Below are 56,969 nucleotides of genomic sequence, written 5' to 3'. Positions count from 1 at the left end.
CAGTGCCAGGCTGCGTTCATTCTGATGTGCCCGGGAAGCCGTGAGAAATGCCGGAAGATTTTGTTTAACGGCATCGATTAGCCGGAATGACTTTTCTGTCATCACCCGATCGTCGTCGTTGGTAATGTCGTTATCGAAATAATATTTCGTCAGCGTCGAAATGTCCTCAATGCGTTTTTGAATAACCGCTTCGAGACTGGCCAGCTTGCCGCTCTCATCCTCTGTCTGATGACGATATAACGCCACAGAGAGGCGATTACTTTCATCCACCAGCCGGTTTAATACCTTGAGCGAATCAATCGTGTTTACCTGCACATATTCAAATCGCGCCTGAAAACCGGCAAGAAGTGAAAGTGTTACGATCCCCAGAATAATCAACGAACCTGCTAAAAGCGAAAAAGCCAGAGAAAGTCTTTGCGTCATATTCATTAAACCGAGCTCCTTTCTTTCCTCCGAGCCTATTCCCGAAGGAAGCCAGAAATTAATCGGCAATAATAAATAAAAATTTATTTCAATTTTTTTAAACCTGAATTCGATTTCAAGTTTAAATTAATTATTCATTGCAAAAACTTATCGAAATTAAATAAAAGACCGGATAAAAACAATAACAAAACAAACTATATTTTTTGAATAGTAAATTTTTGGTGATACATCAAAAAAAGGCGTAATACCCTCGGGTCCAGCATAAAGGAGAAAAGCGGAACCGCGGGGACAGCGCGCCCCGCGGTTGTTGCATCAGGCGCGGGAGGACGGACGCCACAGCCACAGGAGGGTAATCGCCAGCGCGAACAAGGCGCCAAAGCCAATGCCGGTCGCCACGGCGGGCGCACCGGCGCGAATGGCCAGCGTATACAGCCCCAACATGATGAGCATGGCGGTGTTTTCAATCAGGTTCTGCACTGCAATCGCATTGCCCGCGCCGACGCTCTGTTGACCGCGTTCCTGAAGCAGCGCGTTGAGGGGTACAACAAAGAAACCGCCCAGTACGCCGATGATCATCAGCAGCAGGTAAGCATTCAGCAAGGTATGTTGCAGGGCGAAAATCACCACCATCACGCCGATCAGAACGCCCGCGGGCATACAGCGGCGCACGGTTTCCAGTGTCACCAGCTTTGCCGCCAGTGCCGCGCCCACCACAATTCCTACCGCGACCATAGCATTCAGCATGGTCGGCGTTTTGTTATCGCTGATGCCCAGCGCCACGGGTACCCACAGCACCAGCAGAAAACGCAGCGTTACACCTGCGCCCCAAAACAGACTGGTACCGAGCAGAGAAAATCGGGTTTCGGCATTGTTCCACAGCAGGCGCGTCGCGCAGAGAAAACGGCCCAGCATGGCCGCCACATTCCAGCTCTGCCCCGGACGCGCGGCGCGCAGTCTGGGAATAAACAGGTTCGCCACCACCGCCACCGCATAGGTCAGAGCACAGGCGGCCAGTGCGGCAACCAGATTCCAGTCCGACAGAATGCCGCCCGCCACCGAGCCCAGCAGAATAGCCGCAATGGTGGAGGCTTCCATCAGCCCGTTGGCTTTAACCAGCTTTTCGCCATGCGCAATTTCAACCAGAATGCCGTACTTCGCCGGGGAGTACGCGGCAGCCCCGATTCCCACCAGGGTGTAACCCAGGAAAGGATTAAAACCGAAGCAGATCACCATCGCACCGAGCAACTTCAGGCTGTTGGCAAACATCATGGCCCGGCCTTTGGCGATGCTGTCTGCCATCTGGCCGACAAAGGGCGCAAGCAGAATATAAGTGGCAACAAACAGCATCTGCAGTACCGGCTGGCTCCAGTCGGGATAGAACTGGTTTTTCAGCAACGCCAGCGTGGCAAACAGCAGAGCGTTATCGCCGAACGCGGAGAAAAACTGCGCCACGATTACCGCTATCATGCCGCGCGACAGTAACGGCGCATCACGTTCTGGGATCATGCCTGGTCCTCTTCCGCCATTTTCTTCAGGGTGACATAGTCAGGTTTGCCACTGCCCAGCAGCGGCAGCTGTTTGACCACACGGATATCGCGCGGTACGGCCAGATCCGCGGCACCCAGCGACCGGGCCGCCTTTTGCAGATCCTCACGCGCTAAGGCGCTGTCGGTAGTAAACAGCACTAATGCTTCACCCCGATTACCGTCGGGCCGCAGCGAGGCCGCGTGCTGTTTCTCCGGCGACGCGCTCAGGGCGATCTGCTCGACCACTTCCAGCGAGACCATTTCCCCGGCAATTTTGGCAAAGCGCTTCGCCCGGCCCTGGATCTGGCAGAATCCGCCGTCATCAAAGCTGACGATATCGCCGGTATCGTACCAGCCCGCTTCCATCTGCCCTTCCCCGTTGTCCGCAGCCGGGGTTTCCAGTACGCCGGGATTCTCCACCCGCAGATAGCCTTTCATGATATTTGGACCACGCAGTTGCAGCCGCCCGCCCTGTTCAATGCCCGGCACGGACATCAGGCGCGAATCCATTCCCGGCAGAATACGACCTACCGTGTGCGCTTTGGCGGCCATGGGCACGTTGATGGCGACAACAGGCGCGCATTCGGTGACGCCATAGCCTTCCAGAATCCGGATGCCGTATTTTTCCATGTACAGCTGGCGCGTGTTCTCCTGCAGTTTTTCTGCCCCCGCGACCACATAGCGCAGACGGGCAAAGTCATAAGGTTGCGCAAAACGGGCGTAATTCCCCAGGAAGGTTGAAGTGCCAAACAGCACGGTACAGTTGCGGTCGTACACCAACTCAGGCACCACGCGGTAGTGCAGCGGACTGGGATACAGAAAGACCTGCGCCCCGGTCATCAGCGGCGTAAACAGCCCCACAGTCAAGCCGAAGGCATGGAACAGCGGCAACGCTGACATAAAGCGATCGCGTGGCGTAAAGTCGGCCACCGTGCGAATCTGCTCAACGTTCGCCAGCAGGCTTTTATGAGAATGCACCACGCCTTTCGGATGCCCTTCGGAGCCAGAGGTAAACAGCACCATCGCGGCATCTTCCGGCTGTTGCGTCACCTGCGCCTGACGCGGCGCCAGCAAATGCGCCATTATCCAGAGCTTATCCTGCAACGTGACGGTATCTTTCAGATCTTCCAGATAGATCCACCGCACCTCGGTCAGCGCCTGCGGCAGATGCCACAGGTTGCCTTTATCCAGGAACTGCCGCGACGTGAACACGGTCTTTACCTGTGACGCAGTCAGCGCCGCACGAAGGCCCGTTACGCCCGCAGAGTAGTTCAGCATGGCGGGCACGCGCCCACGTAATGATGCGCCCAGGATCGCCGCTGCCGTGACCGTGGCGTTGGGCAGCAGCAACCCGACGTAATCACCAGGCTGGCTGTACCGTTCCAGAATGCGTCCAACGCCCAGCGCTTTTTTCAGCAGGCCGGTATAGCTGTCGGGTTTGAAATTCACGTCTTCGATGCACCGCTTAAACGCGCCATAGCGCTGACGGGCACTCAGAAAAGCCTCATACAGGGTTTCCCTGGGTCGCACCGCCATGCGTGCTTCCATCATAATATGGTGCAGGTGCTCACCGGCCAGCACGCGACGGTCGCGGGCGCGCTTCGCCTCGGGCATCGGAATGTGGGTGCCGGGTAAAATGCTCAGGGTAATACGGGGAAACAGGCGACGCTTGAAAACGCCCGCCAGGCGACCGAACGGCGTAAATTCTGCCCCTTCAATGCGCATCGGCACCACGGTCGCGCCAGATTTTGCTGCAACAAAGCCCGCGCCGCTGTAAATCTTCATCAGCGATCCGGTCACGGTAATGCGGCCTTCGGGGAAAATAACCACCGGGCGGCCGCTGTCGATGAGCCGCACCAGCTGCTTCAGCGCCATCGGCTTCATAGGATCGAGCGGCACAAAATCCGCATAGGGTTTTATCAGGCGTAAAAACCAGTGTTCGCTAATAGACGAGTAGATTGCAAATACTGGCTTAACGGGCAGAAACAGCGCCAGTAGCGCGCCATCCAGGAATGAGGTGTGGTTGGGCGTAATCAACACTTTCTGCTTACGCAGCTCAGCGGTATCGCCCCGCAGTTCAACCCGCCACAGCAGGCGAAAAAGCAGACGGAAAAAAGTGAATAACATGCCGGCTCCTTAGCATGGTGAAAACAGCCACTCACGATGCAGGATTTAGCGGTAATCGACAACTGATTATTGGCGGATGCGCGGGAGAAAGCTGATGCAGATCATGACAAGACCAGGCCAGATTTCAGGCAAAAAAAACCCACGCATCTGCGTGGGTCGGTGTAATAACGACTGGCCTTGCCGGAGCAGTGCCCGTTTTCACACCCATCAATACCTCTGGGATTTCTATCCTCTCACCCTTTAGTCGGTCAGAGACAGGTGAAAAAAGAAAATGAATTCGCCGAAATGAAACGAGGTGTAAAAACATCCACACCTCGCTTACAGTTTGATTTGATTAGGATTTATCTGAACCGTTATCCACAGGCTTACTGTAGATAGCATCGGGGGCGATATTCATGTGCTTCAGCACCGGCCCCATGATGTTGCCGAATACCGGCGCGGCCACGGAGCCACCAAAGTGATCGCCAGCGGTCGGGTGGTTAATCATGACGACCAGCGCCACTTCAGGATGGCTGGCGGGAGCAATACCAGCGGTGTAGTTCACATAGCCGCCGTCATATTTACCGCTGCTGCCCATTTTCTCCGCTGTCCCGGTTTTGGTAGCCAGACGATAGCCGGGTACCGCCGCCTTCACCCCGGTCCCGCCCGGTAAGACGTCACTTTCCAGCATGTGCACCACTTCTTTCACCGTTTCAGGATTGGCCACCTGCTTGCCCAGCACGGGTGGCGTGACCTTGGTGATCGACAGCGGACGATAAACCCCATAGGAACCCAGCGTGGCATATTCCCGGGCAATCTGTAGCGGCGTCACGCGTAAACCATAGCCGAAGGAGAAGGTCGCGCGTTCGATATCGGCCCAGCGCGTGCGGTGCAGCGGGAAGTAGCCGACGCTTTCGCCGGTTAAGCCCAGTCCGGTGGGTTTACCGAGGCCAAAGGCATAGTAGGTGTTCACCAGGGCTTCCGCAGGCATTGCCAGGGCAATATGCGAGACGCCGATATCGCTCGATTTTTGCAGGATGCCGGTCATCGTCAGACGCGGCCAGTGCCCGACGTCACGGATCAGGTGGCCGTTCACGCGATAAGGCGTGGTATCCAGTACAGAATCCGGTCGCACCAGGTGGCGCTCCAGCCCTTCCATCACTACCAGCGGTTTCACTGTCGAACCCGGTTCATAACTGTCGTTGATGGCGGTATTGCGCATCTGTGCCGGTGTGGCACCCTGATAGTTGTTGGGGTTGAACGACGGATAAGAGGCCATCGCCAGAATCTCGCCGGTATCAATTTTGACCAGCACCGCCGCACCGGAGTCGGCCTTGTTGAGCAGCACGCCGTCACGCAGTTTGCTGTACAGCGTGTACTGGCTGAATTTATCAATGCTGAGCTGTACCGTCGGCGGCTGCGTCGGCGGCTGATAGCTAATCATCGAAATGATATTGCCGGCCGCATCCTGGCGATACACTTCTTTGCCCGGCTGACCCTGCAGCACTTTATCGAAGCCTTTTTCCAGGCCATTCAGTCCGGTATTGTCAGCACCGACGATGCCGATAAGCGGTGCCGAGGCTTCACTCATCGGATAGAAGCGGCTGTCGTCATAGACCTCACTGATGCCCTTCAGCTTGAGATCTTTGATGTCTTTGGCGATCCCCAGCTCCACTTTACGTCCCAGATAGAGAAAACGACGTTTAGGATTGGCGGTGATCTGTGACGCGACCTCTTCGGGCCGCATGCCCAGCGCCGCCGCCAGATAGGCCCATTTGGCGCTGGTAAAGTCGGGGTTACTTTCCAGTACGCGCTGCGGATCGGCGATCACGTCACGCGAGGGCACGCTGAGTGCCAGTGCCTCACCATTGCGATCCAGTAAGGTGCCCCGGCTGGTGGGCAGCGTCACGGTACGCAGGGAACGCTGATCCGCCTCATGCTCCAGCATCGGCTGATTCAGGAACTGCAAATCGGCCACGCGCGCCAGCAAAACGACCATGCAGGCAAATACGCCCAGACAAATCAGGCGAAAACGAAACGGGTTAAACGGGGCTTTTATCTGGTCTTTACCCAGTAATTTTTTTATCCGGGGCATAGCAATCCGCTGCGCTTAAAAAAAAGAGGTCAATCCAGCAGTTATAATCAAAGCGCGGGTGAAAACACAGGAAAACTGTGTATCAGTTCGTTATTGATCGTTTTCCTCGGGGCAAAAAAAACCTGCGTATCTACGCAGGTTGGTGTAATCAAAAAAATCAGTTGATGTTCACCCATCAATACCTCTGGGATCCTGACTGTAGCAAGCGGCGATCCCGTTCTGCCACGACAGAAACGCAACAGTTACCTGCAAAATGTAACCAGCCGTGTGATCCTTACGTATTTGTGCAAACGACATGTTTTTTGATGTCCACGAGGCAACTCATGGCGTTCGGCCCCTGGGTCAGTGACGAGGTGCCGATATCCAGCGTTAAGACATTCGGATTGCCCGCCCGATCAAACGGCTGCCAGGCGTTGCCAAAGCCGGGATCAAACCAGGCACCGGTAGAGATGATCACCACGCCCTGCTTCAGGCCGTCGGTTAAACGCACCCCAGCCAGAATCCTGCCGCGCGCATTGCTGACTTCAATCTCGTCACCATCGACAATGCCGCGCGCGTTCGCATCCTCAGGATGCATGTACAGCGTTTCATGGCCGGCGGTTTTATTGCCCTGCACGGTGGCAGTGGCATCCAGCTGACTGTGCAAGCGATCCGAGGGCTGAATGGAGATCATATGCAGTGGATAGTCCTGACTTGCCGGCGCTCCCAGCCATTCCCGCGGCTCACGCCATTCCGGGTGACCGGCCATATCCTCCAGCTGATAATCCGCAATGGTCTGGCAGAACAGCTCAATTTTGCCGCTGGCGGTCTGGATCGGATGCGCGAGGGGATCGGCGCGGAAGTCCGCCATAAAGACGTAGGGTTTACCGCCTTCGGGGATTTCAACGAAGCCGCGCTGCCAGAACGCCTCAAATTCGGGGAAAGCAATGCCGCGACGACCATGGGCGACGGCGCATTGTTGGTAAAGATGCGCGATCCACTGCATCTCGTTGCGCCCTTCCGTGAAGGTATCCCGATAGCCCAGTCGCTCGGCCAGATCCGCAAAGATATCAAAGTCGTTACGTGCCTGATGCTGGGGTTTAATCGCCTGATGCATCGCCAGCACAAAGCGATCGCGCGACGAGCCGCCGATATCATTGCGCTCCAGCGTGGTGGTTGCCGGCAGTACGATATCGGCCATCTGTGCAGCCGGTGTCCAGACGATATCCTGCACCACGACGGTATCCGGCTTTTGCCAGCCTTCCACCAGCCGGTTCAACTGCTGATGATGGTGGAACGGGTTGCCGCCCGCCCAGTGCACCATGTGAATGTCCGGGTAGTGCAGGGTTTCGCCCTGGAAGCTATAAGGCTGGCCGGGGTTAAGCAACATGTCACTGATGCGCGCCACGGGAATAGAGAGGCCCGACGGATTGGGTCCGGTACTCATCATCGGCGCGGGCCCTTCCTGGCGCGGATTGCCCACGCTGTTCATGGAGCCGTGACCAAATGAGAAGCCCGCGCCCGGCAGGCCTGGCTGTCCGAGCATGGAGGACAGCGCGATCATCATCCAGTAGGGCTGTTCGCCACGATGAGCACGCTGGACAGAGTAGGAGCAGGTGATAAAACTGCGTTTGCCGATCAACTGCTGCGCCAGTTGCACAATGCGCTCCGCCGGGACCGCGGTGATCCGGCTCGCCCAACCCGCCGTTTTGGCGATGCCATCGCTTTCGCCCAGCAGATAAGCACGCAGCTGCGGCCAGCCGGTGCAGTGACGGGCAAGGAAATCCTCGTCGGTCGCACCGCGCTGATAAATTTCATAACCGAGCGCCAGCATCAGCGCCACATCGGTATTCGGCCGGATCGGGATCCAGTCCGCGCGAACAAATTCAGGGCAGTCGTCGCGCATGGGGCTGATGTTGATGACGGGCGTGCCTTTCGCGGCCAGCTGTTCCAGCGCCGGTTTCAGGCTGTGCTGACCTGCGCCGCCGGAAGCCACCTGGGCATTTTTTAGCGCCAGTCCGCCAAAGGCGACAAAAATCTCGGCGTGTTCCACCACCTGCGGCCAGTCGGTGACGCGCCCGGTGAGCGGCATGTAGGTGCCCATAACATAAGGGAGGAAAAACTGCGCTGCGCCCCAGCTGTAGTTGCCTTGCTGATCGACCCCGCCGCCGCCCTGAAAATAGAAACGCCGTACCAGCGTGCGCGCATGGTTGACGCGCCCTGCCGATGACCAGCCGTAAGAGCCATTAAAAATGCCGGAGGCACCGTAGCGTTCACGAATGCGGCGATTTTCCTCAGCCACCAGATCCAGCGCCGTATCCCAGTCAACGGCGACAAAATCTTCGCGTCCACGCAAGGTGCGATCGCTGTTCTCGCGGGAGGTTAACCACGAACGCCGCACCATAGGCTGGCGGATGCGTTTATCCGAGTAGACCAGTTCAGGAATGGTGTTGAGCATGGGCGACGGATCGGCGTCGGCAAAAAAAGGTTCGCAACCGATGAGACGGTCGTTTTCGCTTACCGCGGTAAAGGCGCCCCAGTGCGCCAGATGTGGCACTTTTATTTTCATGGTCATCGCTTCGGCAGGTGTTGGGATAAGCAGCATACCATGGGCTGTGACCGTAGCAGAAGGCATCACCCATCGTCTGATTTTGCCCTGTTTGCGACCGCACTGGCATTCTGTTGGCTTGATGTACGTGCGCTTTTCCGTAACACTGGAGCGATGTGTAAACGTTTCCCCAAAATCAGGTAAACCCATGGCTACCATTAAGGATGTTGCCCGGCTGGCGGGTGTTTCTGTCGCCACGGTTTCCCGCGTGATCAACAATTCGCCTAAGGCCAGTGACAGTTCGCGCCAGGCAGTGAATCAGGCCATGGAATCGCTCCAGTACCATCCAAACGCCAATGCACGGGCGCTGGCACAGCAGTCAACCGAAACCCTGGGGCTGGTGGTGGGCGATGTATCCGACCCGTTCTTTGGCGCGATGGTGAAAGCGGTAGATGAAGTGGCAGGCCAGACAGGCAACTTTTTGCTGATTGGTAACGGTTACCATAATGAGCAAAAAGAGCGTCAGGCTATCGAACAACTGATGCGTCATCGCTGCGCGGCGCTGGTGGTTCACGCCAAGAAAATCCCCGACAGCGAGCTGGAAGTGTTGATGAAGCAGATGCCCGGCATGGTATTAGTGAATCGCCTGCTAAAGGGGTTTGAACAACGCTGTATTGCGCTTGATGACCGCTACGGTGCCTGGCTGGCCACGCGCCATCTGATTCAACTGGGCCATCAAAATATCGCGTTTATCTGTTCCACTCACACCATTTCGGATGCGGAAGACCGCCTGCAGGGCTATTACGATGCCCTGGAAGAGCACGGCCTGCCCTGCAATGACAGGCTGGTCGCCTGGGGCGAACCGGATGAAGTCGGCGGCGAGCAGGCGATGACGGAATTACTGGGACGCGGCAGAAACTTTACCGCCGTAGCCTGCTATAACGACTCCATGGCCGCCGGGGCGCTGGCGGTCTTAAGCGATAATGGCGTACAGGTTCCCGAAGCAATGTCCCTGATCGGTTTTGATGACGTGCTGGTTTCCCGCTACGTTCGCCCGCGCCTGACGACGGTGCGTTATCCCATCGTCACTATGGCGCAGCAAGCCGCCGAACTGGCGCTGGCGCTGGCTCACCACCAGCCCGTTCCTGAAGTGACCAATATGTTCAGCCCGACGTTAGTCCGCCGCCACTCGGTCAGCGGCCCGGCCACCTCGTCCTGAGTTCCTGCCTTGCCGCGACCTTTGGCGCGGCATGCGTTGATGGTGCAGGATGATACCCACCATTTTTTGCATCTTTTCTCTCTGCCTGTTCTGCGAAATAAACCAAGGCCTTCGCGCTGCAGGAAGGCGGCAAGATGAGTCATCCCCGGGAACTTACTGTTGTCAGTGACCGTGATGGCGAACCGCAGACAATGCGCCTGCTGCGCGCAGGTCGCCAGCTTATTTGAAAGCATGGAGGAGGCGTTCAAGCGGCCGTACGAGTGCAATGACCGTCTCATCCTGCACCTGTGCCGCTGCATCCAGCTTCGCCTGCATCTGCGCCACCTCGCCCGCCCCAAAGGCCTGGTTACGTACATAGGCATCCACCATCGCCATGCCCATCACGCTCAGTGCATCAACCTGCCTGGCGCTGCCCGCCAGCGCATGGAGCGGCTGGGTGGCATTCAGTAGCGGCTGAACCTGCGAATAATTTTCGTGCCAGCGTTGTAACTGTGCACGAATCGCCGTCGCGGCGGCAGGATCGGTCCGGTCTTCAATCAGCAGGGCAACCTGCTTATCCAGCGCCCGGACGGTATCACTTTCAGCCGGTAAGACGTCCGCCAGGCGATTCAGCGGTTCAAAGTAGTTGTAATGCCCGGCCTGAAACTTGAGATGCTGACGCGTATAGTACTGTGCCGGTTCCAGCGCCTGGGCCAGCACGCGCAGCGGCTCGATATGGGTACTGTTGGCCAGCCGCATCATCTGTCGTTCCGTCTGATCGTGCTGTTGCAGGCCGACGGAGATCGTTGTCCAGCGATCCATCGCCGCCAGCCGTTGATACATGCTGTCTGGATCGGTCACGTTCTGCGCTGACCATAACCGTTCGGCCACCACAAAAGCGCGCGGCCAGAGTTTGGTATCAATGATCGTGCTGTTGACGTTTTCAGCCCACAGCGCGGCCTCGCCGCCCAGCAGGTTTTGCTGCTTCTGCCGCGCATCGGGCAGCACCGGCTGAATACCGGCTGGCACGGCATCAAAGCGTCGGCCTTCGGTGGCATAGCGTACGTTCCCCACCCGCATATACCCGCTGAGCTGGTTACCGGTCAGCGTCACCACGGGCTGGAACGGTCCCATCCACGTATCGACCTCGAACGTCAGACGATCGGGTGCCAGCCACGCAATCCCTTTCACCAGACGGCGCGACTTACCCGCGAAATCAATAAACCCGCGCCAGCCGTCACGACCTTTAATCAGCGTAAAGCTGCCCGTCACCGGACTGCCTTTTAACCGCGGCATAGAGAACGACCAGCTCTGCGCCTGGTCACCCGGCTGAATGACATCTTTGCCCTCAAGCCCCTGGGGATAGATTTCATTGCGATAGTGATAGCTGGCCGGTTGCGGCTGATCCAGATAGAAACCGGTGGAGAGAATGCCGCGATAGCCATTTTTGGCGACGGTACCCAGCGCATCCTGGCCCTGCCAGGACTGGATCAGGATGCTGTGGGGCAGATCCGGATGGGCGATCTCATCCCAGCCCACCATGTGTCGTTGATGTTTTTCGAGAATTTTTTCAAGGCGCTGATTAAAGTACGCCTGAAGCGCGTGACTGTCGGCAAGACCACGATCGTGCATAAATTGCTGAATGCGGGATGATGCCTGCCACTGGCTGGGATCGACCTCATCGCCGCCAATATGCACATACGGATCGGGAAAAATGGCGGCGACCTCCCCGATTAGCGCATCAATGACCTGGTAAACCTGCTCATTACTGGGATCCAGCAGCGGCTTAAAGACGCCCCAGCCGCGCTCCATCCGATAAGGACCGGGGGCGCTGATCAGTTCCGGCATCGCCACTGCCAGCGCAGAGGCATGTCCGGGAAAATCGAGTTCCGGCACTACGCGCACGCCACGTTCCGCCGCATACTGCACCACGTCGCGCATCTCTTCCTGGGTATAGAAAAGGCCGTCGCTGGCGTTTTGTTGTAGCTGAGGATAGCGGCTGGAGGCGAAACGCCAGCCCTGATCGTCCGTCAGATGCCAGTGCAGCACGTTCATCCGTGCCGCCGCAATGCCATCAATCTGCCGCTTAATCGTTCTGATCGGCATGAAATGACGGGCACTGTCGATCAGGATGCCGCGCCACGCAAAGCGCGGTTTATCCTGGATCGTCACCCAGGGAATGCGGGTGCCTTCGGGCGTGTTTTCAATCAGTTGCAGCAGTGTTTCCATGCCGCGCATCGCGCCAAAACGGGTAGTGGCCCGTAGCAGAACGCCATCACTGTTGACGTTAAGCTGGTAGCTTTCATCGCTGTCTGGCTGCGGAATGGGATCGGTGACCGTTGCAATCTGCACGCGAATCGTAGGCGGGGTCACGGCCTGATCGATGGGCAGTAAAGGCCAGCCGGTTTGTCGGGCAATGCGTGACAACCAGCGCGTTTCGGCACCGGGTAACCTGTCCCCCTCGATGCGCAAGGTGAGCTGTGGCGTCAACGTCAGCCAGCCTGCGTTGGCAGGTTGCTCTACCTGCTGTGGCCATGGCATTAACGGCAACGTGTCCGCTACGGCAGAAAAGGACAAAGCACAACAACAGATAAGCACATTTCGGCGTAGCGACATTGGCACGGTACCCTGCAAGTCGATGGCAAAAAAGGTCGGTCACCAGAGTAATGTCATTTTGCGTGGCTGATCAAATCAGTCCGTCCGAAAAGGCGACCCCGGGGCGATTTTTTTGTCGTGCTGATTTTCTGCGCGTGTTTACGGCTTCTTTGTTTCAGGTCAAAACGAGACGAATTAATTCGCTGCAGTCACTACATGTTGAGCCTAAAATCCGAAACAACACCTATATGTAGTTAACGGAGAGAGCATGGCAACGGTGGTGATAAAGCGCGACGGATGCCGCGTAAGCTTTGATGCACAACGTATCGCAGCGGCCGTTATGGCGGCTGCGCGGGCAGCGAACGTCGACGATGCCGCATGGTGCGACGCGGTGGCCGGACAGGTTAGCGCACAACTGGTTGATCGTCAGGACGTCGACATTCAGGATATTCAGTGTGCGGTGGAAGAGACGCTGATGGCCGGACCTTATCCACAACTGGCACGGGCTTATATTGCCTATCGTCACGATCGTGACGTCGAGCGCGAACGCCGCAGCCAGCTGCATCATGCCATCCGTGGCCTGGTCGATCAGACCAATGCCGCCCTGCTTCATGAAAATGCCAATAAAGACAGCAAAGTGATCCCGACCCAACGCGATTTGCTGGCCGGGATTGTGGCGAAACATTACGCCCAGCAGCAAATCCTGCCTCGTGATGTGGTTCAGGCGCATGAGCGCGGCGAGATCCATTATCACGATCTCGATTACTCGCCTTTCTTCCCCATGTTTAACTGCATGCTGATCGATTTGAAAGGCATGCTGACCAACGGTTTTAAAATGGGTAACGCGGAGATCGAGCCGCCCAGGTCGATTGCTACCGCCACTGCGGTGACCGCGCAAATCATTGCCCAGGTTGCCAGCCATATCTATGGCGGAACCACGCTGAATCGAATTGACGAGGTGCTGGCACCCTATGTTGAAAAAAGTTTTGCCCGGCATAAAGAGGTAGCGCAGCACTGGGATATCCCGCAGGCGGAAGCCTATGCCCGCCAGCGTACCGAAAAAGAGTGTTATGACGCCTTTCAGTCGCTGGAATATGAGGTGAACACGCTGCATACGGCAAATGGTCAGACACCGTTTGTCACGTTTGGGTTCGGGTTGGGGACAAGCTGGGCCGCCCGTCTGGTGCAGACATCCATCTTGCGTAACCGTCTGGCAGGACTGGGTAAAAATCGCAAAACGGCCGTCTTCCCGAAGCTGGTGTTTGCGATTCGGGAAGGCGTTAACCGTCGTCCGGGCGATGTGAACTATGACATTAAGCAACTGGCGCTGGCCTGTGCCAGCAAACGAATGTATCCCGATATTCTCAATTATGATCAGGTCGTTAAGGTTACCGGCTCCTTTAAAACGCCGATGGGCTGTCGCAGTTTTCTGGGCGTTTACGAAGAAAATGGCGAGCAGATTCATGAAGGGCGCAACAATATCGGCGTCATCAGTCTGAATCTGCCACGTATCGCGCTGGAAGCACGGGGTGATGAGGCGCGTTTCTGGGCGTTACTGGATGACAGGCTGATGCTGGCGAAACGGGCATTGATGACGCGTGTTGCCCGGCTGGAAAAAACCAAAGCCCGGGTTGCGCCCATTCTTTATATGGAAGGTGCCTGCGGCGTGCGTTTGCAGGCAGACGATGAGGTGGGTTCGATTTTCCGCAATGGCCGCGCCTCCTTGTCTCTCGGTTTCATCGGCTTGCACGAAACACTGAATGCGCTGAGCGGCGCCTCAGTCCATCCTTTTGATGATGCAACCCTGCGCGCCAAAGGCGTGGCCATCGTGGCACGTCTGCGCGCGGCGACCGACGCCTGGAAAGCGGAAACGGGCTATGGCTTTAGCCTCTACAGTACCCCCAGCGAAAACTTATGTGACCGTTTCTGCCGTCTGGATGCGGCTGAATTTGGTGTGGTAAAAGGCGTGACAGACAAAGGTTATTACACCAACAGCTTCCATCTGGACGTTGAGAAGAAGGTAAATCCTTACGAAAAAATCGATTTTGAAGCCCCCTATCCGCCACTCTCCAATGGCGGTTTTATCTGTTACGGCGAATATCCCAATGTGCAGCACAACCTTAAGGCGCTGGAAGACGTCTGGGATTACAGCTACGACCGCGTGCCTTACTACGGCACCAACACGCCAATTGACGAATGTTACGACTGTGGCTTCAACGGGGAATTCACCTGTACCAGCCGCGGATTTACCTGCCCGAACTGCGGCAATCACGATCCTGCACGGGTTTCGGTCACACGGCGGGTTTGTGGCTATCTGGGCAGTCCGGACGCGCGCCCGTTTAATGCGGGAAAACAACAGGAAGTGCAGCGTCGGGTGAAACATCTTACTAGCGGCCAGCTGGAATGATGCGCATCCATCGTTACTACGATGTCGATATCGTGAACGGCCCCGGCACCCGCTGTACGCTGTTTGTCTCTGGCTGCGAGCATCAGTGCCGCGGCTGTTACAATCAACGTACCTGGCGGCTGGATTCCGGGGTGCCGTTTACCCTGGCGATGGAAGAACAACTGCTGGCCGATCTGAACGACACGCGCATCCCACGACAGGGCTTATCGTTAAGCGGCGGCGATCCCCTGCATCCACAGAATGTGCCGCATATTCGTCGTCTGGTGAAACGCGTCAAACAGACCTGCCCGGGCAAAGATATCTGGCTATGGACCGGCTATGAAATGGCGTCACTGACGTCCGCGCAGCGTGAAGTGCTGCCCTGGATTGACGTTCTGATCGACGGGCGCTTTGAAGAGGCCGAAAAAGACGCCACCCTCTTATGGCGCGGCAGTCGTAATCAGCACATCTGGTATTTACGCTGAAGAGCGGGGAATCGCCCCGGATTCAATGAGGGTGACGTCGGCTTTATCCATGAAGGCCTGCTGATGCAGACAGCGGGCCACATCCTGTGCTGACACTGCACGCCAGTTGCCGGGCAGCCAGGAAAACAACGGTGCCATCAGGCTTTCTCCGCGGCGTTTCTCTTTTCTTTCACCGAGCAATAAAGATGGCCGGACGAAAACCAGGCGTGCCCAGTTCTGGTGACGCAGCGTATTCTCCATCTCACCTTTTGCGCGGCTGTATAAAAAGGGCGAATGGCGATGCGCGCCGTGCGCACTCACCACCAGCATCTGCGTGGCACCCAGTCGTAAGCCATTCAACGCGGTGTCCACCACCAGCGTGTAATCCACATGAATAAAGGCAGCTTTACTGCCTGCCTGTTTGCGCGTGGTGCCCAGACAGCAAAATACCGTGGTCAGTGGCCCATCCAGGGGTTGAAGCACATCGGTCAGATCGTCCTCAACCGGATTGATCACCTTGTTCATAACAGGCAACGCGCGGCGCGTCGGGGCGATAATCTCATCGATGCGAGGATCATCAACCAGTAAACGCAGCAGATATGACCCGACTAATCCGGTTGCGCCGGTCACTAATACGCGATTCATCTCAGAATTGTCCCTGTTTCATCACCAGCCGTGCAAAATCTGGTCAATGTGCGCCGTCTGGCTTGCTTTCCTGATGTCGGCAGCCAGACTTAATGCGTATCAGGATAGCGCATTAAGCGCCTAACATGCCTACAGGAGGGTAAAGATGAGCACCAAAATTGCGGTATTGATCACCGATGAATTTGAAGACTCTGAGTTTACCTCGCCAGCGGAAGTGTATAAACGTGCTGGCTACGAGGTGGTGACCATTGAGGAGCAGGCGGGTAAAACCGTTAAAGGCAAACAGGGTGATGCGGAAGTGAAGATTGACCGCAGCATCGACGATGTCAGTGCGGCTGAGTTTGACGCGCTGCTGCTGCCTGGCGGCCATTCACCTGACGCCCTGCGCGGCGACGACCGCTTCGTCGCTTTCACCAAAGACTTCGTGGCAAGCGGCAAACCGGTGTTTGCGATCTGCCACGGGCCACAGTTGCTGATCAGTGCCAATGGCGTCCGCGGCCGAAAAATGACCAGCGTAAAAGCCATTGCGGTCGACCTGATTAATGCCGGGGCTGATTTCCGCGATGAAGAAGTGGTGGTGGACAGTGACAAGCTGGTAACCAGCCGCACCCCGGCTGACCTGCCTGCTTTTAACCGTGAGTCCCTGCGCATTCTGGAAGCGCTGTAACGCGTTGGCGCCCTTTTCCGTCAGGGATCAGGGCGCACTACTCTTCCCGCAGCCAGGCAATCTTTTTGCCAAATCCCAGCGCGTTATCGGTCATTTTCAGCTCATCGAGCGTGATTTCCCACAGCGGTGCAGACACGCTGCGTGACATCGGGAAACGTCGCTGATAGGCATGGCGAGCTTCAACCGCCTCCTCCTCACGCAGTTGCCTGATGCGTCCACGATACTGCACCCCTTTTATCAGTAAGACCGTTTTAGGCTGACCATTGATCGTTCCGGCCACGTGAGGATTTTTGCTGGCCAGAAGGCCATGACGTGTATCCGGTTCCGTCATCAACCAGAATGCCATACGTGCCTCATCAAACACGTAGTAACAGTTTGCACACCACAGTTCATTTCCGGCACTGCAGCACAGTGACAGGACATGTTGCTTCTTCAGGTAGCGAATAAGATGGGAAAGATCAGACACAATCAACTCCGGATAAGGGCAACGGATAGCGCACGATGGGGAAGCGCGTTACACTGCCGGGCAGGCATTTCTGGGACAGATTATGAGTCAGCACTGGCAACTTTACCTGATACAAACGGCCGCCGGTCTGTTATATACCGGCATCACGACCGACGTCACGCGCCGCCTTGCGCAACATGAGTGTGGTCGTGGAGCCCGGGCCCTGCGCGGAAAAGGCCCACTGGCGCTGGTTTATGCCTGCGCGGCAGGTGACCGCGCGCAGGCATCCAGGCTGGAATATCAGGTCAAGCAACTTCCCCGGCAACGCAAACTGCAACTGGTTGCCGAGCAACCGCAGAGTCTCGAAACCTGGCTTAGCGCAGTGCGTTAAAGGGGGCTGAATACTCAATGCGCCCTTCCGCGTCGTCGAAGGCATTATCGGCCAGACGGTAAACCTGGAAAGCGGCTTCACTGTCCGGCCAGCGACAGTGCAATCCCCGGCGCGCCGCAGGTTCAAATCCCAGCGGATGAAACAGCGCTGGCTCGCCAAGTACGACTACCGCGCTGTAACCAAACTCATTGAGCGTATCCAGACCTTCGTAAATGAGGCGTTTCGCAATGCCCTGTCCCCGTAAAGGTTCATCAACGGCCAGCGGCGCAAGGCCGACCCAGCCGCGATCCTCGCCCTGCATCGTGACCGGACTAAAGGCAGCATAACCCAGCACTTGTCCTTCATCATCGGTTGCCACGACGCCAAGCGTTAACAGGCCATCTTCGCGCAGTGCCTGTGTCAGTTCCGCCTCGGCCGATGTAGGGAAACAACGTCGGAGCAGTGCATCGATTCCGGCGGCGTCAACGCCAATTTCCGTTCGTATTAACATGAAACACCTGCGCGTGCCTGTGCGGCGTTCGCGTCCTGTTGCATCGTTGTTTCCACAATCGCAGCCATGTGCTGAATGGCGGTACGTAACCCTACGGGCATGGTGTCGAGTTCTATTGCATCCATTACGTTCTTAACCTCCAGTCCCAGTTCAGTATCCCCTTCAATCAGCAATCGACGCTGAAAGAAAAGCATATCAGGATCCGCTTTACGCGCGGCTACCAGCAACAAATCATTGGCATTGCCCCGGAACCAGACATCTGCTTCGGCATGCTGCAACACCTTCAGTCGGCCATCCTCTAGCGTGGTCATCCAGGTGAGATGCATATCAAGGATCTCAATGCCTAAAAAGCGTCCCTGAAGGAAGTCTAACTCACCTTCAGCCAAAACATGACGAAATTGCCAGTTTAAGAGTTGCTGCAAGAGGGGCTTCTTCAAGGTAAACGGGGCAATCTTCGCCGGTAAACCAATAATTTTAGGACCATTTTTCACTAAACTGGCTGAAAACCGCTGAAGCACGCTCGTCACTCCTGTTAAAAAAATTTTAGCTATATTGCCACAGACACCGGTTATCGCCGTCGGTGAGATCAATAAAACCAACAGCTGACCGATTAAAAATACGTCAGCCTCACGCATCAAAACGGCTTTCCCTGCCCCAAATCAAGATTTGCGCAACGCGGCATGACTAGACTCGGGCTCCATCTGTATGTCGAGAGGATTGGGTATGGAGTTGCTGTGTCCGGCCGGGAGCCTGCCAGCACTGCGCGCCGCCGTTGAGAATGGGGCCGATGCGGTCTATGTCGGGCTAAAAGACGATACCAATGCGCGTCATTTTGCCGGGCTAAACTTTACGGATAAGAAATTACGTGAAGCAGCCTGTTACTTACATCAGCATCGTCGCAAACTGCACGTTGCCATTAATACCTTTGCACACCCTGATAGCGTGCATCGCTGGCAGCGGGCCATTGATGTGGCGGCGGACTGTGGAGCGGATGCGCTGATACTGGCCGATATCGCCACGCTGGCCTATGCCCGCGAACGCTATCCACACATAGCGCGACATTTGTCCGTTCAGGCCTCGGCCACCAATCTGGAAGCCATCCGTTTTTATCACCGTCATTTCACTTTGCATCGCGTAGTGCTGCCCCGTGTTTTATCCCTCCATCAGGTAAAACAACTGGCGCGCAGTACGCCAGTCCCGCTGGAAGTATTTGCCTTTGGCAGCCTGTGTATTATGGCCGAAGGTCGCTGCTACCTGTCCTCCTGGCTCACAGGGGAATCGCCAAACAGCAAAGGCGCCTGCTCGCCGGCGAAGTTTGTGCGCTGGCAGCAAACGCCTGCCGGGATGGAGGTGCGCCTGAATGACGTATTGGTTGACCGTTACGGTGCGGATGAAAGCGCGGGTTATCCCACCCTGTGTAAAGGGCGTTACGAGATTGACGAACAGCGCTACCACGTGCTGGAAGAGCCCACCAGCCTGAATACCCTGGAACTGCTGCCTGAGCTGCTGCGGGCGGGCATTGCCTCAGTGAAGATTGAAGGCCGTCAGCGCAGCCCCGCCTATATTTCTGAGGTGGCGCGCGTCTGGCGTCAGGCGATCAATCGCTGTCAGGCCGCGCCGGATAGCTTTGATGTCAGCGAGAAATGGATGCAGACATTAGGGGCGCTGTCTGAAGGAACGCAAACCACGTTAGGTGCTTACCATCGTGACTGGCAATAAGGAGACAGCATGAAATATTCCCTTGGCCCGGTGCTGTGGTACTGGCCTGGCGACACACTGCAACACTTTTACCATCTCGCCGCCCAAAGCAGTGCCGACATCATTTACCTGGGCGAAACCGTATGCAGCAAGCGCCGCGCAACCTCGTTTGCCGCCTGGATGGATTTAGCGCGTGAGCTGGCTGCCAGCGGCAAGCAGGTTGTCGTGAGCACGCTGGCGCTGCTGCAATCTCCATCCGAACTGAAAGAGTTACAGCGTTATGTCGAAAATGGCGAGTTTCTTATCGAGGCCAACGATATGGGGACGGTCAACATGGCGGCGGAGCGCAAGCTGCCCTTTGTCGCCGGTCCTACCCTGAACGTTTATAACGCTGACACCTTACATCTGCTGGTGAAAGAAGGTATGACGCGCTGGTGCCTGCCCGTTGAAATGCCACGAGACTGGCTGTTACCTCTGCTGGCGCAGTGCGAAACACGCGGTATTCGCGAACAGTTTGAAGTGGAGGTGCTGGGCTATGGGCATTTACCGCTGGCTCTGTCAGCGCGATGCTTTACGGCCCGCTCGGAGAATCGCGCTAAAGATGACTGCGAAACCTGCTGCCGTCATTATCCGAACGGACGCAGGGTGCTTTCGCAGGAGCAACAACAGGTTTTCGTTCTGAACGGTATTCAGACGCTGAGTGGCTACTGTTACAACCTGGGCAACGATCTGGTAAGCATGCACAACTGTGTCGATATTGTGCGACTTTCACCACAAAGCGTGGAAACCTTAAGCCTTGTTGACCGTTTTCGCGACAACGAAGCGGGCCAGGCCCCGTTAGCGATCGAGAAAAACCGGGACTGCAATGGCTACTGGCGTAAACTGCCGGGGATGGTTTTACAGACCACCGACTGAAACGCACATACAGGCAACAGAGAGTGGGCGTAAAGCGTTTTAATATAGCGAATGTTGCGCAATACTTAATAGTGCAGGGTATGAAACCTGCGCTATAACCTCTGGAGTACCCATGTCTGAGAAAAAAAACGTTCGCCTCTCTGTACTCGATCTTGCCCCTGTTCCTCAGGGCGCTACGCCACGTGATGCGTTTCAGAATTCACTTGCGCTGGCACGTCAGGCCGAAGCCCTGGGATTTGAACGTTACTGGTTAGCTGAGCACCATAATATGACCGGCATCGCCAGCGCCGCCACAGCCGTGTTAATCGGCTATCTGGCCGCAAACACCACGACGCTGCGTCTGGGCTCTGGCGGCATTATGTTGCCCAATCACGCGCCGCTGGTGATCGCAGAACAGTTCGGCACCCTGGCATCGCTGTATCCCGATCGCATCGATCTGGGATTAGGCCGTGCGCCAGGATCGGATCAGCGCACGATGCTGGCTTTACGTCGCAACCTGTCAGGCATGCAGGCCGATACGTTTCCGGATGATGTGGCCGAGCTGATTCACTGGTTTGATGCAGAAGCTGGCGCACAGCCGCCTGTTCAGCCGGTACCTGGTTTAGGGATGAAAATTCCCGTCTGGTTACTGGGTTCCAGCCTGTACAGCGCCCAGCTCTCGGCCAAAATGGGGCTGCCGTTTGCGTTTGCCTCGCATTTCGCACCGGACCAGCTGTTCCAGGCTCTGCATGTTTATCGTGAAAACTTTACACCGTCAGCCCGCCTTGCTGAACCTTATGCTACCGTCTGCATTAACATCGTGGCGGCGGACACGGAAAGCGACGCCCGTTTTCTGTTTACCTCGATGCAGCAGCAGTTTATTAATTTGCGTCGCGGCAAGCCTGGTCCGTTACCTGCCCCGGTGCAGAACATGGACAGTCTCTGGTCGCCGTCAGAACAGTATGGCGTCCAGCAGGCTCTGAGCATGTCGCTGGTCGGGGACGTGGATAAAGTGCGTCACGGTCTGGCCTCGCTGCTGCGTGAAACGCAGGCCGATGAGATCATGGTTAACGGTCAGATTTACGATACCGATGCACGTCTGCACTCCTTTAAGCTGGCGATGGAGGCGGCACGCGGGCTGTAAACGCCTCGTTCTGTTTCGCGCCAGGTAAAAGACAAAGACAAAAAGGGAAGCCTGCTGGCTTCCCTTTACTTATCTTGCTTCCCCGCTGTCTCAGCCGGTCTGCCCTGACATGGATTTACCGCAAGGGCAAAAAAAAGGGAAGCCCGCAGGCTTCCCTTTTTATCATGCGAAATCGTCTCGCTTATGCGTCACGACGACGAGGTGCAGCAGCACCGTCTTCACGACGTGGACCACGACCGCCTTCACGGTTAAAGCTGCGTCCACCTTCACGACCACCTTCACGGCGCTCAGAAGAGAAACGACGGCCCTGACCTTCAGGACGAGGACCACGACGCTCGCCAGAACCTGAACGACGCTCACCACGGCCACCTTCATGCGGCTGTGCATCACCCAGCAGTTGCATATTCATCGGCTTGTTGAGAATACGCGTACGGGTAAAGTGCTGCAGGACATCGCCCGGCATGCCTTTCGGCAGTTCGATCGTCGAGTGCGTACCAAACAGTTTGATGTTACCGATGTAACGGCTGCTGATGTCGCCTTCGTTAGCAATCGCGCCAACGATGTGACGAACTTCAACACCGTCATCACGGCCCACTTCAATGCGATACAGCTGCATGTCGCCAACATCGCGACGCTCACGACGTGGACGATCGCCATCACGGCTGTCACGTGGACCACGGCTGTCGCGACGATCATCACGCTCACGGAATTCGCGGCGCGGAGGACGCGGTGCGTCAGCAGGTACGATCAGCGGACGCTCACCCTGTGCCATTTTCAGCAGGGCGGCCGCCAGCGTTTCGATATCCAGCTCTTCTTCAGGCTGCATTTTGGTCAGCAGTGCACGGTACTGTTCCAGATCGCTGCTTTCCAGCTGCTGCTGAACTTTCGCGGCAAACTTAGCCAGACGACGCTGACCCAGCAGCTCTGCGTTTGGCAGCTCAACTTCCGGAATAGTCAGCTTCATGGTGCGTTCGATGTTGCGCAGCAGACGACGCTCGCGGTTCTCAACGAACAGCAGTGCGCGACCCGCACGACCCGCACGACCCGTACGGCCAATGCGGTGAACGTAAGATTCGGCGTCCATCGGGATATCGTAGTTAACAACCAGGCTGATACGCTCAACGTCCAGGCCACGAGCCGCAACGTCAGTCGCGATCAGGATGTCCAGACGACCATCTTTCAAACGCTCCAGCGTCTGCTCACGCAGGGCCTGGTTCATATCACCGTTCAGGGCCGCGCTGTTGTAACCGCTACGCTCCAGCGCTTCAGCGACTTCCAGAGTGGCATTTTTGGTACGAACGAAGATGATCGCCGCATCAAAATCTTCTGCTTCCAGGAAGCGAACCAGTGCATCGGTTTTACGGCCGTAAGCCGTCCAGTAGCTCTGGCTGATGTCAGGACGCGTTGTCAGGCTCGACTGAATACGCACTTCCTGCGGATCTTTCATGAAACGCTTGGTGATGCGACGAATCGCTTCTGGCATGGTGGCAGAGAACAGCGCGGTCTGATGACCTTCGGGGATCTGCGCCATGATGGTTTCAACGTCTTCGATGAAGCCCATACGTAACATTTCATCTGCTTCGTCCAGCACCAGACCACGCAGATTAGACAGATCTAACGTGCCACGCTTCAGGTGATCCAGCAGACGACCTGGGGTTCCCACAACAACCTGGGGTCCCTGGCGCAGAGCACGCAGCTGCACGTCATAACGCTGGCCGCCGTAAAGGGCAACTACGTTCAGACCGCGCATGTGCTTAGAGAATTCGGTCATCGCTTCAGCAACCTGAACCGCCAGTTCGCGGGTCGGAGCCAGCACCAAAATTTGCGGTGCTTTAATAGTCGGATCAATGTTGTTTAACAGCGGCAGAGAGAACGCTGCCGTTTTACCACTCCCGGTCTGCGCCATGCCTAACACGTCACGGCCCGCCAACAAGTGAGGAATACACTCAGCCTGGATTGGGGATGGCTTTACGTAGCCCATGCCGTTCAGTGATTCAAGGATGTCGGCGTTCAGGCCAAGGTCTGCAAAAGTGGTTTGAATATCAGTCATGTAGTACACGTGCCTCGTTGATTGCGGCGGCCAGTCTACATAACTCGTCGTGAAAACTTTCAGTCATTTTCATCAAAAAGTGTGAACCGGCTCAAATTAGAAGTTTTGACGAACAGAAAAGCCCTCATCCCTGAAGATGATGACTTGACAGGTTTACAGGCAAAAAAGTTCGTCAGCTATTGCTGGTCAGATTCTGATAAATCGTCTTGTGCCTGGCCGAGTAGCGCCAGTTCCAACAATGCGTATCGGTGTTCAACAAAGTTATTCACGTTGTTGGCGACCGCCAGTTTGAACAACGCTTCTGCGTTGTCCTTCTCCCCCAGACTTAGGTAATACTTACCTAAATAGAAGTTGGTTTCACTGAGATGTTCAGCGAGCGAGGTGTTATCCGTTGCGTCCGCCTTGAGACGTTCCATCAGTGTTGCTTCGCTGATGTCGCCCAGGTAGAACTCGACAATATTCCATCCCCATTGGTCCTTAACCGCTTTATCGTAACGCTGTTTAAGCGCCACTTTTGCTTTGGCTGCGTCCATCTTGCTTTCAACAAGATAGAGCCACAAGCTACGGAAAGGATCGTTAGGATCGTCTTGATAAAACGCCAGCAGATCATCTTGCGCTAACTTGTATCGACCACCGTAATAGAGGGCGATACCACGATTTAAATGCGCATAGTTGTAAGTTGGATCAAGCTCAAGTACAGAATCAAACGCTTCATAGGCGGCATCATAGTTGCCCGCCTGCGTTAAGTATATACCAAGATAGTTAAACACTTCTGGCATATCAGGTCTTATAGACAGCGCTTGCGAAAAATCGTTCCGCGCTAATGCCCTCAGACCCAAACTATCATACAACACTCCGCGCTCATATAACAGCTGTGCGCGTTCATCATCGGTAAGGGCTCGACTGGCAAGAATTTGTTCCATGCGAGCCAGAATCACTTCCTGCTGCAGTGTGGGCTGTAAAGGTACTGCAAGAACTTCGTTCTTACGCCAATTGGAGTTGCTGCATCCTGCCAGCGTCAAAGCTGTCGCAACAAAACACCAGCGCAAAAAAGGCTTCATTTCCCACTCCCGAATACAAACATTGGGACAACCGTCCTGTTATCCGCCTGCTGTGCACAAGGATTCCTGCCCTCGCGATGACACAAAAGCCTCCCCCTGCCAGGCAAGGAGAGGCAAATCAGGAAAGACTTATTCAGCGTCAGGTGCGCTCTCAGCTGCAACAGCCTCAGGCTTGGTTTCTGTCGCTTCTTTGATGCTCAGACGGACACGGCCCTGGCGATCCACTTCCATCACCTTCACCGGTACTTCCTGACCCATCTGCAGATAATCCGTCACTTTCTCAACGCGCTTATCAGCGATTTGTGAAATGTGCACCAGACCTTCTTTACCGCCGCCGATAGCAACGAAAGCACCGAAATCGACAATGCGCGTGACTTTACCGCTGTAAATGCGGCCCACTTCGATTTCAGCGGTGATCTCTTCGATGCGACGAATCGCTTCTTTCGCTTTCAGGCCATCAGTTGCCGCGATTTTCACCGTACCGTCATCTTCGATTTCGATGGTGGTGCCTGTTTCTTCGGTCAGCGCACGGATAACAGAACCGCCTTTACCGATCACATCTTTGATCTTATCTGAACTGATCTTGATGGTGTAAATGCGCGGTGCGAACTCAGAGATTTCCTGACGCGGCGTGCTGATAGCCTGCTCCATCACGCCCAGAATGTGCAGACGTGCACCTTTGGCCTGATTCAGCGCTACCTGCATGATCTCGCGGGTGATGCCTTCAATTTTGATGTCCATCTGCAGCGCGGTGATACCGTCACGGCTACCCGCCACTTTGAAGTCCATATCACCCAGGTGATCTTCATCACCCAGAATGTCAGACAGAACAACAAATTTGTCGTCTTCTTTTACCAGGCCCATCGCGATACCGGCAACAGACGCTTTAATAGGTACGCCCGCGTCCATCAGCGCCAGAGAAGCACCACAGACGGAAGCCATAGAAGATGAACCGTTTGATTCAGTGATTTCAGACACGACACGAACGGTGTAAGGGAAATCTTCCACTTTTGGCATTACGGCCAACACGCCGCGCTTCGCCAGACGACCGTGACCAATTTCACGACGCTTAGGCGAGCCCACCATACCGGTTTCACCTACTGAGTAGGGAGGGAAGTTGTAGTGGAACAGGAAGCTGTCGGTACGCTCACCCATCAGTTCATCCAGGTTCTGCGCATCGCGGGTGGTACCCAGCGTTGCGGTCACCAGCGCCTGTGTTTCACCACGGGTGAACAGGGCTGAACCATGGGTACGCGGCAGTACGCCGGTCCGCACGTCCAGACCACGAATCATGTCTTTTTCACGGCCATCGATACGCGGCTCGCCGTTCAGAATACGGGTACGAACAACCGTCTTCTCCAGGCTGTGCACGATATCACCGATTTCAGCCGCATCCAGGGATTCGTCTTCCGCCAGCAGCGCCGCGATGGTTTCGTCTTTGATGGCGTCAACCTGGGCATAACGCGCTTGCTTGTCAGTGATACGGTACGCATCGCTGATACGCGCTTCAGCCAGGGCCGCGACACGTGAAATCAGTGCGGTATTGGCCGCTTCTGGCTGCCAGTCCCAACGCGGTTTGCCCGCTTCAGCGACCAGTGCATTAATGTTTTCAATCACCACCTGCTGCTGATCGTGGCCGAACACCACAGCACCCAGCATTTGTTCTTCAGACAGGATTTCTGCTTCAGATTCCACCATCAGAACGGCGTTCTGCGTACCTGCAACCACCAGATCCAGACGTGACGTTTTCAGTTCGTCAGCCGTTGGGTTCAGTACGTACTGGTCATTGATATAACCCACACGCGCCGCACCGATTGGGCCATTGAAAGGCAGACCCGACAGCGCCAGCGCGGCAGAGGCACCGATCATCGCAACGATGTCTGGGTGAACCTGTGGGTTGACCGAAACAACGGTCGCAATCACCTGAACTTCGTTAACAAACCCTTCCGGGAACAGAGGACGCACCGGACGGTCAATCAGACGTGAAATCAGCGTTTCACCTTCGCTTGGACGACCTTCGCGACGGAAGAAGCTGCCCGGGATACGACCAGCAGCGTAGGTACGCTCCTGATAGTTAACGGTCAGTGGGAAGAAGTCCTGGCCTAGTTTGGTTTTTTTCTGGCCAACAACGGTGACAAAAACAGCGGTGTCATCCATGCTCACCATAACGGCGGCAGTCGCCTGGCGAGCCATCATGCCGGTTTCCAGCGTGACGGTATGTTGACCATATTGGAATTTGCGTACGATCGGATTAAGCAAAATCAAAGTCCTTAACATCGGGGCAGTGCTATCTTGAGCCTGCCATTAATTACCGATCTCCGTTGCATCCTCGCGACTAATGACAACCCTTAACCGCCCCTGCGGTAAAGCCTCTCATTAGCCGCGCGAACCTCTGCAAACAAAGATCACACCCAACAACAATACATGAGTTTGCTCAGGATTGCTGCGCATTGCTCGAAAAAAGGGGCCATAAAGGCCCCCTTTTCATGAAACTCGCACAAATCTGATCGCCAAAGGGGTTTTAGCACACATTTGTGGCATCCCAGACGATCCGATTTTAAGACTTAGCGACGCAGACCGAGGCTTTCGATCAGGCTGCTGTAGCGTGCAACGTCTTTACGCTTCAGGTAGTCCAGCAGCTTACGACGCTGAGATACCATGCGCAGCAGACCGCGGCGGCTGTGGTGGTCTTTTTTGTGCTCAGAGAAGTGGCCCTGCAGATGGCTGATCTGCGCGGTCAACAGTGCAACCTGAACTTCAGTTGAACCGCTGTCGTTAGCACCACGACCATATTTAGCAACGATCTCTGCTTTAGCTTCTACGCTTAGAGACATAATAAACTCCAGTTAAATGAATGTATGGGCGCCGATCTCTAATTCAGCATCCCGCTTTAAAGCCGCGCTATTCTACTCTTCGCCAGAAGGCAACGCAAATGCCCTTAATGAAAAGCGCACAACTTAATTCTGATACTCAACCACTAAACGGCGTGGAGCAATCCGGCCATCGTCGGCCACTTCTGCCATACCGATAAACTTGCGTGTTTGACCTTCGGTGACGCGAACCAGCCCCTGGTCAGGTGCCTGACTTGCATGCACCGGCTGGCCCTGTTTAAAGTAGGCCGCCACATCCGCTGACAGGTTGACCGCAGGAAAATCCGCAGCCGGACTGTCCATGGGCAGCAGCAGAGGATCGAGCTGTAACGCCAGATCGTCGCCTGAGGCGTTCGCCTCTGCCTGCAACGCCTGAAGCTGCTCCAGCGTGACCATTCTTTCGAAGGGATAGCGTGCTACCTGCAAACGACGCAGCATGATGACATGCGCACCGCAGCCCAGCTTTTCACCCAAATCGTCAATAATAGTACGGATGTAGGTACCTTTAGAGCAGTGAATTTCCAGCTCAAGCTCACTGCCCTGCCAGCGAATAAACTGCAAGTCATACACGGTGATCGGCCGGGGCTCACGTTCGATAGTGATGCCTTCGCGGGCATATTCATACAGTTTCCGACCCTGATGTTTCAATGCTGAAAACATCGACGGCACCTGCATAATGTCACCACGAAAACTGTCCAGTGCGGTATCCAGATCGGCCTGGGTAAAGGTCACGGGACGGGTTTGTACCCGGTTCCCGTCCGCATCGGAGGTATCGGTACGTTCACCTAACCGGGCAATCACGCGATAACGCTTATCGGAATCCAGCAGATACTGCGAGAACTTGGTGGCTTCACCCAGACAGATCGGCAACATGCCGGTTGCCAGCGGATCAAGTGCACCGGTGTGTCCTGCACGGTTAGCGTTAAAAATGCGCTTCACCTTCTGCAGAACATCGTTAGACGACATGCCTTGTGGCTTATCCAGCAACAAAACGCCATGGACGTCGCGACCGCGACGACGAGGACGACTCATTACGCCTCCTCGTCATCATCCGTGGTTTCTGGACCACGACGCTCAACGTCTTTTTTTACCACGTTAGTCACGAGGTTGGACATGCGCATCCCTTCAATCAACGAGTTATCGTAGAAGAAGGTCAGTTCAGGCACGATACGCAGGCGCATGGCTTTACCCAGCAGCGTACGGATATAACCCGAGGCTTCTTTCAACGCTTTCAGGCCATTTTTTACGGCTTCTTCATCTTGATCGTTGAGGAATGTCACAAACACTTTGGCGTAAGCGAGGTCACGTGATACCTCAACACCCGAAACGGTCACCATCATGCCAAGGCGTGGATCTTTAATCTCACGCTGCAGAATCATCGCAATCTCTTTTTGCAGCTCCTGTGATACACGCTGCGGACGGCCAAATTCTTTCGCCATTTTTATTTCTCCCAAATAATTCGGGAGGCCAGCGGCCTCCCAAATTGCATCATCAACGCCAGGACTTAAGCGATGGTGCGTTTAACTTCAATCACTTCGAAGACTTCGATCATATCGCCGACACGAACGTCATTATAGTTCTTCACGCCGATACCGCACTCCATGCCGTTACGCACTTCGTTAACGTCATCTTTAAAGCGACGCAGTGATTCAAGCTCACCTTCGTAGATCACCACGTTATCGCGCAGGACGCGGATTGGGTTGTGACGCTTGATGTTACCTTCCGTCACCATACAACCTGCGATAGCACCAAATTTCGGTGATTTGAACACGTCACGCACTTCAGCCAGACCGATGATCTGCTGTTTGTACTCTGGTGCCAGCATACCGCTCATTGCGGCTTTCACTTCGTCAATCAGGTTATAGATGACGGAGTAGTAACGCAGATCCAGGCTTTCAGCGTCGATGACGCGACGCGCAGATGCGTCAGCACGGACGTTAAAGCCAAGGATAATCGCGTTAGATGCGGCTGCCAGCGTCGCGTCGGTTTCGGTGATACCACCTACGCCTGAACCCACAATCTTCACCTTCACTTCGTCGGTGGAGAGTTTGAGCAGGGAGTCGGAGATCGCTTCCACAGAGCCCTGAACGTCGGCTTTCAGCACGATGTTCAGTTCAGATACTTCGCCTTCGGTCATGTTAGCAAACATGTTTTCCAGCTTAGATTTCTGCTGACGTGCCAGTTTCACTTCGCGGAATTTGCCCTGACGATACAGTGCCACTTCACGGGCTTTCTTCTCGTCACGCACCACGGTCGCTTCATCACCTGCCGCCGGAACACCGGACAAGCCGAGGATCTCAACCGGGATCGACGGGCCCGCTTCCATGACTTCACGTCCCAGTTCGTCACGCATTGCACGAACACGGCCGTATTCAAAGCCACACAGAACGATATCGCCTTTGTTCAGCGTACCTTCGCGTACCAGAACGGTCGCAACCGGACCACGACCTTTGTCGAGGAACGATTCGATCACAACGCCGCTGGCCATACCGGCACGAATGGCCGTCAGCTCAAGCACTTCTGCCTGCAGCAGAATCGCGTTCAGCAGATCGTCAATACCGGTACCCGCTTTCGCAGAGACGTTGACGAACATGTTTTCGCCGCCCCACTCTTCCGGAATGATGCCGTACTGTGTCAGTTCATTTTTAACACGATCCGGATCGGCTTCTGGCTTATCGCACTTGTTGACAGCTACCACAACCGGCACTTTCGCGGCTTTGGCGTGCTGAATCGCTTCGATGGTTTGTGGCATCACACCATCATCTGCCGCCACCACAAGGATAACGATATCCGTTGCCTGCGCACCACGCGCACGCATCGCGGTAAACGCGGCGTGGCCCGGGGTATCCAGGAAGGTGATCATACCGTTGTCGGTTTCGACGTGGTATGCACCGATGTGCTGTGTAATCCCGCCCGCTTCGCCAGAGGCGATTTTGGTCGAGCGGATGTAATCCAGCAGTGAGGTTTTACCGTGGTCAACGTGGCCCATAATGGTCACAACCGGCGCACGCGCTTCCTGCGCTGCATCGGTATCACGATCGTCCATTACCGCTTCTTCCAGCTCGTTTTCACGACGAAGGGTCACCTTGTGGCCCATTTCTTCGGCAACCAGCTGTGCGGTTTCCTGGTCGATAACCTGGTTGATGGTCGCCATAGCGCCCATTTTCATCATCGCTTTGATGACCAGTGAACCTTTAACGGCCATTTTGTTAGCCAGTTCAGCAACGGTGATGGTTTCGCCAATCACCACATCGCGGTTAACCGCCTGTGCTGGCTTGTTGAAGCCCTGCTGCAGAGCGCTTGGCTTACGATGCTTACCACCTTTACCACCACGAACCTGCGCACGGGCTTCTTCGCGGTCGGTTTTGGCTTCTGAATGCTTGTTGCCTTTTTTCACCGGACGCGCGGCTTTAGCACTGCGCGTGCGGGCACGACCCGCTTCGACCTGACGATCGTTCTCGTCTTCGGCCTGACGGGCATGTGTTGAGGTGGTGACGTGATAGTCGCCCTTATCCTCTTCTTCAGGCTTTTCCCATTCAGCCGCTTTTTCTTCGGCTAAACGGCGGGCTTCTTCCGCGGCGAGGCGGGCAGCCTCTTCCAGCTTACGACGCGCTTCTTCTTCCGCTTTACGCTTCAGTTCAGCGGCTTCAGCTTCACGACGTGCTTTATCGGACTGGGCGGCCTTGGTCACTTCGTCGGTAGGTTGATTAGTCACTTTCTCATTTTCCGCTGCTGCACGCTTAGCCTTTTCAGCGGCTTCGCGCCTGGCTTTCTCTTCGGCTTCACGTTGCGCTTTTTGTTCCGCTTCACGACGCGCCTGTTCAGCGGCCTCGCGTTGCGCCTGCTCTTCCGCTTCACGCTGCGCCTCGGCTTCTGCTTCTGCCTGAGCTTGCTCAGACTCTGCATCACCTTTTACATACGTGCGCTTTTTGCGGACTTCGATTTGCACCGATTTACTTTTACCCCCGGTGCCAGGAATATTCAAGGTACTACGCGTTTTGCGCTGCAGGGTCAGTTTGCCTGAACCGGCCTGACCATGCTTCAGGTGAGACAGTAAGGTTTCTTTCTCATGCTGGGTCACCGCATCATTTTCAGACTTTGGGATCCCCGCATCAGCAAACTGCTGTACCAGGCGATCGACCGAAGTCTGAATTTCTGCTGCCAGCGATTTTACGGTTACATCTGTCATGCTGTTCCTTCCTGTTATTACGCGTCATCGCCGAACCAGCAGATATTGCGTGCGGCCATAATCAGCGCGCCAGCTTGCTCATCAGTCAGCCCTTCAATATCAGTCAGATCGTCAACACCTTGCTCAGCAAGGTCTTCCAGCGTGCAAACGCCTTTGGATGCCAGGCGGAAAGCCAGTGCACGATCCAGACCCTCAAGATTCAAGAGGTCTTCTGCAGGTTCCTGATTCCCCAGGCTCTCTTCTTTAGCCAGTGCCAGGGTGGTTAACGCATTTTTTGCTCGTTCACGCAGGGCTTCAATGGTCTCTTCGTCGAGGCCGTCGATTTCCAACAGCTCGTTAATTGGCACATAGGCCAGTTCTTCCAACGATGAGAAGCCCTCTTCCACCAGAATGGTGGCGAACTCTTCGTCGATGTCGAGATGTTTAGTGAACATATCGATCGCTGCATGGGCTTCAGCCTGATGCTTCGCCTGCAGATCATCGACGGTCATCACGTTCAGCTCCCAGCCACTCAGCTGTGAAGCCAGACGCACGTTTTGGCCATTACGGCCGATCGCCTGGGCCAGATTGCCAGCCTCAACGGCGATATCCATCGTGTGGTTGTCTTCATCAACCACGATTGACGCCACATCAGCCGGAGCCATGGCGTTAATAACAAACTGTGCCGGGTTGTCGTCCCACAGCACGATATCGATACGCTCGCCGCCCAGTTCACTGGACACGGCCTGAACACGCGCACCGCGCATACCGACGCAGGCACCCACCGGATCAATACGTTTGTCGTTCGTTTTTACTGCAATTTTAGCGCGTGAACCCGGATCGCGGGCTGCGGCTTTAATTTCAAGCACTTCTTCGCCAATTTCTGGTACTTCAATGCGGAACAGTTCGATCAGCATTTCTGGCTTTGAGCGGGTCACAAACAGCTGTGCACCACGCGCTTCCGGGCGAACGGCATACAGAACACCGCGAATACGGTCACCAGGGCGGAAGTTTTCGCGCGGCAGCATATCCTCACGCAGGATTACCGCTTCAGCATTGTTGCCCAGATCCAGTGAAATGTTGTCACGGTTAACTTTTTTCACCACGCCGGTGATGATTTCGCCTTCCTGCTCACGGAACTGATCCACGACCATTGCGCGCTCGGCTTCACGTACTTTTTGCACGATAACCTGTTTTGCGGTCTGGGTAGTAATGCGGTCAAAGGTGACAGATTCAATCTGATCTTCAACGTAGTCGCCCAGATTGAGGGACTCATCTTCGTAGCGAGCCGCATCCAGCGTGATCTCACGCGTTGGCTGAGTGACCTGCTCTACGATTTCCCAACGGCGGAACGTATCAAAGTCGCCACTTCTGCGGTCGATGCTGACGCGGACGTCAATTTCCTGCTCGTACTTTTTCTTGGTCGCAGTCGCCAGCGCGCTCTCCAGCGCTTCGAAGATTTTCTCACGCGGCAGGGCTTTTTCGTTAGAAACGGCTTCTACAACAGCTAAGATCTCTTTGTTCATCCTGGTTAGCCTCAATCCGGACTTTTAAAAGTGGGGGACCAGGTTCGCTTTCTGAATATTACTCAGCGCGAACACCTCGTCATTACCCTCAACGTTTACCGTTATCATCTCGCCTTCTACAGACTTGATGATTCCCTGCCATTTACGGCGGTTTTGAACGGCCATACGCAGCACCAGGCTCACCTCATCGCCGGTAAAGCGTGCATAATGTTCTGCAGTGAACAGAGGACGGTCGAGCCCCGGTGAGGACACTTCAAGGTGGTAAGGGACGGTGATGGGATCTTCCACATCCATCACGGCACTCACCTGGTGGCTGACGTCCGCGCAATCGTCAACATTGATGCCATCTTCACTGTCAATATAGATGCGCAGGGTTGATGTGCGACCACGAACGAATTCAATTCCGACCAGTTCGTAGCCGAGCGCTTCTACCGGAGCAGATACCAACTCTGTCAATTTTTGCTCTAATGTGGACAAGCCCACCCCCAAGACATAAAAAAAGGGCCTATAGCCCAGTATTACGATTCGCTAATAACAAAAAACCCCGAATAGTCGGGGCTTTTTATCACTGGACCCTGTATGCCGCATTGCGGCCCGGACGCCCATCCAAAAGAATTTTTTTCAAAATTCGCTGCTAATGCGCCCGTCGATGCATACAGTATATTTGAAAAAGAACTCTAAGGGAAAGTGGTTGCGGGGGCCGGATTTGAACCGACGACCTTCGGGTTATGAGCCCGACGAGCTACCAGGCTGCTCCACCCCGCGTCCGAAAACGTGGCGAATGTTACGCCGATCATGCATAAAATGCAAGTCTAACTAAGATTTGGTACCGAGGACGGGACTTGAACCCGTAAGCCCTTTCGAGCACTACCACCTCAAGGTAGCGTGTCTACCAATTTCACCACCTCGGTACTGCACTGACTGCGACGCTGAACTGCCGCTTATGACGCTTAACGCTATTAATGCGGGATATCGTTGCCCGGCGTAGCCGGTTTAGCTGACTGAGTCTGCTGTTGAGACTGAGCTGGCGCAGTGAGGTTATCCCACTCACTTCCTTTGGCTGTTTTATTACTGTTCAGGTTACCCAGAATCAAGCTGATGACGAAAAACAGCGTAGCCAGTACGGCGGTCATACGAGTCATGAAATTACCTGACCCTGTTGAACCGAACAGCGTACCTGACGCGCCTGCACCGAATGATGCACCCATATCAGCGCCTTTGCCTTGCTGCAGCATGATAAGACCTACCAGGCCAATTGCTACAATAAGGAAAACAACCAACAGAGCTTCGTACATAATCAACCTGTTTCCTTGCGCGTAATCCGCACAGTTAAAGCTTCAACCAATTTGACGGGGAGTTTCTTCATCACCCATCAGAAGCGGGTGTGAATACTAACCAATGGCGCATACCTCTGCAAGTGCAATTTACATGCGGCACGCTGATTGCAGAAAAAAGCGCCAGTGCGATGATTTTGCAGGCAGGTTCACTGCGATGTCCCCGCCTGCCAGCTGCCTCAGACGGCTTTAACCGCATCGGCAATTCGATTCGCCAGCGCCGTCACCTGGGTTTCATCCTCACCCTCTACCATTACGCGGATTAGCGGTTCCGTGCCCGATTTACGCAGCAGCACGCGTCCTTTTCCGGCCAGGGTTTTTTCCACGTCCTCGGCTACCGCTTTAACGGCATCGCTTTCCAGCGGATCGTGCTCGCCGGCGAAGCGGACATTTACCAGCACCTGAGGCAGCATTTTCATGCCGGTGCAGAGATCGTGCAGGCTCATATGATTACGAACCATAGCTGTAAGTACTTGCAAACTTGCAACGATGCCGTCACCCGTAGCGATCTTATCCAGCAGGATCACATGACCGGAGTTTTCCGCTCCCAGGCGCCAGCCTTTTTCCTGCATTTTTTCCAGTACATAGCGGTCGCCCACTTTTGCACGAACAAAGGGAATACCCAGCTGTTTCAGCGCCAGCTCCAGCCCCATGTTGCTCATCAGCGTGCCGACTACACCACCGCGCAACTGTCCCTGACGCAGACCTTCGCGGGCGATGATATACAGAATCTGGTCCCCATCCACTTTCTTGCCAAGGTGGTCGACCATCATGATGCGATCGCCGTCACCGTCATAGGCCAGACCGATGTCCGCTTTTTCAGCCAGTACGCGTTCCTGCAGCATCCTGAGATCGGTCGCACCGCATGCTTTATTAATGTTCATGCCATCAGGCTGGACGCCAACTGCAATCACCGTCGCACCGAGTTCACGCAGGACATTAGGCGCAATGTGATAAGTGGCACCGTTTGCACAGTCGACGACAATTTTCAGGCCACTAAGGCTGAGTTCGCTGGGGAACGTACCTTTACAAAATTCAATGTAACGCCCGGCCGCGTCAACAATACGGCTGGCACGCCCCAACTGGGCGGATTCCACGCAGGTAAGCGGTTTTTCCATTTCCAGTTCGATCGCCTCTTCCACGTCATCGGGCAGTTTCGTCCCTTCGGCGGAGAAAAACTTAATGCCGTTATCATCAAACGGATTGTGCGACGCGGAAATCACGATGCCGGCTTCGGCACGGAACGTGCGGGTCAGATAGGCAATAGCGGGCGTGGGCATTGGGCCGGTAAACGCCGCGGACAACCCTGCGGCTGCGAGACCGGCTTCCAGCGCGGATTCCAGCATATAGCCTGAAATGCGCGTGTCTTTACCAATGATAATTTTTTTGGAGCCGTGACGGGCCAGTACTTTACCCGCCGCCCAACCGAGCTTTAATACAAAGTCAGGGGTAATCGGTGACTCACCGACTTTGCCGCGAATCCCATCGGTACCGAAATATTTACGTTCGCTCATCCTCTTCATCCTTTCGCTCTTTGTGTCGCTTCAACCACCCGCATCGCTTCGACGGTTTCTTTTACATCGTGGGCGCGAATAATGTGCGCGCCCTGCATGGCGGCAATAACCGCACAGGCCAGGCTGCCCGTCAGGCGCTGGGAAGGCCCCACATTCAGCAGTTGTCCAATCATTGATTTGCGTGACATGCCAACCAACAGCGGCAGCGCAAAACGGTGAAATTTACTGAGGTGGGCCAGCAGTTCATAATTGTGGCTGAGATTCTTACCGAAACCGAAGCCCGGGTCGAGTAACAGATTCTCTTTTTTTATGCCTGCGGCTTCGCAGCGGGCCAGTTGTTCAACGAAGTAAGTGTCCACTTCGCTTACAATATCCTTATAGGCGGGTGCCTGCTGCATCGTACGCGGTTCGCCCTGCATATGCATCAGACAAACCGGTAAGCCCGCTGCCGCTGCCGCTGCCAACGCGCCAGGCTCAGACAGCGAGCGCACATCATTGATAATGTGAGCCCCTGCGCTGGCGGCTTCACGAATCACGTCGGCTTTGGACGTATCGACTGATATCCATACCTCAAAGCGTTGAGCGATAGCTTCAACCACCGGAATCACCCGTTCAAGCTCCTCCTCAACGCTCACTTCGTCAGCGCCCGGACGCGTGGACTCGCCCCCCACGTCAATGATTGTTGCGCCAGCGTTGACCATCTCGTTAGTGTGCGTTAACGCATCGACCAGCGCATTGTGTTTACCACCATCGGAAAAAGAGTCCGGCGTGACGTTGAGAATGCCCATCACATGTGGAAATGACAAATCGAGATGGGAATCACGGGCGAACAGTTTCATGGTGAAAAACTCCTTGTGGCTCAATGTATAGATGTAAAAAACCCCGGACCAGCCGGGGTTTTATTAAAAGACCTGACGTCTTATTTGTCGAACTGTTCTGACATGGTATTGCCTGGATTCGGCGTACGCGGTTCATCGACCGGACGCGGGGCCTTTGGCGTACCGTTACTGTCTGAATTGCTGCTGCCCGGATCTTCCCAGCCTGCTGGCGGACGCACTTCACGGCGTGCCATCAGGTCGTCAATCTGCGGTGCATCAATGGTTTCATACTTCATCAGCGCATCTTTCATCGCGTGAAGAATGTCCATGTTTTCGCCCAGAATCTGGCGAGCGCGCTGATAGTTCGTATCGATCAGGTGTTTAACTTCCTGGTCGATAATACGGGCAGTTTCATCTGACATATGCTTGGCTTTTGCCACTGAACGGCCCAGGAACACTTCACCGTCTTCTTCAGCATACAACAGCGGGCCCAGTTTCTCAGAGAAGCCCCACTGGGTAACCATATTACGGGCAAGGTTGGTCGCCACTTTGATATCGTTAGAGGCACCGGTAGAGACATGTTCTGCACCGTAGATGATCTCTTCCGCCAGACGACCGCCGTACAGGGTCGAAATCTGACTTTCCAGCTTCTGACGGCTTGCGCTAATCGCATCGCCTTCAGGCAGGAAGAAGGTCACACCTAATGCACGACCGCGCGGAATAATGGTCACTTTGTGCACCGGATCGTGTTCCGGTACCAGACGACCAATAATCGCGTGGCCGGCCTCATGGTAAGCCGTAGACTCTTTCTGTGCTTCGGTCATCACCATGGAACGGCGCTCTGCACCCATCATGATTTTGTCTTTGGCTTTTTCGAATTCCACCATCGACACAACGCGTTTATTGCTGCGTGCAGCAAACAGCGCCGCTTCGTTCACCAGGTTCGCCAGATCGGCACCGGAGAAGCCTGGCGTACCGCGCGCAATGATGGCCGCATCAATGTCGGTTGCCAAGGGTACACGACGCATATGCACTTTCAGAATCTGCTCACGACCACGTACGTCTGGCAAGCCCACGACAACCTGACGGTCAAAGCGACCCGGACGCAGCAGCGCAGGGTCAAGTACGTCTGGACGGTTGGTCGCAGCAATCACGATGATGCCTTCGTTACCTTCAAAGCCATCCATTTCAACCAGCATCTGGTTCAGAGTTTGTTCACGCTCATCGTGCCCTCCCCCTAAACCGGCACCACGCTGGCGACCAACGGCATCAATCTCATCGATGAAGATAATGCACGGTGCCGCTTTCTTAGCCTGTTCAAACATGTCACGGACGCGAGACGCACCCACACCGACGAACATTTCAACAAAGTCAGAACCTGAAATGGTAAAGAACGGTACTTTCGCCTCACCGGCAATGGCTTTCGCCAGCAGGGTTTTACCGGTACCCGGCGGGCCGACCATCAGAACGCCTTTCGGGATTTTACCCCCCAGCTTCTGGAAACGGCTCGGTTCACGCAGGTATTCGACCAGCTCACCGACTTCCTCTTTCGCTTCGTCACAGCCTGCTACGTCAGCAAAAGTGGTTTTAATCTGATCTTCCGTTAGCATGCGGGCTTTGCTCTTACCAAAGGACATTGCGCCTTTGCCGCCACCGCCCTGCATTTGCCGCATGAAGAAAATCCACACACCAATCAGCAGTAACATTGGGAACCAGGAAATGAAGATCGACGCCAGCAGGCTCGGCTCTTCAGGCGGCTCACCAACCACTTTAACGTTCTTGGTCAACAGGTTATCGAGTAACTTGGGATCATTGACAGGAATGTAGGTGGTGTATTTATTACTGTCTTTTTTGGTTACGTTAATTTCACGCCCGTTAATACGTGCCTCGCGGACCTGATCCTGGTTCACTTCCGACAGGAAGGTTGAATAATCAACCCTACGGCCATTTGACTCGCTGGGCCCAAAGCTCTGGAAGACTGACATCAGTACAACCGCGATGACTAGCCAGAGAATCAGGTTTTTCGCCATGTCACTCAAGGGATTAACCTCATATTACAACGGTGTTAACAGATAGCGTAGGGTACTATAGATCCTTCGTACATGGAATCGCAGCGGGAAGGCTGGATGATCCACCACGTTGGCTACAGCTTGCGCCCAGTCGCCACAATATAAACTTCACGTGAACGTGAACGTGAAGCGTCAGGCTTACGTATTTTCACTTTCGTGAACAGGGATCGAATTTCCCGCAGGTATTCATCAAAGCCATCCCCCTGGAACACTTTCACTACAAAACTCCCGCCGGGAGCCAAAATGTCACGACACATCTCTAACGCCAGCTCAACCAAATACATCGACCGGGGAATATCTACGGCAGGTGTACCACTCATATTCGGTGCCATATCAGACATGACGACCTGGACTTTCTGATCGCCCACACGCTCAAGCAACGCGTTAATCACCGATTCTTCACGAAAATCGCCTTGAAGAAAATCGACACCAACAATAGGATCCATAGGCAGGATATCACATGCAATGACACGCCCTTTGGACCCAATTTGCTGTACCACATATTGCGACCAGCCACCGGGTGCAGCACCCAGATCTACCACGGTCATACCGGGTTTGAAAAGCTTGTCACCCTGTTGTATTTCATCAAGTTTAAACCAGGCGCGCGAACGCAACCCTTTTTTCTGTGCCTGGAGCACGTATTTATCGCTAAAGTGTTCCTGTAGCCAGCGGCTGGAGCTGGCTGAACGCTTTTTACCGGTCATAAAATTTCCAACTAAATCGTCATCGTAGCGATAAATCTGCACGCAGTAGGTTGCGTCGATTTGGCGATATACCCGAGATGGCGGTAGAATGAACCGTTTTCAATCCCCGAGTAAGTAAATAATACGATGAATCTAAGTACCAAACAAAAACAGCACCTGAAAAGCCTCGCCCATCCGCTCAAGCCAGTCGTCATGCTCGGAGGCAATGGCCTGACCGAAGGTGTGCTGGCAGAGATCGAACACGCGCTGGGACACCACGAGTTAATCAAGGTGAAAGTCGCCTCTGAAGATCGTGAGACCCGGCAGCTGATCGTCGACGCTATCGTACGTGAAACTGGCGCCGTCAACGTTCAGTTGATAGGTAAAACGCTGGTGCTGTATCGCCCCGCTAAAGAGAGCAAGATTTCTCTGCCACGTTAAGTGGGCAAAGAAAGTGCCATGCTCTTACATGGGATAAAAGGCCGCAGCGCGGCCTTTTTCCTTTCTTTACATTGTACTGCAACCCGTTACAAAAGGTTGCCACCTGTCAGATGTATTCCACCTTCAGGATTTCGTACTCCACATCGCCGCCCGGCGTTTTGATAATCGCCACGTCATCGGCTTCTTTCCCCACCAGGCCACGCGCCATTGGCGAGTTAACAGAAATCAGATTTTGCTTAAAGTCTGCTTCATCGTCACCTACGATGCGGTACGTAAACTCTTCATCCGTATCCACATTCAGGACCGTTACCGTCGCGCCAAAAATGACGCGGCCGGTTTTAGGCATTTGGGTGACGTCGATAACCTGCGCATTTGAGAGTTTGGCCTCAATCTCCTGAATGCGTCCCTCACAGAACCCCTGTTCTTCACGCGCAGCATGGTATTCGGCATTCTCTTTCAAATCGCCGTGCTCGCGGGCCTCCGCGATGGAGGCAATAATGCGCGGGCGTTTCACCGTTTTCAGCTCATGCAGCTCTTCGCGCAGCCTTTCAGCGCCTCTTAACGTCATCGGAATCTGGTTCATTTTAGCTCCTCGTCATCAATCCTGTTTCACGGTGCATCCTGACCGGTGACTGCAGAAAAAAGCGTTCTGCGGCGCCATGCCTCATTTTGCAAATAAAAGAAGACTGACCCGGAAATGTTCCAGGCCAGAAAAGGTTTTGCAATTTGATACGTATTTTACCCCAGAGTTCCCTGCGGGTCATCGTTTACTTTGCACCGTCCAGGGACGTAGTATTGTCGCCTTCACCTGTCAGTTGCCGCGAGATTATGCGATTTTCACGACTTGTTACCGGATTAACCTGTGCGTTTATGCTGCAGGCACAAGCAGCACCCGTTGATGAATACATGCAGTATCTGCCAGATGGTGCCAACCTGGCTTTACTGGTGCAAAAAGTGGGCGCAACTACGCCGATCATTGATTACCACGGGAAACAGATGGCGCTTCCCGCCAGTACCATGAAAGTTATCACCGCGCTGGCGGCATTACTGGAACTGGGCGGTGATTATCGTTTTCAAACGACCTTTGAGACCAAAGGTGCGCTGATCGATGGCACACTGAATGGCGATCTTGTTGCCCGTTTCGCTGGCGATCCCACGCTGGGCCGCCAGGATCTGCGTAATATGGTCGCAGCCTTAAAAAAACAAGGCATCACGCATATCAAAGGCAATCTGGTCATTGATACCTCAGTGTTTGCCAGCCATGATGCGGCGCCGGGTTGGCCGTGGAACGATATGACGCAGTGCTTTAGCGCACCGCCCGCTGCGGCTATCGTCGATAAAAACTGTTTCTCCGTGTCGCTCTACAGTGCGGATAAGCCCGGCGAAAACGCCTTCGTGCGCATCGCCTCTTATTATCCGGCGCACATGCTGAGCCAGGTGCGCACCATTGGGCGCAACAGTGACGAGGGGCAGTATTGCGAACTGGATGTGGTGCCGGGTGAGCTGAACCGCTATACCCTGACCGGCTGTCTGCGTCAGCGTAGCGATCCCCTTCCGCTGGCCTTTGCCGTTCAGGATGGTGCCGCCTGGGCCGGCGAGATTCTGAAATCTGAACTGCGTTCCGCCGGTATTGATTACAGCGGACATCTCCTGCGCCAGACACAGGTCACAGAGCCGGGCACCGTGCTGGCCTCAACCCAGTCTGCGCCGCTGCATACGCTGCTGCATATGATGCTGAAGAAGTCCGACAATATGATCGCCGACACGGTGTTCCGCACCATTGGCCATCATTACTTTAATGTGCCGGGCACCTTCCGCGCCGGGTCAGACGCGGTGCGCCGTATCCTGCGTGAAAAAGCGAATATCGATTTGGGTAACAGTATCCAGGTTGATGGTTCTGGCTTGTCGCGCCACGATCTCATCTCTCCTGCCACCATGATGCAGGTGCTGCAGTACATTGCGCAAAATGACAGCAAGCTGGATTATATTTCCATGCTGCCCCTGGCGGGTCATGACGGCACGCTGCAATATCGAGGCGGCCTGCATGAAGCCGGTCTGGATGGCAAAGTCTCTGCCAAAACGGGTTCATTGCAGGGCGTTTACAACCTTGCCGGTTTTATCACCACGTCCAGCGGGGCGCGCGTCGCGTTTGTGCAGTTCCTGTCCGGCTATGCGGTACCGCCGGAAGATCAGCGCACGCGCCGTATTCCACTGGTGCGGTTCGAAAGTCGGCTCTATCGCGATATCAACAAGAACTACTAACTGATGTCGATAAAAGCGCAGTGGGATCAACGCCGCTGCGCTTTTTTATTGCCCTGACAGGCGTTCGCCCTTCCCCTTTCCCTCACTGTTTTATTCTTACTGCCATCGCGTTAGTGACGTTCCTCGGGCTGACGCCACGGGCCATGAAACACGCCGTGAGCCGCGATACGTTAGCCACATAAGCGAACCTCAGGCTTTTATGCGAAGGAGGGAAAGCATGGTGAGATACAGGCTGTATGAAGAAACTGGCAGACATACGCCAGGGCTGCGCGGGTGAACCCAGCGCCTGCCCGCTGGATTTCGGCGTATACGTCGAAGCGGGTAGCAGGAGGTTTGTCCACTGCCTGCGGCATTTGAGTTATCAACGGCAAGGCGTGATAGCGGGCAAAGACAGGCCGGAAAGAAAACTGCCCCCATTCCGGCAGAAGGGGGCAGCAAAGTGTGTTAACGCTGATAAATGATTTCGACGCCTTCGTCGTCATCTTCATCCCAGTCGTCATCCCACTCTTCATCGTCTTCAACAGCCGCGTTCTCGAGGGCTTCTTTGTGGTAGTCGTCCCACATGAATTCCACTTTCTCAGGCTGTTTTTCTTCAACGTCCGCTTCTTTCGGATTGGCGTTGATAAAGCTCATCACATCCCAGCACAGGTCGGTCACGCCCTGACGGCTGGCCGCCGAAATAAGGTAGTACTTCTCTTCCCAGCCCAGCGCCTCAGCAATGGCTTTTGCGCGCGCCTGTGCTTCTTCTTCATCAATCAGATCGACTTTGTTAAACACCAGCCAGCGCGGCTTGTTGAATAACTTATCGCTGTATTTTTCCAGCTCACCCAGAATAATACGGGCGTTCTCAACCGGATCGCTCTCGTCAATCGGGGCGATGTCAATCAGGTGCAACAGAACACGGCAGCGTTCCAGATGTTTCAGGAAGCGAATCCCCAGACCGGCGCCTTCTGCAGCACCTTCAATCAGTCCCGGAATATCGGCGACGACGAAGCTCTGCTCGCTGTCCATACGTACAACGCCCAGGCTGGGTACCAGGGTGGTAAAAGGATAATCAGCCACTTTCGGCTTGGCAGCGGAAACCGCACGGATAAAGGTGGATTTACCGGCATTCGGTAAGCCCAGCATGCCCACGTCAGCCAGCAGCATCAGCTCCAGTTGCAGGTCACGTTTCTCGCCTGCGGTGCCCATGGTTTTCTGCCGTGGGGTACGGTTGACCGAGGATTTAAAACGGGTGTTACCCAGACCGTGCCAGCCGCCTTTTGCCACCATCAGCGTCTGCTGGTGACGCGTCATATCGCCCAGTGTCTCGCCCGTTCCCTGGTCAATAACGCGGGTTCCGACGGGGACTTTAATCGTAATATCTTTGCCGCGTTTACCCGTACAGTCGCGACTCTGACCATTCTGACCACGCTCAGCGCGGAAAGATTTTTCGAAACGATAATCGATCAGGGTGTTAAGGTTTTCGTCAGCGACTAAATATACGTCACCGCCGTCACCACCATCACCGCCGTCCGGGCCGCCTTTTGGGATATATTTTTCACGGCGGAAACTGACACAGCCATTACCGCCATCACCTGCGACGACCAAAATTGTCGCTTCATCAACAAACTTCATTTTCTTTCTCCGTCACACAATCGTCTGCAACAGGCTGCAAACGGGTCCGCCAGGGTCGTTCTGCGCTGACCAGCGGCGGATAAATCAAAACTGGCTCTCGCCAGCATGTACATAAAGTGTACAACATGCAGCCAGGCTATGTCGCCTGTCTGGCGACAGGTCGCAGAATGTAAAAAGCCCCGCAAGAGTTGCGGGGCCTTCAATTCGTGCGTTCAGACGGTAACCGTCTGCGTCACGACAACCTTACTCAGCAACGATGCTGATGTATTTACGGTTGTTCGGACCTTTAACTTCGAATTTTACTTTGCCGTCTGCGGTAGCAAACAGAGTGTGGTCACGACCACAACCTACGTTGTTACCGGCGTGGAATTTGGTACCACGCTGACGAACGATGATGCTACCTGCCAGAACAGATTCACCACCGAAACGTTTTACACCCAGACGTTTTGCATTGGAGTCACGACCATTTCGAGTCGAACCACCAGCCTTTTTATGTGCCATTTGTCAGATCTCCTCTTACGCCGTGATACCAGTGATTTTCACATCAGTGAACCACTGGCGATGGCCAGCTTGCTTACGGTAGTGCTTACGACGACGAAACTTAACGATTTTAACTTTCTCGCCACGACCATGAGCAACAACTTCTGCCTTGATCACACCGCCTGAAACCAGTGGCGCGCCGATTTTCACGTCTTCGCCATTTGCAATCATCAGAACCTGGTCAAACTCGATGGTTTCACCGGTTGCGATGTCCAGCTTTTCCAGGCGAACGGTCTGACCTTCGCTTACTCGGTGTTGTTTACCACCACTTTGGAAAACCGCGTACATATAAAACTCCGCTTCTGCGCTTGCCTTTTAGTTCATCAGGCGGCGCGCTAAATATTCACAATAGGGCGCGAATTCTACGCAAAACTCAAACAGAAGACAAGAGCACTTTGCACACTCTTGCAGAAAAAAAACACAGGCTCAATGCAAACGTTTCTCAACCTGAAAATTCAAGTACAATCAGTAACAGATTACTGAACGCTGGCTGGGTAAAACCGCTTACCATGGCAGAGAAACGAGTCATAGCTGAAAAGACGAATGAACTTAGAACAGATTAACGAATTAACCGCACAGGACATGGCTGCCGTTAACCAGACCATACTCGACCAGCTGAATTCAGATGTCTCGCTCATCAACCAGCTGGGTTATTACATCATCAGTGGCGGCGGTAAACGCATCCGGCCCATGATTGCCGTGCTGTCTGCTCGCGCCATGGGTTACCAGGGCGATTTACACGTGACCAACGCGGCGCTAATCGAATTTATCCACACCGCCACGCTGTTGCATGACGATGTCGTGGATGAATCCGATATGCGCCGTGGAAAAGCCACCGCGAACGCCGCATTTGGTAACGCGGCCAGCGTACTGGTCGGTGATTTTATTTATACCCGCGCTTTCCAGATGATGACCAGCATGGGCTCGTTGCGCATTCTGGCGCTGATGTCCGAGGCGGTGAACGTGATCGCTGAAGGAGAAGTGCTCCAGCTGATGAACGTCAACGATCCCGACATCACCGAAGAGAGCTATATGCGGGTGATATACAGCAAAACCGCGCGCTTATTTGAAGCCGCCTCTCAGGCCTCGGCGATCCTGGCGGAAGCGACGCCAGCGCAGGAAAAAGCGCTGCAGGATTACGGACGTTATTTGGGAACGGCTTTCCAGTTAATCGATGACTTACTGGACTACAGTGCCGATGGTGAAACCCTGGGCAAAAATACCGGTGACGATCTCAGCGAAGGTAAACCCACGCTGCCTCTGCTTCATGCTATGAACAACGGATCGCCTGAACAGGCTAAAATGATCCGTGAGGCGATTGAACAGGGGAACGGCCGCCATTTACTGGCTCCCGTTCTGGAAGCGATGAACCAGTGCGGCTCTCTGGAATGGACGCGCAAGCGTGCTGAGCAGGAAGCGGATAAGGCCATCGCGGCATTACAAATCCTGCCTGAAACCCCATGGCGCACAGCGCTGGAATCTCTGGCTCACATGTCGGTTCAACGCGATTTCTAATCGCTGACGGGGCCTGACGGCCTCGTCTTCTTTCTTTCCCCCGCCGCTGTTGCAGTCATTACCATCCTTTTGCGTCAGGCCGCGCAGTTCTGTCTGCTTACGGAAATATTACTGGAACCTTATGGAAATTTTCTGATATAAACCACCATAAGTTTCCAGATGTATTTTAAAGCACGTCAGAATCCCCCCGCGCGCTTCGCACTGACAAGGAGAAAACAGTAATGCAAAAAAGGACAGAGGACTGGCATCCTGCCGATATTATTGCCGCACTGCGCAAACGTGGTACAACGCTGGCGGCATTGTCCCGCCAGGCAGGATTAAGCTCATCAACACTGGCTAACGCCCTTTCACGGCCATGGCCAAAAGGGGAATGGCTGATTGCTGATGCGATCAATGTCCACCCATCAGAGATATGGCCAAGCCGCTATTACGATCCTGAAACGAACAGCCTACTGGATCGAAAAAAACGTGTGCGATCGTCCGATCAGACGACCAAAAACTAACATCGGGTTAGTGCCAGACGAAAAAAAACCAGCCCGTATGCCAGGCTGGTTTTTTACAGGCTTGTCCGAAACACTATTCGCCGCTGACGCGCTCGATGTTTGCGCCCATCGCTTTTAGCTTATCTTCGATATGCTCGTAACCCCGATCGATGTGGTAAATGCGATCGACCAGCGTTGTGCCTTCCGCAATACACCCTGCCAGCACCAGGCTTGCCGATGCACGGAGATCCGTCGCCATCACCTGCGCGCCCGACAAGGTTTCCACACCGTGACAGATTGCGGTATTGCTCTCAATTTCTGCGTGAGCACCCATACGAATCAGTTCAGGGATGTGCATAAAACGGTTTTCAAAAATGGTTTCGGTGATTAGCCCCGTGCCTTCCGCGACCAAATTCAGCAGGGTGAACTGCGCCTGCATATCGGTCGGGAAACCCGGATGAGGAGCGGTACGCACGTTGACCGCTTTAGGGCGCTTACCGTGCATATCCAGGCTGATCCAGTCTTCACCGGTTTCAATGTCTGCACCGGCATCACGCAGTTTCGCCAGCACTGCGTCCAGAGTGTCAGGCTGCGCATTGCGGCACAGCACTTTCCCGCCCGAAATAGCAGCCGCCACCAGGAAGGTGCCGGTCTCAATACGGTCTGGCAGGACGCGATAAACCCCACCGCCCAGACGCTCAACGCCTTCAATGGTGATTTTATCCGTGCCTGCGCCCGAAATTTTTGCACCCAGCGTATTAAGGAAATTGGCGGTATCCACGATTTCAGGTTCACGCGCCGCGTTCTCAATCACCGTGGTCCCGGTTGCCAGCGTCGCGGCACTCATAATGGTCACCGTCGCGCCTACGCTGACTTTATCCATCACGATCAGCGCCCCTTTCAGGCGACCGTTAACTGAGGCTTTTACATAGCCTTCTTCCAGCTTAATCTCCGCACCCAACTGCTCAAGACCCGAGATGTGCAGGTCTACCGGGCGCGCACCGATGGCGCAACCACCAGGCAGTGAGACTTCGCCCTGACCGAAACGGGCCACTAACGGACCAAGCGCCCAAATAGAGGCACGCATGGTTTTCACAAGGTCATAGGGTGCACAAAAAACGTCTACGCCGCTGGCATCGACGTGAACGGAACCGTTGCGCTCAACCTTCGCACCTAACTGGGTTAACAACTTCATAGTGGTGTCGATGTCACGCAGCTTCGGCACATTCGTAATCTCAACCGGCTCTTCGGCCAGTAAAGCTGCAAACAGAATTGGCAGTGCGGCGTTCTTCGCCCCGGAAATGGTGACTTCACCACTTAAACGGGTGGGGCCTTGCACACGAAATTTATCCATTAACACGGTTCTCAATTAACTGGCTATTAAACGGTCGCGCAGGTGGCGCAGCCCTTGCGGGGATCAGAAACCGTTCAGTTTACGGTCACGCGCCCACTCTGCAGGCGTGTAGGTTTTGATGGATACCGCATGAATGCGGTTATCCGCAATGAATTCCATCAGCGGCGCATAAACAGCCTGCTGTTTCTTAACGCGGCTTAACTCACCAAACATTTCGCCCACGGCGATCACCTGGAAATGGCTGCCATCGTTGCTCATGACATGAACTTCTTCTAAAGGCAGTGCTGCCATCAGCACAGCCTGAATTTCACTGTTTTCCATCGCTCTTAACTTCACTTAATAATAATAAGGCTGACATAGTAGAGGAAAGTGCCTGATTCTTAAATACGCAAAAGCCCCTGTCGGCGACCGGGGCTAAGGCTGAGAAGGCGAATACAGGCGCTTTAATCCGCAGAAACAATAATTTGTTGCAGGTTGTAAAGGGTGATCAACGACCGCAGTTTGTCACCGATGCCAACAAACTGCAGCGCGCCGCCCTGCTGCGAGACGATTTCCCGCAGGTGGACCAACAGCGCCAGGCCTGAGGTATCCACCCGTTCCAGAGCTGAAACGTCGATCAGCGTCGCCCCGCTAATCAACGTTTCACGCTGCTCCCAGAGATCCAGCAGCGTGTCACGATCCAGCTCACCTTCCAGCCGTAGCGTGTTCGCCTCGCGGCTCCAGTGCAGTGAGGGCTGCATTATTTGTTTTGATCCAGTGTGATTGGCTGTTTCGCTGACGCTTCAAGTTGCGCAGTCAGTGCATCAATCCCTTTCGTACGTAACAGATCGCCCCACTCATTTTGTTTCGTGGTGATCATGCTGACCCCTTCTGCGATCATATCGAACGCCTGCCAGTTACCGGTCTGGCTGTTTTTACGCCACTGGAAATCCAGGCGCACTGGCGGACGGCCCTGAGGATCGATGATCGTCACACGGATGGCGACAATATTGGCATTGCCCAGCGGTTTCGCAGGTTCGATCTGGTAAGTCTGACCGTGATAAAGCGCTAACGCCTGGCCATAAGCCTGAGCCAGATAATCACCAAAAGCCTTAAAATAGGCTTCGCGCTGTGCCGGTGTGGCTTCCCGATAGAAACGGCCCAGGACTAACGCCCCCGCATATTTAATCTGCACATAAGGCAGCAGCTCCTGGCGGACGATATCACGCAGGTAGTTGGGATCCTGCTTGATTTTCGCCTGCTCGCTTTTCAGGCGGGTAAAAGTTTTGTTAGCCGCTTCATTCATCAACGTATAAGGATTGCTTTGATCGGCTGCTGTCGCCGCCAATGGCGCGATCGCCAGCATGGCAATCATCAGAAAACGTTTAAACATCATGTTATCCCTCTGTTAAGGTTGAGCGGCTGCGGGAGCGGCAGTATCGCCACCCTGCGCATCCTTACTGTCACCGGTTTGCTTGTTACCTTTGTTGTCGCCGCTTTTATACAGGAACTGGCCTATCAGGTCCTCCAGTACCATCGCCGACTTGGTATCACGTATCGTGCCACCATCGTTTAACATCGCCGAGCCCAGCTCAGGATCGTCAAAGCCAACGTTTAACGACAGAAACTGCTCGCCCAGCAAGCCCTGAGTGCGGATGGCAAGCGAACTGGTGTCCGGAATCTGGTTGGCATACTTGTCGCTGATATCCATCGTGACGCGTGGCAGTAATGTTTTCGGTTCAAGTGAAATATCTGTCACCCGACCAATCACGACACCACCAATTTTAACAGGCGAACTGACTTTCAGGCCGCCGATATTATCGAAGGTGGCATACAGCTTCCAGGTGGGTTCTGTCCCCAGCGATTTAAGATCCGCCACGCGCAGGCAAAGGAACAGCACCGCTAACAGTGCCATGATCATAAAAACGCCAACCCAAATTTCGCTTTTTTTGCTTTGCATCGCATTAATTCCCAAACATCAGTGCTGTCAGCACAAAATCTAAACCGAGGACCGCCAGTGATGCATGCACCACGGTGCGCGTCGTGGCGCGACTAATACCTTCAGAGGTCGGAATCGCATCGTAACCATTAAACAGCGCGATCCAGGTAACCGTGACGGCAAAAACGGCGCTTTTAATAATGCAGTTAACCACATCGCTACGAAAATCGACGGCATTTTGCATCGCCGACCAGAAGAAGCCAGGGTCAATACCTTTCCAGCTCACGCCCACCAGCGCGCCGCCGGTAATCCCTACGGCGGTGAAGATGAGTGCCAGCAGCGGCATGCTGATAAAGCCTGCCCAAAAACGTGGTGAGACAACACGGCGCAGAGGATCGACCGCCATCATTTCCATGCTGGACAGCTGTTCCGTGGCCTTCATCAGCCCAATCTCAGCCGTTAACGCCGACCCTGCCCGACCTGCAAACAGCAAGGCTGTGACAACCGGCCCCAGTTCACGTAGCAATGACAGTGCCACCAACATGCCCAGGCTGGTTTCTGCACCATAGGTGTTTAATACCAGATAGCCCTGCAACCCCAGCACCATGCCGATAAATAACCCGGAGACCACAATGATCACCAAAGACAGGACGCCAATGCTGTAGAGTTGTTTGACTAACAGCGGGAAGTGTTTGCGAAACGCGGGTTTACCGACCAGCGCATGAAAAAGCATTAATCCGGCACGCCCAAAGCTGGCGCAGGTTCCAATCCCCCGACGTCCTAATGACGCCAGTGCTTTTAACAACATCAGCTTAGCTTCTCCCTGACCCGGTTAAATCGGCCAAATAATCGCCCGCCGGAAAACGAAACGGTACGGGCCCGTCCGCGATGCCGTCGATAAACTGGCGCACGCGTGGGTCATTGTTGGCACGCAAATCGGGCGTGGTCCCGTGCGCGATAATTTTTTGTCCCGCCACGATATAAGCATAATCGGCAATACTTAACACTTCAGGCACGTCATGCGACACCACAATGCATGTCAGTCCCAGTGCATGGTTAAGCTCATCAATCAGTTTAACCAGTACGCCCATCGTAATAGGATCCTGACCTACAAACGGCTCATCGAACATAATTAATTCAGGCTCCAGAGCAATAGCCCGAGCCAGGGCCACCCTGCGCGCCATTCCGCCCGAAAGCTCCGCAGGTTTCAACTGCGCGGCACCCCGTAACCCCACGGCTTCCAGCTTCATCATGACGGTGCTGTGCAGAAGCGCCGCCGGCAACCGTGTGTGTTCACGAAGCGGCCAGGCCACATTTTCGTAGACGGTTAAATCGGTAAAAAGTGCACCGGACTGAAACAGCATGCTCATCTTTTTACGCGCTTCATACAATCGGGTGCGCGACAATGTCGGAATGTTCTCGTCCCGGAACCAGATCTCGCCGCTGTCAGGCTGAAGTTGCCCGCCAATCAAGCGCAGCAGCGTTGTTTTCCCGATCCCTGACGGCCCCATGATCGCCGTCACTTTGCCTTTGGGTACCGTAAGGGAAATATCGTCGAAAATTTTGCGATCGCCACGTGAGAAACTCACGCCACGAACCTCAACCAGGTTCGTTTTTTGTTGGATCATTATCACCTCTATTACGGATCGGGCGTAAACATAGGGTACGATGGTAGCCTGTTAAGGTTAAACGCACGATAGCTTTACAGAAACTTAATGCAAAGATTTGGCGAAAACGGTCATAAAATTTACTTTTGTCGCTCGGACGGTCAAAATCAGCGCCTGTTTTGTCACATCGAACCTGAAGGCAAGCCAACAGGGGTTTTAAGCAAGGATTTTTCATGTTCGTCGCAACCGCACTGCTGATTATCGGACTGCTTTTACTGGCTTATGGTGCCGATCGTCTGGTGTTTAGTGCTGCAATACTTTGCCGATCGTTCGGGATCCCGCCGTTAATCATCGGCATGACCGTCGTCAGTATCGGTACCTCGCTTCCGGAGATCATCCTTTCCTTCTCCGCTGCGCAGTATGGCCAAATGGATCTGGCGGTGGGCACCGCGCTTGGTTCGAACATCACCAATATACTTTTGATTCTCGGCGGCGCGGCGCTGTTGCATCCGCTCAGCATCCATTCCAACTTAATTCGCCGTGAACTGCCGCTGATGGTGCTGGTCTCATTACTGAGCGGTATTACGCTATTTGATAACTATCTTAGTCGACTGGACGGTATCGCCCTGATTGCCATCGCCGCGATTTATCTGATTGTGACTATTCGCATCGCGCGTAAAGCAGAAAATGACAATAACGATACGCTGACGCGTGAACAACTGGCTGAGCTGCCACGCGAAGAGACGGGTAACACCGTGGCCTTTCTCTGGCTGGCTGTCGCCCTGATTATCCTGCCCATGTCGACACACATGGTGATTGATAATGCGACGGTCTTTGCCGACTACTTTGGCGTGAGTGAACTGGTTATGGGGCTGACGCTTATCGCCGTCGGCACCAGTCTGCCGGAGCTGGCCACGGTCATCGCCGGTGCGTTGAAAGGCGAAGATGATATTGCGATTGGCAACCTGATTGGGGCCAATATTTATAACCTCGCTATCGTGTTGGGCCTGCCGGCACTGATTCACCCCGGCAGCGTCGATTATCACGCTTTTGCACGCGATTACTGGATAATGCTTGGCGTAAGCGTACTGTTCGCCATGCTTTGTCTGTTGCGTCACCGCCGCATTGGCCGTACGGCGGGGACGCTTTTACTCTGTGGTTTCTTCGTCTGGGTAACGTTGCTGTGGCTACAGCCAGCGTTTATGGGCGGCTAAAAAGGACAGATTTGCCATGTCACATCAGCAACCAACGGTAGAGTTTGATTTTCAGCGAGCCGGTAAAACGGTTCTGCGCATTGAGCGCGAAGGCCTTGAGCAGCTTGACCAGTATATCAACGAGGCCTTTTCCGACGCCTGCGCCATGATTTATGCCTGTAAGGGCAAAGTGGTGGTTATGGGCATGGGCAAGTCAGGTCATATTGGTAAAAAAATGGCGGCGACCTTTGCCAGCACCGGCACGCCGGCTTTCTTTGTGCATCCAGCGGAAGCCAGCCACGGCGACCTGGGAATGGTGGGTAAAGACGACGTGGTGCTTGCCATTTCCAATAGCGGCGAATCCAGCGAGATTCTGGCGCTGATTCCGGTGGTGAAACGCCAGCAGATTAAACTGATCTGTCTGACCAGTCGACCTGAAAGCGCCATGGCTCGGGCCGCCGATATTCATCTTTGCGTCAAGGTGCCGCAGGAAGCCTGTCCGATGGGCCTGGCACCTACAACCAGTACCACCGCAGCTTTGGTGATGGGCGATGCACTGGCGGTCTCCCTGCTGGAGGCTCGCGGCTTCACGCCTGAAGATTTCGCGCTGTCGCATCCGGGCGGTGCGCTGGGCCGTAAACTGCTGCTGCACGTGAGCGATATCATGCACAGCGGTGATGAGTTACCGCACGTCACGCGGGATGCATCATTGCGGGATGCGTTGCTGGAGATAACCCGTAAAAATCTGGGCCTGACCGTGATTGTTGACGATTTGATGAAGATTGAAGGCGTTTTTACCGATGGTGACCTGCGCCGCATCTTTGACATGGGCATCGATTTTCAAAAAGCGACCATTGCAGAAGTCATGACGCGTGGCGGCATCCGCGTACGTCCGAACGTGCTGGCCGTCGATGCGCTGAATTTAATGCAAACCAAAAACATTACCTCCCTGCTGGTAGCCGATGACGACCATCTGCTGGGTGTGGTACATATGCATGACATGCTGCGCGCAGGCGTAGTGTAAACAGGAAGACACAATGCAGTCTGAGATTGCCACTATAGAAACATGTTACGGCCCGGTCAGTGCCGACATTATGGCCCGTGCCGGGCACATTCGCCTGCTGATTTGCGATGTGGACGGCGTGATGTCTGATGGCCTGATCTACATGGGTAACAGTGGAGAAGAACTGAAAACCTTTAATGTGCGCGATGGTTACGGCATTCGTTGCCTGCTGACCTCGGACATTGAAGTGGCTATTATTACCGGCCGCACGGCCCGGTTACTGGAAGACCGCTGCAAAACGCTGGGGATTCGCCATCTTTATCAGGGGCAATCAGATAAGCTTTTGGCCTATCGCGAACTTCTGGATACACTGTCGCTCTCTGACGAGCAGGTGGCTTATATTGGTGACGATCTGATCGACTGGCCAGTTATGGCAAAAGTAGGGCTCAGCGTAGCGGTGGCCGATGCGCACCCGCTGCTGTTAGCGCGAGCGCGTTACGTCACACGTATTGCCGGTGGGCGCGGCGCAGTGCGTGAACTGTGCGATCTCATTTTGATGGCGCAAAATAAATTTGAGGATGCCAAAGGGCAATCAGTATGAGTAAAAGCAGGCGTTGGATAACGTTGGGGCTGGCCTTGATTGCGCTGGTGCTCATTGGCTGGAATTTCACTAACCGGGACAGCGACGATGGCGCACCGGTAATGAATAATGATCAAACGCCAACCTACACCAGTGCCAATTCGCATACCGTAGTTTACAACCCTCAGGGTGGCCTGGCTTATAAGCTGATCTCGGACAAAGTTACGTATTTCGAAAATACGGGAACCAGCTGGTTTGATAATCCGGTCATGACAACCTACGACGAGAATAAAATGCCGACCTGGACGGTACGTTCAGATAAAGCAAAGCTCACTAAAGATCGTATGCTGTATTTATATGGTCATGTTGAGCTGAATGCGCTGGCGCCAGATTCTGAACTGGAGCGCATCAAAACGGATAACGCTCAGGTCAATCTTGTCACTCAGGACGTCGCCTCGGACGATCAGGTGACGTTATATGGCCGCAGTTTTAACTCTACCGGCATGAAAATGCGTGGAAATTTACGGACAAAGCAAGCCGAGTTACTCGAAAAGGTCAAAACCTCTTATGAAATTCAAAATGAACAAAAACAGCATTAAGTTTTTACTGGCCAGCCTGCTGCTTGCAGCCAGCCTGCCGGCGCTGGCGCTGACCGGTGACTCGGACAAACCCGTTAATATCGACTCTGAAAATCAGTCGCTGGACCTGCAAGGCAACGTCGCGACCTTTACCGGTAATGTGGTCGTAACTCAGGGGTCGATCAAGATTACGGCAGATAAAGTCGTGGTGACCCGTCCGGGCGGCGACAGCAAAAAAACTATCGTTGATGCCTACGGCAATCCGGCGACCTTCTATCAGATGCAGGACAACGGTAAACCGGTACAGGGACACGCGTCCAAACTGCATTACGAGCTTGCTAATGACTTTGTTGAGCTGACGGGCAATGCGTACATTGAGCAGTTGGACAGCAATATTAAAGGCGACCGCATTACTTACCTGGTCAAAGAGCAAAAAATGCAGGCTTACAGCCAGGGCCAGAGCAAGCGCGTGACCACAGTTCTGGTGCCGTCGCAGTTGCAGGACAAGCCCGCGTCAACCAATAGCGAAAAAAAGAGTAACTGATCACTATGGCCACATTAATCGCAGAGAACCTGGCGAAGGCGTACAAAGGCCGTCGCGTGGTTGAAGACGTCAGTCTGCAGGTAAAATCCGGTGAAATCGTCGGCCTGCTCGGCCCAAACGGTGCCGGTAAAACCACCACCTTCTATATGGTGGTCGGGATTGTTCCGCGCGATGCGGGCCGCATTGTCATCGACGATGAAGACATCAGTATTCTGCCGCTCCACGCGCGTGCGCGTCGCGGTATCGGCTACCTGCCCCAGGAAGCGTCAATCTTCCGGCGTCTGAGCGTTTACGACAACCTGATGGCCGTGCTGCAAATTCGTGATGATTTAACCGAAGAACAGCGACAGGATCGGGCGAATGAGCTCATGGATGAGTTCCATATTGCACATCTGCGCGACAATATGGGACAGTCACTGTCGGGCGGTGAACGTCGCCGTGTGGAAATTGCCCGTGCGCTGGCCGCAAATCCCAAATTCATTCTGCTGGATGAGCCTTTTGCCGGTGTTGACCCGATTTCCGTTATTGATATCAAAAAGATTATTGAACATCTGCGCGACAGTGGGCTTGGCGTGTTAATCACTGACCACAACGTGCGTGAAACGCTGGCGGTCTGTGAACGGGCCTATATTGTCAGCCAGGGCAACCTGATTGCTCACGGTACGCCGAATGAAGTCCTTGCAGATGAGCAGGTTAAACGTGTTTATTTGGGTGAAGAGTTCAGACTCTGATAAGGTGTCGTTAATACTGATGGTTACCCGGGAATATTCATCCTGTCTATGAAGCAAGGTTTACAACTCCGGCTCAGCCAGCAACTGGCGATGACCCCACAACTGCAACAGGCGATACGTCTGTTGCAGCTTTCTACGCTTGAACTTCAGCAAGAGCTACAGCTGGCCCTGGAAAGTAATCCCCTGCTTGAACAGACTGAACAGCATGAAGAAATAGACGCAAAAGAGTATCAGGAAGGCGAAGCGGGACTTGATACGCGTGAAGCGCTGGAACAAAAGGATATGCCCGAAGAGCTGCCGCTCGACGCGACCTGGGATGAAATCTATACCGCGGGAACGCCATCAGGAACCGGTACGGACTATCAGGATGACGAACTGCCCATCTACCAGGGCGAAACCACCCAGTCGCTGCAAGATTATCTGATGTGGCAGGTTGAGCTGACGCCGTTTAGCGATACCGATCGGGCGATCGCAACGTCTATCGTCGATGCCATTGACGATACGGGTTACCTTACCGTTTCGCTTGAAGACATTCTCGACAGTATCGGCGACGATGAGCTGGAAATGGACGAAGTTGAGGCCGTTTTAAAGCGCATTCAACATTTTGATCCGATCGGCGTAGGTGCACGTGATTTGCGTGATTGCCTGCTGGTACAGTTGTCGCAGTATGCGCCTGAAACGCCAACGCTCTCTGAAGCCCGCCTGATCGTCAGCCATCATCTGGATCTGCTGGCCAACCATGATTTCCGCAGCCTGATGCGCGTCACGCGTTTAAAGGAAGACGTACTGAAAGAGGCAATGCTGCTGATTCAGTCGC

Annotated in this window: 55 protein-coding genes and 2 tRNA genes (2 of these 57 cut by a window edge); 19 read left to right on the top strand and 38 right to left on the bottom strand. The window is 54.5% G+C overall.

Features of this window, described 5'->3' with window-relative positions:
- The 5 genes from G5574_RS16005 to G5574_RS15985 all read right to left on the bottom strand — a co-directional run.
- On the bottom strand, nucleotides 1-429 hold the beginning of the coding sequence (locus tag G5574_RS16005; protein ID WP_164482871.1) for a methyl-accepting chemotaxis protein. The gene continues 1,221 nt to the left of window position 1, outside the view; 429 of the gene's 1,650 nt are visible here — the first part of the coding sequence; it begins with the start codon at nucleotides 427-429; the stop codon falls past the left edge of the window.
- A 306-nt stretch (nucleotides 430-735) separates the two neighbouring features.
- On the bottom strand, nucleotides 736-1,929 hold the full coding sequence (lplT, locus tag G5574_RS16000; RefSeq protein ID WP_164482870.1) for a lysophospholipid transporter LplT: 1,194 nt from the start codon (nucleotides 1,927-1,929) through the stop codon (nucleotides 736-738).
- Nucleotides 1,926-4,076 carry a bifunctional acyl-ACP--phospholipid O-acyltransferase/long-chain-fatty-acid--ACP ligase gene (gene aas, locus G5574_RS15995; protein ID WP_164482869.1) on the bottom strand — a complete coding sequence of 717 codons (2,151 nt, stop codon included), beginning with the start codon at nucleotides 4,074-4,076 and terminating at the stop codon, nucleotides 1,926-1,928. Before aas ends, lplT begins: the two co-directional genes overlap by 4 nt.
- Before the next feature lie 334 nt (nucleotides 4,077-4,410).
- Nucleotides 4,411-6,150 carry a penicillin-binding transpeptidase domain-containing protein gene (locus G5574_RS15990; protein ID WP_033739213.1) on the bottom strand — a complete coding sequence of 580 codons (1,740 nt, stop codon included), beginning with the start codon at nucleotides 6,148-6,150 and terminating at the stop codon, nucleotides 4,411-4,413.
- A 274-nt stretch (nucleotides 6,151-6,424) separates the two neighbouring features.
- Nucleotides 6,425-8,698 (bottom strand): molybdopterin guanine dinucleotide-containing S/N-oxide reductase, encoded by a 2,274-nt coding sequence (locus tag G5574_RS15985; protein WP_039339105.1) that lies wholly within the window; start codon nucleotides 8,696-8,698, stop codon nucleotides 6,425-6,427.
- 187 nt (nucleotides 8,699-8,885) lie between these two features.
- Between G5574_RS15985 and galR the strand changes: the two genes are divergently transcribed.
- Nucleotides 8,886-9,896 carry an HTH-type transcriptional regulator GalR gene (gene galR / locus G5574_RS15980; protein ID WP_039338882.1) on the top strand — a complete coding sequence of 337 codons (1,011 nt, stop codon included), beginning with the start codon at nucleotides 8,886-8,888 and terminating at the stop codon, nucleotides 9,894-9,896.
- A 219-nt stretch (nucleotides 9,897-10,115) separates the two neighbouring features.
- On the opposite strand, the gene G5574_RS15975 is transcribed toward galR, so the two are convergent.
- Complete coding sequence (locus G5574_RS15975) at nucleotides 10,116-12,491, bottom strand: beta-N-acetylhexosaminidase (protein WP_164482868.1); 2,376 nt, start codon at nucleotides 12,489-12,491, stop codon at nucleotides 10,116-10,118.
- A gap of 247 nt (nucleotides 12,492-12,738) precedes the next feature.
- Between G5574_RS15975 and nrdD the strand changes: the two genes are divergently transcribed.
- Entirely contained in the window at nucleotides 12,739-14,877 is a 2,139-nt protein-coding gene (gene nrdD, locus G5574_RS15970) for an anaerobic ribonucleoside-triphosphate reductase (RefSeq protein ID WP_039338885.1), read from the top strand.
- Nucleotides 14,874-15,341, top strand: a complete 468-nt coding sequence (nrdG, locus tag G5574_RS15965; protein ID WP_033739209.1) for an anaerobic ribonucleoside-triphosphate reductase-activating protein — start codon at nucleotides 14,874-14,876, stop codon at nucleotides 15,339-15,341. Before nrdD ends, nrdG begins: the two co-directional genes overlap by 4 nt.
- Here the strand turns inward: nrdG and G5574_RS15960 are convergent.
- Nucleotides 15,333-15,965, bottom strand: a complete 633-nt coding sequence (locus tag G5574_RS15960) for an NAD-dependent epimerase/dehydratase family protein (RefSeq protein ID WP_039338886.1) — start codon at nucleotides 15,963-15,965, stop codon at nucleotides 15,333-15,335. The two genes, nrdG and G5574_RS15960, sit on opposite strands and share 9 nt — an antisense overlap.
- A gap of 145 nt (nucleotides 15,966-16,110) precedes the next feature.
- Between G5574_RS15960 and G5574_RS15955 the strand changes: the two genes are divergently transcribed.
- On the top strand, nucleotides 16,111-16,632 hold the full coding sequence (locus G5574_RS15955) for a type 1 glutamine amidotransferase domain-containing protein (RefSeq protein ID WP_006121777.1): 522 nt from the start codon (nucleotides 16,111-16,113) through the stop codon (nucleotides 16,630-16,632).
- Nucleotides 16,633-16,669: 37 nt separating this feature from the next.
- On the opposite strand, the gene G5574_RS15950 is transcribed toward G5574_RS15955, so the two are convergent.
- Entirely contained in the window at nucleotides 16,670-17,098 is a 429-nt protein-coding gene (locus G5574_RS15950; RefSeq protein ID WP_033739205.1) for a YhbP family protein, read from the bottom strand.
- An 82-nt stretch (nucleotides 17,099-17,180) separates the two neighbouring features.
- On the opposite strand from G5574_RS15950, the gene G5574_RS15945 reads away from it, so the two are divergent.
- Complete coding sequence (locus tag G5574_RS15945) at nucleotides 17,181-17,468, top strand: GIY-YIG nuclease family protein (protein WP_058707939.1); 288 nt, start codon at nucleotides 17,181-17,183, stop codon at nucleotides 17,466-17,468.
- On the opposite strand, the gene G5574_RS15940 is transcribed toward G5574_RS15945, so the two are convergent.
- A complete protein-coding gene (locus tag G5574_RS15940; RefSeq protein ID WP_058702611.1) occupies nucleotides 17,452-17,958 on the bottom strand; it encodes a GNAT family N-acetyltransferase in 507 nt (168 codons plus the stop codon). The genes G5574_RS15945 and G5574_RS15940 overlap by 17 nt on opposite strands.
- Nucleotides 17,952-18,476, bottom strand: coding sequence for a ubiquinone anaerobic biosynthesis accessory factor UbiT (gene ubiT, locus G5574_RS15935; RefSeq protein WP_006121773.1), 525 nt, complete (start codon nucleotides 18,474-18,476; stop codon nucleotides 17,952-17,954). Before ubiT ends, G5574_RS15940 begins: the two co-directional genes overlap by 7 nt.
- A gap of 205 nt (nucleotides 18,477-18,681) precedes the next feature.
- On the opposite strand from ubiT, the gene ubiU reads away from it, so the two are divergent.
- The 3 genes from ubiU to G5574_RS15920 all read left to right on the top strand — a co-directional run bounded on the left by ubiU (nucleotide 18,682) and on the right by G5574_RS15920 (nucleotide 21,694).
- Nucleotides 18,682-19,677 (top strand): ubiquinone anaerobic biosynthesis protein UbiU, encoded by a 996-nt coding sequence (gene ubiU / locus G5574_RS15930; RefSeq protein WP_039338888.1) that lies wholly within the window; start codon nucleotides 18,682-18,684, stop codon nucleotides 19,675-19,677.
- A 9-nt stretch (nucleotides 19,678-19,686) separates the two neighbouring features.
- Nucleotides 19,687-20,571: a U32 family peptidase gene (locus tag G5574_RS15925; RefSeq protein WP_164482866.1), complete on the top strand. Its 885-nt coding sequence runs from the start codon at nucleotides 19,687-19,689 to the stop codon at nucleotides 20,569-20,571.
- A gap of 112 nt (nucleotides 20,572-20,683) precedes the next feature.
- Complete coding sequence (locus G5574_RS15920; RefSeq protein WP_006121770.1) at nucleotides 20,684-21,694, top strand: luciferase-like monooxygenase; 1,011 nt, start codon at nucleotides 20,684-20,686, stop codon at nucleotides 21,692-21,694.
- A gap of 181 nt (nucleotides 21,695-21,875) precedes the next feature.
- Here the strand turns inward: G5574_RS15920 and G5574_RS15915 are convergent, their stop codons facing one another.
- The 17 genes from G5574_RS15915 to rlmE all read right to left on the bottom strand — a co-directional run bounded on the left by G5574_RS15915 (nucleotide 21,876) and on the right by rlmE (nucleotide 39,808).
- Nucleotides 21,876-23,744: a DEAD/DEAH family ATP-dependent RNA helicase gene (locus G5574_RS15915; RefSeq protein WP_058702613.1), complete on the bottom strand. Its 1,869-nt coding sequence runs from the start codon at nucleotides 23,742-23,744 to the stop codon at nucleotides 21,876-21,878.
- Entirely contained in the window at nucleotides 23,737-23,811 is a 75-nt protein-coding gene (gene yrbN / locus G5574_RS24035; RefSeq protein WP_226374622.1) for a protein YrbN, read from the bottom strand. Before yrbN ends, G5574_RS15915 begins: the two co-directional genes overlap by 8 nt.
- Before the next feature lie 109 nt (nucleotides 23,812-23,920).
- Nucleotides 23,921-24,805 carry a lipoprotein NlpI gene (gene nlpI / locus G5574_RS15905; RefSeq protein WP_033739194.1) on the bottom strand — a complete coding sequence of 295 codons (885 nt, stop codon included), beginning with the start codon at nucleotides 24,803-24,805 and terminating at the stop codon, nucleotides 23,921-23,923.
- Nucleotides 24,806-24,934: 129 nt separating this feature from the next.
- Nucleotides 24,935-27,064, bottom strand: a complete 2,130-nt coding sequence (gene pnp / locus G5574_RS15900; protein WP_164482865.1) for a polyribonucleotide nucleotidyltransferase — start codon at nucleotides 27,062-27,064, stop codon at nucleotides 24,935-24,937.
- Between the two features lie 305 nt (nucleotides 27,065-27,369).
- Nucleotides 27,370-27,639 carry a 30S ribosomal protein S15 gene (gene rpsO, locus G5574_RS15895; RefSeq protein WP_006121766.1) on the bottom strand — a complete coding sequence of 90 codons (270 nt, stop codon included), beginning with the start codon at nucleotides 27,637-27,639 and terminating at the stop codon, nucleotides 27,370-27,372.
- 123 nt (nucleotides 27,640-27,762) lie between these two features.
- Nucleotides 27,763-28,707: a tRNA pseudouridine(55) synthase TruB gene (gene truB, locus G5574_RS15890; protein ID WP_164482864.1), complete on the bottom strand. Its 945-nt coding sequence runs from the start codon at nucleotides 28,705-28,707 to the stop codon at nucleotides 27,763-27,765.
- Nucleotides 28,707-29,114, bottom strand: coding sequence for a 30S ribosome-binding factor RbfA (gene rbfA, locus G5574_RS15885; RefSeq protein ID WP_006121764.1), 408 nt, complete (start codon nucleotides 29,112-29,114; stop codon nucleotides 28,707-28,709). Before rbfA ends, truB begins: the two co-directional genes overlap by 1 nt.
- 65 nt (nucleotides 29,115-29,179) lie before the next feature.
- Complete coding sequence (gene infB / locus G5574_RS15880; RefSeq protein WP_028723648.1) at nucleotides 29,180-31,864, bottom strand: translation initiation factor IF-2; 2,685 nt, start codon at nucleotides 31,862-31,864, stop codon at nucleotides 29,180-29,182.
- Nucleotides 31,865-31,881: 17 nt separating this feature from the next.
- Nucleotides 31,882-33,369 (bottom strand): transcription termination factor NusA, encoded by a 1,488-nt coding sequence (gene nusA / locus G5574_RS15875; protein ID WP_006121762.1) that lies wholly within the window; start codon nucleotides 33,367-33,369, stop codon nucleotides 31,882-31,884.
- Between the two features lie 24 nt (nucleotides 33,370-33,393).
- A complete protein-coding gene (gene rimP / locus G5574_RS15870) occupies nucleotides 33,394-33,846 on the bottom strand; it encodes a ribosome maturation factor RimP (RefSeq protein ID WP_006121761.1) in 453 nt (150 codons plus the stop codon).
- 211 nt (nucleotides 33,847-34,057) lie between these two features.
- Nucleotides 34,058-34,134, bottom strand: a tRNA-Met gene (locus tag G5574_RS15865).
- 59 nt (nucleotides 34,135-34,193) lie between these two features.
- Nucleotides 34,194-34,280, bottom strand: a tRNA-Leu gene (locus G5574_RS15860).
- 48 nt (nucleotides 34,281-34,328) lie between these two features.
- On the bottom strand, nucleotides 34,329-34,664 hold the full coding sequence (gene secG, locus G5574_RS15855; protein ID WP_164482863.1) for a preprotein translocase subunit SecG: 336 nt from the start codon (nucleotides 34,662-34,664) through the stop codon (nucleotides 34,329-34,331).
- A gap of 218 nt (nucleotides 34,665-34,882) precedes the next feature.
- The gene (glmM, locus tag G5574_RS15850) at nucleotides 34,883-36,217 is read right to left on the bottom strand and encodes a phosphoglucosamine mutase (RefSeq protein WP_164482862.1); all 1,335 of its coding nucleotides are present in this window, start codon (nucleotides 36,215-36,217) and stop codon (nucleotides 34,883-34,885) included.
- Nucleotides 36,218-36,222: 5 nt separating this feature from the next.
- Nucleotides 36,223-37,056, bottom strand: a complete 834-nt coding sequence (folP, locus tag G5574_RS15845; RefSeq protein WP_039338891.1) for a dihydropteroate synthase — start codon at nucleotides 37,054-37,056, stop codon at nucleotides 36,223-36,225.
- An 80-nt stretch (nucleotides 37,057-37,136) separates the two neighbouring features.
- Nucleotides 37,137-39,065 (bottom strand): ATP-dependent zinc metalloprotease FtsH, encoded by a 1,929-nt coding sequence (gene ftsH / locus G5574_RS15840; protein WP_033739186.1) that lies wholly within the window; start codon nucleotides 39,063-39,065, stop codon nucleotides 37,137-37,139.
- A gap of 113 nt (nucleotides 39,066-39,178) precedes the next feature.
- Entirely contained in the window at nucleotides 39,179-39,808 is a 630-nt protein-coding gene (gene rlmE, locus G5574_RS15835; RefSeq protein WP_006121756.1) for a 23S rRNA (uridine(2552)-2'-O)-methyltransferase RlmE, read from the bottom strand.
- 126 nt (nucleotides 39,809-39,934) lie between these two features.
- Here rlmE and yhbY point away from each other — a divergent pair, with 126 nt between their 5' ends.
- Complete coding sequence (gene yhbY, locus G5574_RS15830) at nucleotides 39,935-40,228, top strand: ribosome assembly RNA-binding protein YhbY (RefSeq protein ID WP_006121755.1); 294 nt, start codon at nucleotides 39,935-39,937, stop codon at nucleotides 40,226-40,228.
- A gap of 106 nt (nucleotides 40,229-40,334) precedes the next feature.
- Here the strand turns inward: yhbY and greA are convergent, their stop codons facing one another.
- Nucleotides 40,335-40,811, bottom strand: coding sequence for a transcription elongation factor GreA (gene greA / locus G5574_RS15825; RefSeq protein ID WP_006121754.1), 477 nt, complete (start codon nucleotides 40,809-40,811; stop codon nucleotides 40,335-40,337).
- Between the two features lie 245 nt (nucleotides 40,812-41,056).
- Here greA and dacB point away from each other — a divergent pair, with 245 nt between their 5' ends.
- On the top strand, nucleotides 41,057-42,490 hold the full coding sequence (gene dacB, locus G5574_RS15820; protein ID WP_164483246.1) for a serine-type D-Ala-D-Ala carboxypeptidase: 1,434 nt from the start codon (nucleotides 41,057-41,059) through the stop codon (nucleotides 42,488-42,490).
- A 444-nt stretch (nucleotides 42,491-42,934) separates the two neighbouring features.
- Here dacB and cgtA read toward each other — a convergent pair whose 3' ends face one another.
- The 3 genes from cgtA to rplU all read right to left on the bottom strand — a co-directional run bounded on the left by cgtA (nucleotide 42,935) and on the right by rplU (nucleotide 44,935).
- A complete protein-coding gene (gene cgtA / locus G5574_RS15815) occupies nucleotides 42,935-44,107 on the bottom strand; it encodes an Obg family GTPase CgtA (protein WP_033739183.1) in 1,173 nt (390 codons plus the stop codon).
- A gap of 243 nt (nucleotides 44,108-44,350) precedes the next feature.
- Nucleotides 44,351-44,608, bottom strand: a complete 258-nt coding sequence (gene rpmA, locus G5574_RS15810; RefSeq protein ID WP_006121751.1) for a 50S ribosomal protein L27 — start codon at nucleotides 44,606-44,608, stop codon at nucleotides 44,351-44,353.
- Nucleotides 44,609-44,623: 15 nt separating this feature from the next.
- The gene (rplU, locus tag G5574_RS15805) at nucleotides 44,624-44,935 is read right to left on the bottom strand and encodes a 50S ribosomal protein L21 (protein WP_006121750.1); all 312 of its coding nucleotides are present in this window, start codon (nucleotides 44,933-44,935) and stop codon (nucleotides 44,624-44,626) included.
- 255 nt (nucleotides 44,936-45,190) lie between these two features.
- Between rplU and ispB the strand changes: the two genes are divergently transcribed.
- Together ispB and G5574_RS15795 are read left to right on the top strand one after the other, a co-directional pair.
- The gene (gene ispB, locus G5574_RS15800; protein ID WP_006121749.1) at nucleotides 45,191-46,162 is read left to right on the top strand and encodes an octaprenyl diphosphate synthase; all 972 of its coding nucleotides are present in this window, start codon (nucleotides 45,191-45,193) and stop codon (nucleotides 46,160-46,162) included.
- Between the two features lie 221 nt (nucleotides 46,163-46,383).
- Nucleotides 46,384-46,665, top strand: coding sequence for a helix-turn-helix domain-containing protein (locus G5574_RS15795; RefSeq protein WP_006121748.1), 282 nt, complete (start codon nucleotides 46,384-46,386; stop codon nucleotides 46,663-46,665).
- A gap of 73 nt (nucleotides 46,666-46,738) precedes the next feature.
- Here G5574_RS15795 and murA read toward each other — a convergent pair whose 3' ends face one another.
- The 7 genes from murA to mlaF form a co-directional block, all read right to left on the bottom strand.
- Nucleotides 46,739-47,998, bottom strand: coding sequence for a UDP-N-acetylglucosamine 1-carboxyvinyltransferase (gene murA, locus G5574_RS15790; protein ID WP_006121747.1), 1,260 nt, complete (start codon nucleotides 47,996-47,998; stop codon nucleotides 46,739-46,741).
- A gap of 63 nt (nucleotides 47,999-48,061) precedes the next feature.
- On the bottom strand, nucleotides 48,062-48,319 hold the full coding sequence (ibaG, locus tag G5574_RS15785) for a BolA family iron metabolism protein IbaG (RefSeq protein WP_058702616.1): 258 nt from the start codon (nucleotides 48,317-48,319) through the stop codon (nucleotides 48,062-48,064).
- A gap of 122 nt (nucleotides 48,320-48,441) precedes the next feature.
- The gene (gene mlaB / locus G5574_RS15780) at nucleotides 48,442-48,738 is read right to left on the bottom strand and encodes a lipid asymmetry maintenance protein MlaB (protein WP_058702617.1); all 297 of its coding nucleotides are present in this window, start codon (nucleotides 48,736-48,738) and stop codon (nucleotides 48,442-48,444) included.
- On the bottom strand, nucleotides 48,738-49,370 hold the full coding sequence (gene mlaC, locus G5574_RS15775) for a phospholipid-binding protein MlaC (RefSeq protein ID WP_006121744.1): 633 nt from the start codon (nucleotides 49,368-49,370) through the stop codon (nucleotides 48,738-48,740). Before mlaC ends, mlaB begins: the two co-directional genes overlap by 1 nt.
- A gap of 15 nt (nucleotides 49,371-49,385) precedes the next feature.
- Nucleotides 49,386-49,937 (bottom strand): outer membrane lipid asymmetry maintenance protein MlaD, encoded by a 552-nt coding sequence (gene mlaD, locus G5574_RS15770; RefSeq protein ID WP_006121743.1) that lies wholly within the window; start codon nucleotides 49,935-49,937, stop codon nucleotides 49,386-49,388.
- Nucleotides 49,938-49,941: 4 nt separating this feature from the next.
- A complete protein-coding gene (gene mlaE / locus G5574_RS15765) occupies nucleotides 49,942-50,724 on the bottom strand; it encodes a lipid asymmetry maintenance ABC transporter permease subunit MlaE (RefSeq protein ID WP_006121742.1) in 783 nt (260 codons plus the stop codon).
- 4 nt (nucleotides 50,725-50,728) lie between these two features.
- Nucleotides 50,729-51,544 (bottom strand): phospholipid ABC transporter ATP-binding protein MlaF, encoded by an 816-nt coding sequence (gene mlaF / locus G5574_RS15760; RefSeq protein ID WP_006121741.1) that lies wholly within the window; start codon nucleotides 51,542-51,544, stop codon nucleotides 50,729-50,731.
- A 212-nt stretch (nucleotides 51,545-51,756) separates the two neighbouring features.
- Between mlaF and G5574_RS15755 the strand changes: the two genes are divergently transcribed.
- The 7 genes in view from G5574_RS15755 to rpoN are tightly spaced (at most 48 nt apart) and all read left to right on the top strand, a layout consistent with a single transcriptional unit that may run on beyond the window.
- Nucleotides 51,757-52,737 carry a calcium/sodium antiporter gene (locus G5574_RS15755; protein WP_006121740.1) on the top strand — a complete coding sequence of 327 codons (981 nt, stop codon included), beginning with the start codon at nucleotides 51,757-51,759 and terminating at the stop codon, nucleotides 52,735-52,737.
- A 16-nt stretch (nucleotides 52,738-52,753) separates the two neighbouring features.
- Nucleotides 52,754-53,740: an arabinose-5-phosphate isomerase KdsD gene (gene kdsD, locus G5574_RS15750; RefSeq protein ID WP_006121739.1), complete on the top strand. Its 987-nt coding sequence runs from the start codon at nucleotides 52,754-52,756 to the stop codon at nucleotides 53,738-53,740.
- Nucleotides 53,741-53,753: 13 nt separating this feature from the next.
- Nucleotides 53,754-54,320 (top strand): 3-deoxy-manno-octulosonate-8-phosphatase KdsC, encoded by a 567-nt coding sequence (gene kdsC / locus G5574_RS15745; RefSeq protein ID WP_054634603.1) that lies wholly within the window; start codon nucleotides 53,754-53,756, stop codon nucleotides 54,318-54,320.
- Nucleotides 54,317-54,898: an LPS export ABC transporter periplasmic protein LptC gene (lptC, locus tag G5574_RS15740; RefSeq protein WP_006121737.1), complete on the top strand. Its 582-nt coding sequence runs from the start codon at nucleotides 54,317-54,319 to the stop codon at nucleotides 54,896-54,898. Before kdsC ends, lptC begins: the two co-directional genes overlap by 4 nt.
- On the top strand, nucleotides 54,867-55,421 hold the full coding sequence (lptA, locus tag G5574_RS15735; protein WP_033739170.1) for a lipopolysaccharide ABC transporter substrate-binding protein LptA: 555 nt from the start codon (nucleotides 54,867-54,869) through the stop codon (nucleotides 55,419-55,421). Before lptC ends, lptA begins: the two co-directional genes overlap by 32 nt.
- Nucleotides 55,422-55,426: 5 nt before the next feature.
- Nucleotides 55,427-56,152, top strand: coding sequence for an LPS export ABC transporter ATP-binding protein (gene lptB, locus G5574_RS15730; RefSeq protein WP_006121735.1), 726 nt, complete (start codon nucleotides 55,427-55,429; stop codon nucleotides 56,150-56,152).
- Between the two features lie 48 nt (nucleotides 56,153-56,200).
- On the top strand, nucleotides 56,201-56,969 hold the 5' portion of the coding sequence (gene rpoN, locus G5574_RS15725; protein WP_039338897.1) for an RNA polymerase factor sigma-54. Its footprint extends 668 nt past the window's final position; 769 of the gene's 1,437 nt are visible here — the first part of the coding sequence; the start codon lies at nucleotides 56,201-56,203; the stop codon falls past the right edge of the window.

The sequence above is a fragment of the Pantoea stewartii genome (assembly GCF_011044475.1).
GTDB classification, from domain to species: Bacteria; Pseudomonadota; Gammaproteobacteria; order Enterobacterales; family Enterobacteriaceae; genus Pantoea; species Pantoea stewartii.
This window is presented reverse-complemented; position numbering and strand designations above follow the sequence as displayed.

Excerpts from the sequence above, each read along its gene's own strand:
- lplT (WP_164482870.1), bottom strand. The coding sequence starts at position 1,929 with ATGATCCCAGAACGTGATGCGCCGTTACTGTCGCGCGGCATGATAGCG.
- aas (WP_164482869.1), bottom strand. The coding sequence starts at position 4,076 with ATGTTATTCACTTTTTTCCGTCTGCTTTTTCGCCTGCTGTGGCGGGTT.
- G5574_RS15990 (WP_033739213.1), bottom strand. The coding sequence starts at position 6,150 with ATGCCCCGGATAAAAAAATTACTGGGTAAAGACCAGATAAAAGCCCCG.
- G5574_RS15985 (WP_039339105.1), bottom strand. The coding sequence starts at position 8,698 with ATGAAAATAAAAGTGCCACATCTGGCGCACTGGGGCGCCTTTACCGCG.
- galR (WP_039338882.1), top strand. The coding sequence starts at position 8,886 with ATGGCTACCATTAAGGATGTTGCCCGGCTGGCGGGTGTTTCTGTCGCC.
- G5574_RS15975 (WP_164482868.1), bottom strand. The coding sequence starts at position 12,491 with ATGTCGCTACGCCGAAATGTGCTTATCTGTTGTTGTGCTTTGTCCTTT.
- nrdD (WP_039338885.1), top strand. The coding sequence starts at position 12,739 with ATGGCAACGGTGGTGATAAAGCGCGACGGATGCCGCGTAAGCTTTGAT.
- nrdG (WP_033739209.1), top strand. The coding sequence starts at position 14,874 with ATGATGCGCATCCATCGTTACTACGATGTCGATATCGTGAACGGCCCC.
- G5574_RS15960 (WP_039338886.1), bottom strand. The coding sequence starts at position 15,965 with ATGAATCGCGTATTAGTGACCGGCGCAACCGGATTAGTCGGGTCATAT.
- G5574_RS15955 (WP_006121777.1), top strand. The coding sequence starts at position 16,111 with ATGAGCACCAAAATTGCGGTATTGATCACCGATGAATTTGAAGACTCT.
- G5574_RS15945 (WP_058707939.1), top strand. The coding sequence starts at position 17,181 with ATGAGTCAGCACTGGCAACTTTACCTGATACAAACGGCCGCCGGTCTG.
- G5574_RS15940 (WP_058702611.1), bottom strand. The coding sequence starts at position 17,958 with ATGTTAATACGAACGGAAATTGGCGTTGACGCCGCCGGAATCGATGCA.
- ubiU (WP_039338888.1), top strand. The coding sequence starts at position 18,682 with ATGGAGTTGCTGTGTCCGGCCGGGAGCCTGCCAGCACTGCGCGCCGCC.
- G5574_RS15925 (WP_164482866.1), top strand. The coding sequence starts at position 19,687 with ATGAAATATTCCCTTGGCCCGGTGCTGTGGTACTGGCCTGGCGACACA.
- G5574_RS15920 (WP_006121770.1), top strand. The coding sequence starts at position 20,684 with ATGTCTGAGAAAAAAAACGTTCGCCTCTCTGTACTCGATCTTGCCCCT.
- G5574_RS15915 (WP_058702613.1), bottom strand. The coding sequence starts at position 23,744 with ATGACTGATATTCAAACCACTTTTGCAGACCTTGGCCTGAACGCCGAC.
- nlpI (WP_033739194.1), bottom strand. The coding sequence starts at position 24,805 with ATGAAGCCTTTTTTGCGCTGGTGTTTTGTTGCGACAGCTTTGACGCTG.
- rpsO (WP_006121766.1), bottom strand. The coding sequence starts at position 27,639 with ATGTCTCTAAGCGTAGAAGCTAAAGCAGAGATCGTTGCTAAATATGGT.
- truB (WP_164482864.1), bottom strand. The coding sequence starts at position 28,707 with ATGAGTCGTCCTCGTCGTCGCGGTCGCGACGTCCATGGCGTTTTGTTG.
- rbfA (WP_006121764.1), bottom strand. The coding sequence starts at position 29,114 with ATGGCGAAAGAATTTGGCCGTCCGCAGCGTGTATCACAGGAGCTGCAA.
- infB (WP_028723648.1), bottom strand. The coding sequence starts at position 31,864 with ATGACAGATGTAACCGTAAAATCGCTGGCAGCAGAAATTCAGACTTCG.
- nusA (WP_006121762.1), bottom strand. The coding sequence starts at position 33,369 with ATGAACAAAGAGATCTTAGCTGTTGTAGAAGCCGTTTCTAACGAAAAA.
- secG (WP_164482863.1), bottom strand. The coding sequence starts at position 34,664 with ATGTACGAAGCTCTGTTGGTTGTTTTCCTTATTGTAGCAATTGGCCTG.
- glmM (WP_164482862.1), bottom strand. The coding sequence starts at position 36,217 with ATGAGCGAACGTAAATATTTCGGTACCGATGGGATTCGCGGCAAAGTC.
- folP (WP_039338891.1), bottom strand. The coding sequence starts at position 37,056 with ATGAAACTGTTCGCCCGTGATTCCCATCTCGATTTGTCATTTCCACAT.
- ftsH (WP_033739186.1), bottom strand. The coding sequence starts at position 39,065 with ATGGCGAAAAACCTGATTCTCTGGCTAGTCATCGCGGTTGTACTGATG.
- rlmE (WP_006121756.1), bottom strand. The coding sequence starts at position 39,808 with ATGACCGGTAAAAAGCGTTCAGCCAGCTCCAGCCGCTGGCTACAGGAA.
- yhbY (WP_006121755.1), top strand. The coding sequence starts at position 39,935 with ATGAATCTAAGTACCAAACAAAAACAGCACCTGAAAAGCCTCGCCCAT.
- greA (WP_006121754.1), bottom strand. The coding sequence starts at position 40,811 with ATGAACCAGATTCCGATGACGTTAAGAGGCGCTGAAAGGCTGCGCGAA.
- dacB (WP_164483246.1), top strand. The coding sequence starts at position 41,057 with ATGCGATTTTCACGACTTGTTACCGGATTAACCTGTGCGTTTATGCTG.
- cgtA (WP_033739183.1), bottom strand. The coding sequence starts at position 44,107 with ATGAAGTTTGTTGATGAAGCGACAATTTTGGTCGTCGCAGGTGATGGC.
- rpmA (WP_006121751.1), bottom strand. The coding sequence starts at position 44,608 with ATGGCACATAAAAAGGCTGGTGGTTCGACTCGAAATGGTCGTGACTCC.
- rplU (WP_006121750.1), bottom strand. The coding sequence starts at position 44,935 with ATGTACGCGGTTTTCCAAAGTGGTGGTAAACAACACCGAGTAAGCGAA.
- ispB (WP_006121749.1), top strand. The coding sequence starts at position 45,191 with ATGAACTTAGAACAGATTAACGAATTAACCGCACAGGACATGGCTGCC.
- G5574_RS15795 (WP_006121748.1), top strand. The coding sequence starts at position 46,384 with ATGCAAAAAAGGACAGAGGACTGGCATCCTGCCGATATTATTGCCGCA.
- murA (WP_006121747.1), bottom strand. The coding sequence starts at position 47,998 with ATGGATAAATTTCGTGTGCAAGGCCCCACCCGTTTAAGTGGTGAAGTC.
- ibaG (WP_058702616.1), bottom strand. The coding sequence starts at position 48,319 with ATGGAAAACAGTGAAATTCAGGCTGTGCTGATGGCAGCACTGCCTTTA.
- mlaB (WP_058702617.1), bottom strand. The coding sequence starts at position 48,738 with ATGCAGCCCTCACTGCACTGGAGCCGCGAGGCGAACACGCTACGGCTG.
- mlaC (WP_006121744.1), bottom strand. The coding sequence starts at position 49,370 with ATGTTTAAACGTTTTCTGATGATTGCCATGCTGGCGATCGCGCCATTG.
- mlaD (WP_006121743.1), bottom strand. The coding sequence starts at position 49,937 with ATGCAAAGCAAAAAAAGCGAAATTTGGGTTGGCGTTTTTATGATCATG.
- mlaE (WP_006121742.1), bottom strand. The coding sequence starts at position 50,724 with ATGTTGTTAAAAGCACTGGCGTCATTAGGACGTCGGGGGATTGGAACC.
- mlaF (WP_006121741.1), bottom strand. The coding sequence starts at position 51,544 with ATGATCCAACAAAAAACGAACCTGGTTGAGGTTCGTGGCGTGAGTTTC.
- G5574_RS15755 (WP_006121740.1), top strand. The coding sequence starts at position 51,757 with ATGTTCGTCGCAACCGCACTGCTGATTATCGGACTGCTTTTACTGGCT.
- kdsD (WP_006121739.1), top strand. The coding sequence starts at position 52,754 with ATGTCACATCAGCAACCAACGGTAGAGTTTGATTTTCAGCGAGCCGGT.
- kdsC (WP_054634603.1), top strand. The coding sequence starts at position 53,754 with ATGCAGTCTGAGATTGCCACTATAGAAACATGTTACGGCCCGGTCAGT.
- lptC (WP_006121737.1), top strand. The coding sequence starts at position 54,317 with ATGAGTAAAAGCAGGCGTTGGATAACGTTGGGGCTGGCCTTGATTGCG.
- lptA (WP_033739170.1), top strand. The coding sequence starts at position 54,867 with ATGAAATTCAAAATGAACAAAAACAGCATTAAGTTTTTACTGGCCAGC.
- lptB (WP_006121735.1), top strand. The coding sequence starts at position 55,427 with ATGGCCACATTAATCGCAGAGAACCTGGCGAAGGCGTACAAAGGCCGT.